The following is a 56,760-nucleotide window of genomic DNA, read 5'->3' on the forward strand; positions in this document are numbered from 1 at the left end:
ATGACGATATTGTTGATAAGGTTTGCGCGGCATGGAACCAATTTCTGCAATGCACTCAGCGAGTCAAAAAGATGTGCTCGCGGCAATGGATTGACCTGACCAGTTAATTTTCCAGAATGGTATGATACGCTGATGTCGGCGGCTGGAACGCCAGCCCGGTCGCTCCGTCATCCCCTGCCAAATATAAAGCCTCGTCATCAGGCGGGGTTTCTATGCCTCAATTTCACTCACAGGCCTATGTTAGGGCTTGGAGTGAACCTCACTTCCCTTTTAGACGCAATAGGCAATTCATCCGCCTATCCACGCTGAAGCAACTGAAATCCAACGAAGCAAGCAAATAGGCTCAGAGATAAGTTCAGCATAATATTTAAGCCAGCTTTGATATAGGCGCCTTGCTGGAGCAGTATCAGGTTATCCATCGAAAATGTGGAAAAAGTTGTTAAAGCACCCAGCATACCGATGCCAATCAATGGGCGCCAAGGTGTAGCTTCTATCATGCCCTGGTTAAGTGCTGAGCTCAGCATACCCATAATCAAAGAGCCTGTGATGTTGACGGCCAGTGTCCCGTACGGAAATCCCTTGCCTAATAAAATCACAGAGAGTTCGGCAATCAGGTAGCGTGAACAGGCCCCGAGCGCCCCGCCCATAGCAACATAGCCCAGAATAATCAGTTGGTTCATAGAAAGCCCTGATGGTGACAAAGTTATTACATGCTATTGTGAAAAAGGCATGAGTAAATCCTGCTGCCACAGAGTGACTTGCTTTTTCACGTGAAGGTTTACATTGTGCACTAATCCTAGCAGGAGTAGAGGTGATTATGGGTATGTACCATACCATTTTACTGGCAATCAACCCTGATGATTTGAATGTAAAACAGTTGGTTGCAAAAGCAGGCGTGATTGCAGAGCAAAATAATGCGGATCTGCATCTGGCATATGTAGAACCTGGTGTAGGGAATGTCAGCTTTCTGGATATCGATTTACAACTCGACGAGGCGCATAACGAGCAGGAGCTGAAAAGAATGGCTCAGTTGTCCGCTCTGGCAAAACACTCACCGCATCCGATTGCGGCTATCCATCTGGCCGATGGTGATGTTGCCAAACATCTGATTGCGCTGGGGAAGACGATCAAAGTCGATTTAGTGATCACGGGTAACTACAAACCCGGAATACATTGGCTGGGTGATTTACGTTATGAACTGGCGCAACACCTGAAGTGTGATGTGCTGATCTGCCAGCAGAAAACGCTGTAGTGATGTGGGGATGAAAAAGACGACTTGCTGAGAGGGTGATGCTTCCTTATACTCTTTGACTGAAACTTGTCGGAGTGCCAACTGGCTGAGACCGCATTGCGGGATCCGTTGAACCTGATCAGATTAGTATCTGCGAAGGGAACAAGAGTAAATCATCTGCCTAGCTGTACCATATTTGTACTGCTGCTGTATCAGACGATGCGACACGCCCTACATGTGTCCGCCTCTTGTTTACGCGCCCATCCGTCAAGCAACTTCCCTAACTTTGAAAAAGGAAATTGCTATGTCGAGTCGCAAACAAGCGAGACTGGAAGCGAAACAATTCATTGATTCACTCACCACCCAAGCCTACCCTAATTCACGGAAAGTCTATGTCACCGGCAGCCGGGATGATATCCGTGTTGGTATGCGTGAAATCGCTCAGGCCGATTCCCTGGTCGGTGGCGATAAGAACAACCCTATCTTTGAGCCTAATGAACCGATTCGCGTTTATGACACTTCAGGCTTTTATACCGATCCTGACCAATCTATTGATATCTATAACGGGTTGCCAAAACTGCGTGAAAGCTGGATCGAGGAGCGCGGCGATACCGAACTGCTTGATGAACTGAGCTCTGCCTATACCAAAGAGCGTCTGGCCGACGATACACTTGAAGATCTGCGTTTTGCTCACCGAGCCCGTGTACGCCGTGCTCAAGCTGGCCAATGTGTGACTCAGATGCACTATGCCCGGCAGGGCATTATCACCCCGGAAATGGAATATATCGCGATCCGGGAAAACATGGGCCGCGCTCAATACCGTGATGAGGTGCTAAACCAGCAGCACCCGGGACACAGCTTCGGTGCCAATCTGCCCAAAGACATCACAGCCGAGTTTGTGCGCAGGGAAGTGGCTGAAGGCCGCGCGATTATTCCGTCGAACATCAACCACCCGGAATCCGAGCCGATGATCATTGGCCGCAACTTCCTGGTGAAAGTGAATGCCAATATTGGTAACTCGGCCGTGAGCTCTTCAATTGAAGAAGAAGTGGAAAAACTGGTGTGGTCGACCCGCTGGGGCGGCGATACCGTGATGGATTTGTCGACGGGCCGAAATATTCATGAAACCCGCGAATGGATCATCCGCAACAGCCCGGTGCCCATCGGGACTGTCCCTATGTATCAGGCGCTGGAGAAGGTGAACGGTGTTGCTGAGAACCTGACTTGGGAAGTCTTCCGAGACACCTTGCTGGAGCAAGCGGAGCAGGGCGTTGACTATTTTACCATCCACGCCGGTGTGCTGCTGCGCTTTGTCCCTATGACCGCCAAGCGGGTAACCGGGATTGTTTCTCGCGGTGGTTCTATCATGGCGAAATGGTGCCTGGCGCACCACAAAGAAAGCTTTCTGTATGAGCATTTTCGCGAGATTTGCGAGATCTGTGCCCAATACGATATCTCCCTGTCGCTGGGTGACGGCCTGCGTCCCGGCTCGGTCGCTGATGCCAATGATGAAGCCCAGTTCAGTGAGCTGCGGACTTTAGGTGAACTGACCAAGGTAGCCTGGGAGTACGATGTCCAGGTGATGATTGAAGGCCCGGGACATGTGCCGATGCACCTGATCAAAGAGAACATGGATGAGCAGCTCAAGCACTGCCATGAAGCACCTTTTTATACCTTAGGCCCGCTGACCACCGACATTGCCCCTGGCTATGATCACATTACCTCAGGTATAGGCGCGGCGATGATTGGCTGGTTTGGCTGCGCCATGCTGTGCTATGTCACGCCGAAAGAGCATTTAGGTCTGCCGAACAAAGACGATGTTAAAACCGGTCTGATCACCTACAAGCTGTGTGCCCACGCCGCTGATCTGGCCAAAGGACATCCGGGCGCACAGGTGCGTGATAATGCCCTGTCCAAAGCCCGTTTCGAATTCCGCTGGGAAGATCAATTCAACCTGGGGCTGGACCCGGATACCGCGCGGGCTTTCCATGATGAAACCTTGCCACAGGAATCGGGCAAAGTAGCCCACTTCTGCTCAATGTGCGGACCGAAATTCTGTTCCATGAAGATCTCTCAGGAAGTGCGGGACTACGCTAAAGCGCAAGAAGACGCCCAGGTGATTCAAATGCTTGATGATCCGCTGGAAGGGATGCGCCAGAAAGCGGAGGAGTTTCGTGACAAGGGCAGCGAGCTCTACCATCAGGCAAAAAGCCATGAGGAAGAGCAGGCATGAGTGATGTGATGCAAGCGTCATTTCCTGTTATGGAGGGCGGCATCGGGCCGCTCTATCCTGTTGTTGACCATGTCCGCTGGATTGCCAGGTTGCTGCCACTGGGGGTGAAAACCGTTCAGCTGCGGATCAAAGATCCGGCCCATCCTGAGCTGGAAGCGCAGATTATTGAAGCGATTCGTCTGGGCCGGGAGCACAACGCCCAGGTGTTTATTAACGACTACTGGCAACTGGCACTCAGGCACGGTGCTTACGGCGTACATTTGGGGCAGGAAGATCTGGATATCGCGGATCTTGATGCGCTGCGCCAGGCCGATATCCGGCTGGGGGTGTCAACCCGAACAGCAGCTGAGCTGCAACGCGGTCTGGCACTGGCACCCAGCTATGTGGCGATCGGCCATATTTTCCCGACCCCAACCAAAGACATGCCGACTCCGCCACAGGGTGTCGCTCAGTTAAAAGAGCACCTGAATACTGTGGCTGGCCGTTACCCGACCGTTGCCATTGGTGGTATTGATCTCACCAATGTTGCGGATGTCTGGCAGACAGGCGTGTCCTGTGTGGCTGTGGTGCGTGCCGTTACAGCCGCTGAGGATACCGAGCAGGCACTGGCGGCATTTGCTGACAAGCTGGTGAGGTAGTCATGCTGACAGACGAGTCTTTTTTGCGCTATCAGCGCCAGGTACAGCTACCGGAAATCGGAGAGCAGGGCCAGCAGGCCCTGCAACAAGCCAGAGTGCTGATTATCGGTGCAGGCGGACTTGGTGCGCCGGCGGCCTTATATCTGGCGGCGGCGGGCGTTGGCAGTCTGGTGATTGCCGATGGCGATCGTGTCGAGCGTTCTAACCTCCAGCGCCAGATTATCTACCGTGATGATAATCAGGGTGAGAGCAAAGCGCAGGCCGCCGTGGCGCAGGTCAAAGCGCTCAATCCGCTGATCCGTGCCCGCGCAGTGACGGCCAGACTGGTCAAGCTGCAACTGGCGATGGAAATCAGTCTGGCTGATGTGGTGCTTGATTGCACCGATAACTTTGTCAGCCGGCATGCCATTAATCAGGCCTGCTTTGAACACGGCAAGCGGCTGATCTCTGCCGCGGCGATTCGCTGGCAGGGACAGCTGATGAGCTTTGATTTTCGCGCACAGCAGGGGCCTTGCTACCACTGCTTATTTCCTCAGGGGGAAATGCAAGCACCGCAAAATTGCAGTGAGACAGGTATTGCCGGGCCTGTTGTCGGCATTATGGGAACCTTTCAGGCGCTGCAGGCGGTGAAAGCCATCACCGACAGCGGTGATCTCTGTGTCCGCCAGTTCCGCCAGTTCGACGGCCTCAGCCTGCAATGGCAGCAGTTTACCTTGCCAGCCAACCCTCAATGTCCTGTATGCAGTAAGGAATCTTTATGACCACAATAACCGTTCTGGTGAACGATAAAGCCATGCAGCTGGCGGCGCAAAGCTCGTTGCAACAGCTGCTGGAGCAGCTGGCGATGCCGCTGGATGCGACGGCCGTTGCACTCAATCAGGCCATTTTGGGCCGCGAGTTCTGGGCCGATCAGCGGCTCAATGACGGCGATGAAATCGCCTTGTTTCAAGCGATAGCAGGAGGCTGACATGCTGACCATTGCAGATAAAACCTTTTCATCCCGACTTTTTACTGGTACGGGCAAATATGCCGGCCGGGACATAATGGCACAGTCAATTCTAGCATCCGGTTCTGAGCTGGTGACCATGGCACTGAAACGGGTGGATATTGATAACCGTGATGACGACATTCTTGCCCCGCTGCGCGAAGCGGGGGTTAACCTGCTGCCGAATACCTCGGGGGCCAAGAATGCGAAAGAAGCGATCTTTGCCGCGCAGCTGGCCCGTGAAGCTTTGGGAACAAACTGGCTGAAACTGGAAATCCATCCAGACCCGAAATACCTGATGCCGGATCCTATTGAAACGCTGGCGGCAGCCGAAGCGCTCGTCAAACAAGGCTTCATTGTGCTGCCCTACTGCCATGCTGACCCTGTGTTGTGTAAGCGGCTGGAGGAAGTGGGCTGTGCAGCTGTGATGCCTCTTGGCGCACCGATAGGTTCAAATAAAGGACTGGCATCGCGTGATTTTCTCGACATCATTATCGATCAGGCCCGGGTGCCTGTGATTGTAGATGCCGGGATCGGCGCCCCTTCACATGCGGCTGAAGCCATGGAACGCGGTGCAGATGCTGTGCTGGTGAATACGGCGATTGCGGCAGCGGCGGATCCGGTTGCGATGGGGCTGGCCTTTAAACTGGCAGTGGAGAGCGGCCGGATGGCGTACGAAGCCGGCCTGGCCGGTAAAGTCAGCCATGCCGTGGCGTCCAGCCCGTTAACTGCGTTTTTAGACGCCAGCGCGTAAGGAGACGCCATGAGTTATGTGGATGTATGGCGGCAGCTGGACTGGGATGATGTCCGGATGTCGATTTACAGTAAAACAGCTGCAGATGTCGAGCGGGCACTCAGTAGACGAAAGCGCGATCTGGAAGATTTCAAAGCACTGATTTCGCCTGCGGCGGAACCGTATCTCGAGCAGATGGCGCAGCAGTCTGCCGCGCTGACGCGGCAGCGTTTTGGCCGGACAATCGGGTTTTATGTCCCTTTGTACCTGTCGAACCTCTGTGCCAACAGCTGCACCTATTGCGGTTTTACCATGGAAAACAAGATCAAGCGACGGACGTTAAATCTTGACGAGATTGAGCGGGAATGTGCGGCGATCAAGGCATTAAACTTCGATAATGTGCTGTTGGTCACCGGTGAGCATGAGCGCAAGGTCGGCATGGCCTATTTCCGCGAATGTGTACCGGCGATTAAACGCCACTTCAGTTATCTGTCGATGGAAGTCCAGCCGCTGGATCAGCACGAGTATGCTGAGCTGAAAACCCTGGGGCTGGATGCGGTCATGGTGTATCAGGAAACTTACAGTGCTCCGACGTACGCCAAGCATCATCTGCGCGGCAATAAAATGGATTTTGAATACCGGTTGGCAACGCCGGATCGGCTGGCACGCGCCGGGATCGACAAAATCGGCATTGGTGCCCTGATTGGCCTGGAGGAGTGGCGCACAGATTGCTTTTTTACCGCCAGTCATCTGGATTATCTCGAACGCACTTACTGGCATAGCCGTTATTCGATTTCCTTTCCGCGCCTGCGCCCCTGCACGGGGGGGCTGGAGCCGAAGTCAGTGATGAGCGACCGCCAGCTGGTGCAGCTGATTTGTGCCTACCGGCTGTTTAATCCTGAAGTCGAGTTGTCCATGTCGACCCGGGAGTCGCCGCATTTTCGCGATAATGTGTTGCCACTAGGGATCACCAGTATGTCGGCGGGCTCCAAAACCCAGCCTGGCGGCTATGCCGATGATGAACCTGAGCTGGAGCAGTTTGCTATCAGTGATGAGCGTGCCGTGGCTGATGTTGCCGATGCAGTGAAACAGCACGGTTTTGAGGTGGTGTGGAAAGACTGGCATCACGCCTATTCCGGACTGCCGCTCTAAGTCGGCACTCGGGTTTGTGTTGATGACAAAATCAGGCTGATGAATGATATCAGCCTGATTTTTTACGTTACTTATTCGGTAAAGACAGCATTGACTTTGGCGTCATAGCGGGCGGTGATATTGGAGGAGTAATGACGGGCAGTCAGCTCCACTTTCAACTTCTGCACTTCAACCGGCTGGTCAAAAAAGACAGACAAATTCCCGGATGGATATTTCAGGTAGCTGGGATAAATACGTTCATTGTTCTCGTTGTAGAAGAAGGCCACGACAGACTGATTACGTGCATTGGCTGTGGTATCTACGATCAATTCCAGTGACTTCACTTTTTTATTGTTGTAGGGCGTAATTTCCAGCCATTTGGTCACAGGTGTGCCAAAACTGGCATAGATTGAGGTGCCTGCGGTCAGTGTCTCATCAAAATCGATCACCGGATCGTGATCCGGGAAGCTGGCGGCATCGTTGGGTTTACTGTTACCGAAATATTCCTGCATCAGAGTGAAGCCGTCACCATCGTAGTCGGTATAGGCATCCAGCCCGACAACCTCATAGGTTTTTTTCCACCAGGTAGGCAGGCGATCATTGTCTATGCTGCTGCTTTCGCCAAAGTTAAAGCGGAAGTTACCTTCGAAGCGCTGGCTCGGCTTACTGAAGTTGGCGTTATAGAGGGAAATAACGGCGCGGTAGCCATTCTGATAATACTCGTTTGGCGTATCAAAATGTAATTCTCCCCAGCCCGGACGACAGTCGAGATAATGCAGTCTCTGGCTGGCGGCATTGTAAATACTGATTGTACAGTCCATAGCGCTGGGTTGATTGTTATCAAAACCCAGCGTGACCAGATGGCGTCGGTCAGCAGGCGGCAGGGAAAAGTTAACGGTAAAGTTGACACGCTGGCCTTTGCTTAATGTCTGGCTGACCGATTTGGTATAGCTTTCCAGGTGCGGATTAGTATTGGCGAAGGCGGCAAAAGATAAGCAGCCTAACGCATAGAGAACATATTTTTTCATAGCATAACCTTATGAATTCTAGTGAGTATAATTTCATCGGGGATGCTAACGGCATTATTATGTTGTGAAAACAATCAATAGTGGTGGTTGTTACTAGTGTTCTGGCTTTTATGTGTTTGATTAACTGAAGTGTGAGCCTGACAGTGATAAAAAAGCCCAGCGCATACATGGCCGGGCTGAGAGTGTGAAGATCAATAGATTTCAGTGTTAACGACTGAGCGGTGCCGTGGCTTGCTGCAGCCAGCTCAGATCCTCACCCTGCAGAGAAGGGCTGATGACATCGAACACGGTTTGATGGTAACGGTTCAGCCAGTCGAGCTCTGTCTTTGTCATCAAGCTGAGATCCACCAGGCGGCGGTCAATCGGGGCACGGGTCAGCGACTCGAAGCCCAGTACTGTCATGTCGCCCTCGGTTGCCACTTCTACCACCAGCTCCAGGTTTTCGATACGGATACCAAAAGCATCGGCACGGTAGTAACCCGGTTCGTTGGACAGCACCATACCCGGCAGCAGGGCGGTCGGATTCGGTGCTTTTGAAATACGCTGCGGCCCTTCATGCACGTTCAGGAAATGGCCGACACCGTGGCCGGTACCGTGGTCGAAATCAAAGCCATGGGCCCACAGGTGCTGGCGCGCCAGGGCATCGAGCTGAGATCCTGTTGTGCCGCGGGGAAAGCGGGCGGTCGACAGAGCAATATGACCCTTCAGAACCAGAGTGAAGGTTTGCTTCACTTCGGCGTCAGGATTGCCAATGGCAATGGTGCGGGTGATATCTGTGGTGCCGTCGGGGTACTGACCGCCTGAATCGACCAGATAGACATTGTCCATTTGCAGAACGCCCGGCTCAGGCTGGTTGTTGTGGTTGTAGTGACACATGGCAGCGTTGCCGCCAGCCGCGGAAATGGTGTCAAAGCTGACGTCAGTGCAGCTCGGATCCTGGATGCGGAACTGCCACAACTGATCGGCCAGTGTCGCTTCGTCCAGCAGGTTGCCGGCCGCCACCTGACGGTCGACCCAGGCCAGGAATCTGGACACGGCGACACCATCGCGGATGTGACTGGCTTTCATACCGGCCACTTCGGTGGGGTTTTTCGCGGCTTTTGGCAGCATACAGGGATCAGCCCCTTCGATAATAACCGCGCCGGCGTCGCGCAGTGTCTGCCCGGCCCAGGCATTGCTGGTGGCCGGATCAAGCAGCACCCGCTTGCCGCTCAGGGCTGTCAGGCTATTTTTCAGGGTTTCAGGGGCCTGAACGCGGACACCTTCACCAACATGCGCCGCAAACTCAGCAGGCAGGCGGGCCTGATCGATAAAGAAATCGACGCTGGCATCCTGATGCACAATCGCTGCTGACAGCAGTACCGGCAGGCAATGCACATCGCTGCCGCGCACGTTGAGCAGCCAGGCGATGCTGTCGAGCTGGGTCAGCAGTACGGCATCGGCTTTTTGTTTCTGCAGGCTGGTCGCAATGCCGGCACGTTTGTCCTGGCTGCTCTGGCCGACAAAATCCAGGCCCATCAGTCTGGCATCGGACAGAGTCGGGGCCGGACGGTCGTGCCACAGGTCGTCGATCGGATTACTGCTGATCAGCACCAGCTGCTGATCTTTGTCGAGATGTTGCTGGACGCGTGCCAGCCAGGCACCGCTGTGCAGCCGGGGATCAACTGCAATTTTACTGCCGGCCGGCAAATGCTCCTGCACCCAGTGCATTGGTGGCTCTTCGATCAGATGACGGTATTCAAACACATCGCCCGGCACTTGCTTGCGAACCTGAACCACATAGCGGCCATCGACGAACATAGCCGCTTTGTCACGGCCGATCACCGCTGCGCCGGCAGAACCGGTAAATCCGGTGGCCCATAACAGGCGCTCGTTGTGTTCGGGAATGTATTCGCCCAGGTATTCGTCTTCATGCGGAATCACCAGGGCGTCAAGCTGTTCCGCTTCCAGCCACTGGCGAATCTGTGCCACGCGTTGTGAGATCACTGATTGCATCTGTCTATATTCCTTTCTGTTGTTGTCATCCGAATGGGGATGCTCTAAACCTGCCCCTTGGTCACCCTGACGGCAGCAGCAGGCCGATCCGGTAACGGTAGCGCTTTTAATGAGAGGCTGCAATTATCGACTGGACAATTCGCGGCATCCGTTAATGATTATCTGGCGTAACCAGCAATGGCCAGGATCATTCTCTTGATGTTGTGGCCAGAACAGGGTGTAGGCCATTGCCGGCAGCGGTGTGGGCAGCGGCAGCACCACCAGGTTGAGCTGAGCGGCGACATAGTCGGCAAAATGGCTCGGTGCCGTAAAAATCAGATCCGTATGGGTACACAAGCTGGCGGCACTATTAAAGTCTGGCACATACATGGCGATGTCGCGCTGCAAGCCTTGTTCCGCCAGCTTGTAATCCAGCAGCCAGCGGTCATCGCGGCCGCAGCGCACCTGAATATGGCGCTGCAGCAGATAATTGGCCTGAGTCCACTCGCCCTGCTCAACCAGCGCCAGTACTGGGTGGCCGGGGCGAACAATACAGCGCTGGGTATCGCGGTGAAGTTCCTGAAAAATGATCCCTTTGGGCGGCATCAGGGTGAGCTGGGCGTCGTGTGGATTGAGATCCTTGCCGGTAATGCCGAAGTCGATTTCCCCGCGCAGCATCTTGTCGAAGGTGTCCGGCTCCCAGGCATGGGTATCGAGCAGTATGTTGGGGCCCTGACTGAAGATTTCGCCGAGAAAACGCGGCATTAACAGCGGATAGGCACTCTCTACCAGCGACATTTTGAAGTGGCGGTGGCTGTTTTGCGGTACAAACTCAGTCGGTTCGGTCAGGTTTTCAATATCCTGAAGCAGTTTTTCCAGCACCGGCTGCAGCACTTTGGCGCGCGGGGTGGGCAGCAGGCCGTGGGCACTGCGGACAAACAGTGCGTCATCGAATTGCTCGCGCAGCCTGGCCAGGCTTTTGCTCACCGCCGACTGGCTGAGAAATAAACGCTGGGCAGCCCGGGTCACGCTGCATTCCTGCAGCAGGACATGGAGGCAAACCAGCAGGTTGAGATCGAGGCGGGCTAATTTATCAACAGTCATAATATGTCCGTTACTTTAGCAGTGATATTCTGATATGGAATTTTAGTAGTGAATATAAACCATTTTGATTCATATCACTAAGGCCGTAGACTGGCGCCGTCTTCTGATAGGAAACCGAGTGAATGAAGCCTGAAACGACAACGTCTCACCGCCGTATTGTGGCGTTAATGGTCCTGCTGGTGCTGTTCAGCCCGCTGGCCATCGATATTTATCTGCCTGCTTTGCCTGCTATGGCTGACAGTTTTGCCGTCGACCCGACTCTGGTGCAGGATACCGTCACCTGGTTCATGTTCAGTTTAGGACTGGGACAGGTTTTTGCCGGGCCGCTGGCAGACCGTTTCGGCCGTCGCCCGATTGCGCTGATCGGTGTCACCGTGTACGCCTTCAGCTCGGCACTGGCTTATACCGCCCAGTCGCTGGATATCATGCTGCTCGCGCGTTTTCTGCAGGGCTTCGGCGCTTGCGCCACTTCAGTGGCAGCGTTTGCGGCAGCCCGTGACAGCTTTGGTCCTGAACGCAGTGGCCGGATGATCAGCTATCTGAACGGGGCGATTTGTTTTATTCCGGCACTGGCACCTTTATTGGGTTCCTGGCTGACCCATGAGTTTGGCTGGCGCGCTAACTTCAGCTTTATGGCCGGGTTTGCGCTGGTGGCCGGTGGCCTGCTGAGTGTGTTTTTCCGTGAAACCCGTCCGGCGGAGACCTTTGTCAGCGGCGCGATGTTCAGTCCGTCACGGTACTTTTCTGTCCTGCGTGAGCCGGTTTTTGTCTTCCATGCCTCAATGTCTATGCTGGCAATGGCGGTAATTCTGGCTTATGTGACCTCTGCGCCTATGTGGCTGATGGTGCATCTGGGCTTGGATATGGGACAGTTTACGGCCTGGTTTGGTGTCAATGCGGTGCTGAACATTATTGCCTGCATGGTAGCGCCGAAATGTATGGATAAGATGGGTACCCGCCGCACCCTGATGTCGGGGCTGGCGATGCTGGTGATCTCTGGCGTGATGATGCTGGCACTGAAAGATATCTCAGCGGCATGGGCCTTTATGGTGCCCATCTTTATGAGCTCATTTGGTTTTGCCTTCGTGCTCGGTTCGGCGGCCGGTAAAGCGCTGGCACCATTCGGTGACAGAGCGGGTACCGCAGCGGCAATGCTGGGTCTGTTCCAGATGAGCGGTGCCGGCCTGATGGTCAGTCTGACCCAGCGGATGGAGCTGTCCCCGCCATTATTGCTGACCTTTCAGATGTTGCTGCTGCTACCCGGGCTGCTGATATTGTTATCACGTAAAGGCCGCCAGTGGCATCCGGCACCGGCGCAGGATTAACCGTATGCGTCAGATTTTTAGCTCATAACTAGACGCCTGAAAAAGGCGCTGGGTCTCGACAACCCTTTTGAACTCTCGCTTGGCCTGTCACTGCTGTGACAGGCTTTTTTTCGTTTGCAGATAAGGGATCAGCAGGAGGCGCTGGCGTCGTTGGCTTTGCCCCGCCATTGCTGGATCAGCAGGCCTATGATGATCATCACCAGCCCGACCAGGGTCGCCGGATGAATGGTTTCACCGATAATGGTTGCCAGCAGGATCAGCGAGATAAAAGGTGACAGGAAAATAAGATTGCTCAGTTTGGCGGTATTGCGAGTCAGCTTCATGGCATTGAGCCAGAGCACAAAGGTGATTCCCATTTCAAACAGGCCGACATAACTGACCGCCAGCCAGCCTTGCCACGGAATGGGCTGCCAGCCGCCCATGTACAAGCTCAAACCGATGGAGAAAGGCAGCGACAGCACGAAGCCCAGCAACACACTGACCACGGGATCGGCCTGGTTTTTGGTGTTGATAATCCAGAACAGCGCCCACAGCAGGGTGGACACCAGCGCCAGTGCCACACCCAGCGGGCTGTCGAACTGCAAGGCCATGATGTCGCCTTTGGTGGCAATCACCACCACACCCAGGTAACCGCATAAGCAGGCCACCCAGTCCTGCGGGCGAATTTTCTGGCCGAGGAACAGGGCTGCCATCAGTGTCAGCGTGATGGCCCAACTGTAGTTAAGCGGCTGGGCCTGAGAGGCCGGCAGTAAATCATAGGCTTTAAACAGCACCAGATAATAGATACAGGGATTGATCCATCCGAGCATCAGGTAATACAGCGGTCGGGTACGCAGGGTAGGTAACAGCTGATTCAGTTTGCCCTGATAACCGGCGATGGCGAGCAAGGCGATGGCTGATACCGAACTGGCCGCCGCCACCATCTGGATCGGCGAAAAGTAATCGAGGGTGATCTTGAAGGCGGTGGCGACGGTCGACCATAAGAGCACGGCGGCGAGGCCGAACCCGATCGCTTTCTTTTCCTGCATACTGCGGCTTCCTGCTGCTGGTGTCAGTGTGACTGGCAGGGTGAACCGCTGCCCGTCATAAAGGGGCCAGTTTATGCCATTTGCGCTTACTCAGCCAGTCTGAAATTCGGTATCAGCGTGCCTTAATTGATGACAATATCTGGACATTTATCCAGTATCTTTTTAGCCTTATTGTATAAATACAAAAGCATGCAGGAAACAGATCTATGATGGGTGAATGGCTCAGTGATAACGGCCAGTGGCTGGCGGCAGCGATTGCCGGTGCGACGACCGCTGGCGGTGCCACGGCCCTGTGGTTTCAGGGACGTTTACGGCAGCAGGCGGCGATCTGGCAGCAGCAACTGGCAGCAGAAACCCGGCTGGCCCAGCAGCAGGAGCTGCAACTCCGTCACGATCTGCAAGAGCAGCAACAGGAACTCGATAGCCTGGATGTCGAGCGTGATCGCCTCAGTAATGAACTGCGGCAGATGCACGCCCGGCTGGCGGCGGCGGTAGAAAAACTGCGTTACCTGGAAACGTTAAGGCAGGAAAACCTGAAACTGACTGAGCGTCTGGAGGCAACCCGCCAGGCGGAATCCGGCCTGGCTGCCGATTTGCGTGAGCTGCAAACCCGTTACCGTGAAGAGCAAAAGGCCGCGCAGGAAAAAATCACCCTGCTGGAAAATGCCGAGAACCGGCTTCAGCAGCAGTTTGAGAGTCTGGCCAACCGGCTGTTCGAACAAAAAAGCCGCAGCGTGGACGCGCAGAACAAGCTGAGTCTGGATGGCCTGCTCAGTCCGCTCAAGGAGCAACTGGAAGGTTTTCGCAAGCAGATCAACGACAGTTTCAGCAATGAGGCCAGAGAGCGGCATACGCTGGTCCATGAAATCAACAGTCTGAAGCAGCTTAATGAACAGATGGCTCGTGAGGCCGTCAATCTGACCCAAGCGCTGAAAGGTGATAACAAAGCGCAGGGTAACTGGGGCGAAGTGGTACTGGCGCGGGTGCTGAGTGAGTCCGGTCTGCGGGAAGGCCACGAATACCACACTCAGGTGAATCTGGAAGACAACAGCGGTAAGCGCTATCAGCCGGATGTGGTAGTACACCTGCCGCAGGATAAAGACGTAGTGGTCGACGCCAAAATGTCGCTGGTTGCCTATGAGCGTTATTTTCATGCCCCAAGCCAGGAGGAGCGCGACAAGGCCCTCAGCGACCATCTGGTCTCTCTGCGCAGCCATATCCGTGGTCTGAGCCGCAAAGATTACCATCAACTGGACGGCGTCCGCAGTCTGGATTATGTGCTGATGTTCATACCGGTTGAGCCGGCGTTCCAGACCGCAGTAGAAGCTGACCCTACGCTTATCCGCGATGCCATGGACAGCAATATTATGCTGGTCAGTCCGACCACATTGCTGGTGGCTTTGCGCACCATCAATAACTTGTGGCGCAATGAAAGGCAAAATCAGAATGCCAAACAGATAGCGGAACGGGCCAGCAAGCTGTACGACAAGCTGAGGCTGTTTGTGGCCGACATGGACAATGTCGGCTCGGCGTTGGAGAAAGCCAGCCAGAGCTATCAGGGGGCAATGAACAAGCTGGCGACCGGACGGGGCAATATTATCCGTCAGGCTGAAAGCTTTAAGCAACTGGGCGTTGAAGTGAAACGGGATTTACCCCAGGCGCTGACCGAGCAGGCCCAGCGTGACAGTGATACTGCCCACAGGCTGACCGAGACGGTGAATGACACACCTTAGCGCTTCAAGTAAACTACGGCAATTAGATGAGAATTGATGGAACGAGCATGACTGAACCCACAAATACCACTGATTTTGGCTACCGCGAGGTCGCTAAAGATGAGAAAGCACAGCTGGTCGCGGAAGTGTTTCACTCGGTTGCGGACAAATACGATCTGATGAACGACCTGATGTCTATGGGTATCCATCGTATCTGGAAGCGTTTCACTGTGGACTGCAGCGGCGTACGCCGGGGTCAGCGGGTGCTGGATCTGGGTGGCGGTACTGGCGATTTGACGGCCAAGTTTTCGCGTATGGTCGGTGAAGACGGTCAGGTCGTGCTGGCTGACATCAATAACTCTATGCTCAAAGTGGGCCGCAGCAAGCTGCGCGATCGCGGTATCGTCGGTAACGTGGCCTATGTGCAGGCCAATGCCGAAGAGCTGCCGTTCCCGGATAACTACTTTGACTGCATTACCATCAGTTTCTGTCTGCGCAACGTCACCGACAAAGACAAAGCACTGCGTTCGATGTTTCGCGTGCTCAAGCCAGGCGGTCGCCTGCTGGTGCTGGAATTCTCCAAGCCAGTGATAGAGCCGCTGTCAAAAGTTTATGACGCCTATTCGTTCTATGTTTTGCCTCGAGTAGGAGAAATGGTAGTGGGTGATGCTGACAGCTACCGCTATCTGGCCGAATCTATCCGCATGCACCCGGATCAGGCCACACTGGAAACTATGATGCAGGAAGCCGGTTTCGAGCAAACCCGCTTCCATAACCTGACGGGCGGCATTGTTGCCCTGCACCGTGGTTATAAATTCTGAGGTCCGGATGCCAGTTGATGCTTTAGTCACCGCAGTGGTGGAAACCGCCCTGAATGCTTTGCTGAAAGATGAAGAGGCCAGTCAGCGTCGTCTGGCGCGTCTGCGTGGCAAAGTGATCAGCGTGCAGATAAATGATTTCGGCAAGCAGCTGTTCTTTGTGTTCAGTCAGCAAATAGATGTGCTGGCCGCCTATGAAGGCGAGGCGGACTGCCGCCTGGCCCTGAGTCTGGCCGCGCTGCCTGAACTGCGTGAGCAGGCCAATCTCACCCAGCTGATTAAAGCCGATAAACTGGCACTGGAAGGGGATATTCAGCTTGCCCAGCAGTTTTCCGCACTGCTCAGTGGCCTGAAGCCGGATGTGGCGGAACGTTTATCTCGTTACAGCGGGGATGTGGTTGCCCATACAGTCGTGAGCGGTGCCCGGCACAAGCTGGCGGGACTGCAGCACCTGCTGGGTGAGCGCCGCCGCGATCTGGGCGAAATCGTCACTGAAGAATGGCGGCTGGCGCCGCCGGCGCTGGAAATTGTCCATTTTGCCGACCAGGTCGACGAAGCCGCCTCACAACTGGCCCGTCTTGAAGCCCGGATTCACAAGCTGGCTGAACAGCTGGCGCAACCCACTAGCCCGTCCTGATAGCCCATGAGCCGTTTTTCCGAAATTAAGCGCCTATACCAGATTACTGCCGTCCAGCTGCGATACGGGCTGGACGATTTATTGCCGGACGATCCGCGTACCCGGCTGCCGAAACTGATGCGAAAAAGCCTGTTCTGGATCCGTAACCAGCATCCGGACAAACCTTTGGGTGAGCGTTTGCGGCTGGCGTTACAAACGCTGGGGCCGGTGTGGGTGAAGTTCGGTCAGATGATGTCGACCCGACGTGACCTGTTTCCGCCGCACATTGCTGATCAGCTGGCGTTGCTGCAAGACAGGGTAGCCCCTTTTGACGGCGCCCTGGCCCGAAAGCAGATTGAAAAATCGTTAGGCGGGCCGCTGGATACCTGGTTTGCCGATTTCGACCAGACGCCGCTGGCCTCGGCATCCATTGCTCAGGTCCACACTGCTACACTGAAAGAGAGCGGCCGGGAAGTGGTGCTCAAGGTGATCCGCCCGGACATCCTGCCTGTGATTCAGGCCGACATCAAACTCATGTACCGCATGGCCCGTTTGCTGTCTCGCTTTATGCCCGAGGCGCGTCGCCTGCGACCGGTGGAAGTGATCCGGGAATATGAAAAAACCTTGCTCGATGAGTTGGATCTGATGCGTGAAGCGGCTAATGCCATTCAGCTAAGACGCAACTTCGAGGGCAGCGACTCACTCTATGTGCCTGAAGTATTTACCGATTATTCGCACAGTAATCTTCTTGTCATGGAACGCATCTATGGTATCCAGGTGTCTGATGTCGAGGCACTGAAAGCCAACGGCACAGACATGAAGCTGCTGTCGGAAAAAGCCGTGAATGTGTTCTTCACTCAGGTCTTTCGTGACAGTTTCTTTCATGCGGATATGCATCCGGGCAACATTTTTGTGTCGCACAAGAATCCGGTTGATCCACAGTGGATTGCGCTGGATTTTGGTATCGTGGGTACTTTGAATCGTGAAGATAAGCGCTATCTGGCGGAAAACCTGCTGGCGTTTTTTAACCGGGATTACCGCAAAGTGGCTGAGCTGCACGTGGATTCAGGCTGGGTGCCGTCCGATACCAATGTCGACGAATTTGAATTTGCGATTCGTACCGTGTGTGAGCCAATTTTCGAGAAACCGCTGGCAGATATCTCCTTTGGCCACGTGCTGCTGAACCTGTTCAATACGGCACGACGCTTTAATATGGAAGTTCAGCCTCAGCTGGTGCTGCTGCAAAAAACCTTGCTGTATGTTGAAGGGTTAGGAAGGCAGTTGTATCCGCAGCTGGATCTCTGGGATACCGCCAAGCCGTTTCTGGAAGACTGGATGTCGCGTCAGGTCGGGCCGCAGGCCATTATTGGTGCGGTACGGGACAAGGCGCCTTTCTGGGCCGAGAAATTACCTGAATTGCCGGAACTTCTTTATGACAGTTTGCGCCAGGGCAAGGTGATGAATCAGCGGATTGATAAACTGTACGACAATTTCATGACTAGCCGTCGTCAGCAAGCCCAGGCCAGGTTCTGTTTTGGGGTTGGGGCGACGCTGATTATATGCTCTGCCATACTTTTTAGTAATCAGGTGGATGTTTATCCGGTCGTATCGGCCACAGCTGGTGCGATGTGCTGGCTGTTTGGTTGGCGGGCTTACACAAAATAACGGCTGTGCTGCTGTGTGGCACCGCGTTTTATGAATCTTATTGAGGAAAGGTAAACATGGGTGGAATCAGTATCTGGCAACTCTTAATCGTTGCCCTGATCATCGTCTTATTATTCGGGACCAAAAAGTTACGCTCAATGGGCGGTGACTTAGGGTCGGCGGTCAAAGGTTTTAAAAAAGCCCTGAGTGACGACGACGAAGCGAAAAATAAGGCCGATGCCGATTTTGAGCAAAAGTCGCTGGCGGATAAAAAAGAGGCCGCTGAGCCACAGAAAAACCCAAAAGATAAAGAGCAGGTTTAACGCGTGTTTGATATCGGGTTCTGGGAGCTGATATTAATTGCCATAGTCGGTCTGGTCGTTCTTGGACCGGAGCGGCTGCCTGTGGCGATACGTTCAGTCTCTCAGTGGGTCAATGCGGCCAGAAACATGGCCAGTGCGGTGAAGACTGAGCTGTCTCAGGAACTGAAAATTCACGAACTGCAGCAGGACTTGAAAAAGGCCGAGCAGGCGGGCATGAAAGATCTGTCTCCTGAGCTGCAAAAGTCAGTCGACGAGCTGAAAGAGGCCGCGGCATCGGTGCAACGCCCTTACGCTAAGGCGGACTCTGAGCCTCAGATCACGCCTGAAAGTGCGGCGGCAGATGACCGTCCGCCGGCGGATTATCATCAGGATGACCCGGTGCAGCCGCATCCAACTTCATCGCAAAAACAGGATTAATTACGCCTCATGTCGAGTGTGGAAGACACCCAGCCCTTGTTCAGTCATCTACTGGAACTGCGTAACCGGCTGCTCCGTTCTATCCTGAGTGTCCTGGTGGTGTTTCTCTGCCTGGTGTGGTTTGCCAATGACATTTACAGTCTGCTGGCGGCCCCGCTGGTGGAGAGACTGCCGGAAGGCACCAGCATGATTGCCACTGATGTGGCCTCTCCTTTCTTTACGCCGATCAAGCTGACGCTGGTTGCCTCTGTGTTTCTGGCCGTGCCTCTGATCCTGTATCAAATCTGGGCGTTTGTTGCGCCGGGTTTATACAAGCACGAGCGCCGGCTGGTAATGCCGCTGCTGTTTTCCAGCTCTCTGCTGTTCTATTGCGGTGTGGCCTTTGCGTATTTTGTGGTGTTCCCGCTGGTGTTCGGCTTTTTTACCAGCATAGCCCCGGAAGGGGTGCAGGTGGCGACCGATATCGCCAGTTACCTGGACTTTGTCCTGGCGCTGTTCCTGGCGTTTGGTATCGCCTTTGAAATTCCGGTGGCGATTATTCTGCTGTGCTGGACCGGCGCGACCGATCCGCAGAGCCTGCGCCAGAAGCGGCCCTATATCATAGTGGCGGCGTTTGTTGTGGGTATGCTGCTGACCCCGCCGGACATTATTTCCCAGACCTTGCTGGCGATTCCTATGTGCCTGCTGTTTGAGGTCGGCTTGTTCTTCTCGCGTTTCTATATTCGCGCCAATGAGCAGGCGCCGTCCGAAGAAGACTGAGCCTCTTTTTGCTGACTGATTGCTGAAAAACAGCCGCCCGGTGCGGCTGTTTTTGTTTCCGCGGTTTTTCTTTGTCACCACCCGGTGTGTAGAATGGGGTTCTTTTTCTGCGGATAGCACAGTGATGATAGATATTGGCGTCAACCTGACCAACAGCCGTTTTGATAAAGACAGGGAAGCTGTCATCGCCCGTTCGCAGCAGGCTGGTGTTACCGCCCTGATCCTGACCGGCACCAGTGAAGATGAGAGCCGGCAGGCGCTGGCGATGGCGCATCAGTGGCCGGGCTACTGCTTCAGTACCGCTGGTGTGCACCCGCACGATGCCAAATCGGTGTCGGACTTCTCTCTGCCTGCGATTCGCGAACTGGCGGCCGATCCGGCTGTGGTCGCGCTTGGCGAATGCGGTCTGGATTTCAACCGTGATTTTTCGCCCCGCCCACAGCAGGAAGCTGTTTTTGAGGCGCATTTGGCGCTGGCGGCTGAGCTGAAAAAGCCGGTGTTCATGCATTGCCGGGATGCTCATGAGCGCTTTCTGGCGATACTCAAACCCTGGCGCGATAAACTGCCGGCGGCGGTGCTGCATTGCTTTACCGGCAGTGAGCAGGAGCTGAAAGATTGCCTGGCGCTGGATCTGCACATTGGTATCACCGGCTGGATCTGCGACGAGCGCCGGGGCACCGAGTTGCGCAATATCGTGCGGCATATTCCGGGCAACCGGCTGATGATAGAAACGGACTGTCCTTATCTGCTGCCGCGCGATCTGCGGCCCAAGCCCAAGTCCAGCCGCAATGAACCGGCGTATTTACCCCATATCGCACAAGCGGTGGCAGCGTGCCGGCAACAGTCGCCCGAGGAGTGCATGGCGGCGGCTTTTTCAACAACCCGGGCATTTTTTCAGATCGAGCCAGCGTAAACCTTTGTTCGATGATAATATGAAGCGCAACTGTGATTGACTGCGGTACGCGTTGCCGCATAACCAACAAGGAGTGAGCAGTGTCTGTATCTATTCAGGGGGCATTTCCGGCCCGTCGTATGCGCCGTGTGCGCAAGCAAGATTTCAGTCGCCGACTGACGGCAGAAAATCAGATTTCAGTAAACGACCTGATCTATCCCATGTTTATCCTGCTGGGTAAAAACCGCCGTGAGCCGGTGGAATCCATGCCGGGTGTGGAGCGTCTGTCAATTGATCTGATGCTGCTGGAAGCTGAGTACCTGTCCAAGCTGGGTGTGCCGGCCATTGCCTTGTTCCCTGTGGTGTCGCAGGACTTCAAGAGTGTTTGCGCCGCCGAGGCCTATAACCCTGAAGGCCTGGTACAGCGCGCGGTGCGTCTGCTGAAAGAGCATGTACCCCAGATGGGAGTGATCACGGATGTGGCACTGGACCCGTTCACCACCCACGGTCAGGACGGCATCATTGATGACAACGGCTATGTGATCAACGATGAAACGACGCAAGTACTGGTCAAGCAGGCCTTGTCACACGCTGAAGCCGGTGCGGACGTCGTGGCACCGTCTGATATGATGGATGGCCGTATCGGCGCCATCCGCGAAGCGTTAGAAGAAGCCGGCTATATCCATACTCAGATCATGGCGTATTCAGCCAAGTACGCGTCTAACTATTACGGCCCGTTTCGTGATGCGGTCGGCTCGGCGAGCAACCTCAAAGGCGGCGATAAGAAAACCTACCAGATGGATCCGGCCAACATCGATGAAGCATTGCATGAAGTGGCGATGGATGTGCAGGAAGGAGCGGACATGGTGATGGTGAAACCAGGTATGCCTTATCTGGATGTGGTGCGTCGGGTGAAGACAGAACTGCAGGTGCCGACGTTTGCCTATCAGGTCTCAGGGGAGTATGCCATGCACATGGCGGCGATCCAGAATGGCTGGCTGAAAGAAAAAGAAACCGTGATGGAATCTCTGCTGTGCTTCAAGCGTGCCGGTGCTGACGGTATTCTGACTTACTTTGCCAAGTCGGTGGCCGAATGGCTGGCGGCGGAAGCTGCAGAACGTCAGGCCAGTGTGGCCGACAGAAAGTAAACGCCTCAGAAAAGCGAGCCCGGCTCGCTTTTTTCTTGCCTGATGATCAGGGCTTAACGTTGCGATTGATCGGGTTTTGCAGCGAGATCAGGGTTTCTGTCGATTGCACTTCATCAATGGCCTGGAGCTTGTCAATGAGCACATACTGCAGCTCTTCAATCGAGCGGCACATCAGCTTGACGAATATATTGTAGGCCCCTGTGGTGTAGTAGGCTTCCACCACTTCGTCGAGTTCATTGAGTTTTGCCAGAGCGGAATGATAATCTCTGGCCGCATTCAGATTGATACCAATAAAGCAGCAGACGTCATATCCCAGAAGCTTAGGGTTGATAATCACTTCAGTTCCAGTAATGATGTTGGCGGCGCGCATTTTTTCGACACGGACATGGACGGTGGCCGGGCTGACATTGAAGCGCTTGGCCATTTCGGCATACGGGATCCGGGCATCGTGCATCAGGGCATTCAGAATATCTCGGTCTAAATCATCAAGACGAGGTAGCGGGGTCATGGCATCTTTCCGTGGTAGTTCGCAACTACTGCATCATATACTGGCTCGACTCATGACGCACGGATTAGGATCGGATCACAATCACGGCATAAATAAAGGATATCACTGTCTCTTCATGCGCTTAGTTCTCTTGCTACTGGTACTAGTCATACCCAGATTGGCGCTGGCTGAAGCTAATGTGCTGGTGATTCATTCCTATCATCAAGGTATGCAATGGACGGATGCCCAACAGGCTGGGCTGGAAGCCGCCCTGCGTTCTGAATCGGTGCGTCTGCAGGTCGATTATATGGACAGCAAACGCTACCAGTCGCCCTGGTATCTGGATCAGCTGGTGGATGTATACCGTGCCAAACTCAGCAGTGAAAAGTTTGATGCCATCCTGGTGACCGACGATAACGCCTTGTGGCTGGTCAATCAGCTGTCAGATGAAATCGGCCCGACGCCTGTGCTGATGTCGGGCATTAATACCTACAAGCCCGCCAAGCATGCCAATCTGACCCGGATTGGTGGTGTACTGGAAGCCAATGATGTGTCGGCCAATATTAATTTAATTCAGACCATTCAGCCCGATGTCCGGCAGTATTATTTTATTACCGATCACACCGCAACCGGGCGTGAGCTCTGGCAGGATGCCCAGCGCTATCTCAGCCAGCATCCTGAGTTGGATTACACCTATCTCAGTCCGCAGTCGTTTGCCGACTTGTTTGAGGTAGTCGGCCAGTTACCGCCTGATTCTGCGATTATTTTCCTCAGTTATTTTGTTGATGGTAACGGGGTGTATATGTCGGGCCGTGAGCTGATGCAGACCCTGACCCGCAAGGCCAGCGTGCCTGTGTATGTGTCCTACCGTTTTCTGTTGGAGGACGGCGCACTGGGTGGGGTGGTCAGCCGCGGTTACGATCAGGGCATGATACTGGGGCAGTTGTTAAAGCAGGTGCTGAACGATACGAATACTCATTATCCAGTGTTCCGGAACAGTCCCCGCCAGGTAATGTTTAATTACCCGGCCATGCAACGCTGGAATGTGACTGTGGACAAGGAGCAGGTGTCGCTGGTGAACCGGCCGCTGAGCTGGTTTGACAAGTACGCCGGTCAGGTCAGGCTGTTCAGTCTGGTGCTGGCGGTGATGCTCTCGGTGATCCTGCTGCTGATTGTGATTATCCGGCGCCTGCGGCGCAGTGAAAGAAAACTGACCCAAAGCCGGACAATGTTCGAAGGGGTGTTTGACCAGAGTTTCCAGTTCATTGCCATCTTGCACCCGAACGGTCAGCTGCAATCGGCCAATCTGGCGCTGCAGGATTTGCTCGGCCGCTCAGTGATCAAATATGACCGCCCATTCTGGGACTGGGGCTGCTGGGAGCGGACCAGCACAGAGCAGCTAAAACAGTCTTTCCTTTCGGCGACCAGCAGCCAGCTGGTGAGATTTGAAACCGGTATCAACAGCAGTGAAGACGGCACGCGGATACTGGATATCTCCATCAAACCCCTGCCCCATACTGACGGTGTCGAGGGGCAGTTACTGCTTGAAGCCCGGGATGTGACTTCCCGCCATCATATGGAAGAAAAACTGCGGGAACGGGAAATCAGCTACCGCCTGCTCTACGAACAGCAGCCGGTGATCTTGCTGGCGATCAATCAGCACGGCCGCATTCAGTCTGTGAATCAGTTTGCCACTGAGTTACTGGGCTACAGCAAGCGGGAAATGCTGGGCCATAAAGTGACCGACTTTTACCTGGACGATGAAGAGATCCCCCAGCATTTTATTTCGGCCCATCAGGGCAAAGATGACCAGAACGTCTGGCGGCGCCAGCTGCGCTATACCAGTGCCAGCGGCAAAGCGGTCTGGATTCGGGAAACCATACGATCTTCCGTATCTCAGCATCAGTTGCTGCTGGTCGGTGAAGACATTACCAGTACCCGCGAGCTGGAAGCCAAACTCGAATACCAGGCAAATCATGACTACCTGACCAGCTTGTTCAACCGCAGCTATTTCGAGCGCCAGCTTGACGTGTCGTTATCCGAAGCCAGAGACAAAGGTGCCCGTCATGCCATGCTCTATCTGGATCTCGATCAGTTTAAAGTCATTAATGATACGGCAGGCCACGAAGCCGGCGATGAAGCGCTCAAGCAAGTGGCCTGGCTGCTGCGGGGGATTATGCCGCATAAGGCGACGCTGGCACGGCTGGGCGGCGATGAATTTGCCATCATTCTCAGCCATTGTGAAGTGGAAGGAGCGCTGCGTCTGGGCGCGGAAATCCTGCATCTGCTGGAAGAAAGCGAGTTCTACTGGCAGAACACCCGTTTTAGCCTGAGTGCCTCGATCGGCATCCGGTTGATTGATGATACTGCCGGTTCCCCTCAGCAGGTGCATGCCCAGGCCGATACGGCGTGTTATGCCGCCAAAGATGAAGGCCGCAACCGCCTGCATTTGTACCGTCCGGATGATGAAGAATTGCAACGGCGCGAGCGGGAAATGGCGTACGTCAACCATATCCGGCGTGCGCTTGATGAACAGCGGTTTGAACTCTATGCTCAGGCTATTGCACCGCTGGCAACGGCGTCCGCCGGTCATCACTATGAAATTCTGATCCGGATGCGCAGCAGCGACGGGGCAATGGTACCGCCCGGGCTGTTTATGCCAGCAGCTGAACGCTACAACCTGGCACATCTGATCGACCGGTATGTGGTTAACGCGGTTCTCCTTTGGCTGGAAGCACACCCGGAAGCCGTTGCGTCGCTCAAGCTGTGTTCGGTTAACCTGTCCGGACAGTCGATGGGCAATCCTGATTTTGTCGATTTTCTGCTGGCGCGTATTAGCCAATCCAGTGTGCCGGCCAGTAAGCTGTGTCTGGAAATTACCGAAACCGCCGCGATCGGCAACATGAGTGAAGCCATTGAGTTATTCACTCAGCTGAAAGCGCTGGGGTGCCTGATTTCGCTGGATGATTTCGGCGCCGGTCTGTCATCCTTTGGTTACCTGAAACGCCTGCCCGTTGATCTGATCAAAATTGACGGTATGTTCGTCCGTGACATTGCCGATGATGAAGTCGATTTTGCCATGGTGAAAGCCATTAACGATCTGGCCAAGAAAATGGGTAAGCAGACAGTTGCTGAGTTTGTCGAAAACGAAGCCATTTTGCGGCGTCTGGAGCTGCTGGGGGTGGATTATGCGCAGGGTTACCAATTTGGTAAACCTATGCCTTTGGCCCGGCTGGTGGAGAGTTTAACCCTTTCTTCAGCAGCAGAGACGATCCTGTAAATCCCTCTTGATAGTTGGTATCGCGTGTTCAAGGGGAGTGCTACTTTATCCGCTGCCTTGTTGCCGCTTGTCTTCCTTGTCAAAAAGTAGACCAATAACCGATCCCGATTGGGTATAATCCGCCACAATATATGGATTCCTGTCTGCCAGCCCCGTGCCGGGCGGACATTGTTTTGCGGAGACACCCGTGCAAATCGCTTTACTTTGTGAGCAACCTGAACGTCACGCCGAGCTGGCTGAACTGGCTGCCCGTTGGGGACTGGAGCATAATGCTCAAGCGCAGTTTGCGCTGTCTTTGACGGCAGAGCGTCTGGAATTGCTCAAGCAGGATGAACCCAAGCTAGGGGCGGTTTTTGTCGATCTGGCCGGGGGCGCCGCCGCGCACAGACGCAAGTTTGGCGGCGGGCGTGGTCAGGCTATCGCCAAAGCCGTGGGCCTGAAAAGCGGGGTCACACCGACTGTACTGGATGCCACGGCGGGGCTGGGCCGTGATGCGTTTGTGCTGGCATCTCTGGGTTGCCGGGTACAGATGGTTGAGCGCCATCCTGTGGTGGCGGCATTGCTGGAAGACGGTTTGCGCCGCGCTTGCGCCGATGCGGAAATCGGCGACTGGGTGAGTGAACGTATGAGCCTGTTACATGCTACCAGCCAGGATGCGCTCACTGGATTGGCGGCAGATCCTGACTATGTGTTACCGGATGTGGTGTATTTAGATCCTATGTTTCCCCACAAAAAGAAATCGGCTCTGGTAAAGAAAGAAATGCGCGTGTTCCAGAGTCTGGTCGGTGCTGATATGGATGCCGATCAGCTGTTGACGCCGGCGCTGACATTGGCGAACAAACGTGTAGTGGTCAAGCGTCCTGACTATGCCCCCTGGTTGGATGGTCAATCGCCGTCAACCGTGATCAATACCAAGAAGAACCGCTTTGATGTGTATGTCAAAGCGGCTATGAAGTAGCCGCTGACGGCTGTTGGCTGTTGCAGGTTGGAGAAAGCCGAAATGTCCAGGTCATTGTGCAAGTACCGTCGTTCAGAGATCAGCGAGAAGATTGCGTCAATTGCTGAGTTGGTGAGTGCGCCCCAGTATTTTTGCCGTAGCTGTGCCAGGGTCGCCAATGGTAAATCTTCTCTCTGCAAACCGGGTCGTTTACCCGTGCAGGGCCAGAAGAGGGTGCCAGCGACGATCCCATCGGTCACTGCGGCATCTGTGATGGCCCCGTCGCCTGTCTCAGGTCAGGAGCCGGCGTTGCCGCCTGTGGGTGAGCGATTGGAAAGCGGTGCCATGGTGGGGGTGCCGGTGGGTTTGCTGAGCGTGTCGGTCAAGAAACTGGATAAGAAGCTGCGCAAGCTGGCTAAAAAGAAACGTAAACGCCTCAAGAAAACCGACAAGTACCTGAAGAAGGCGGAAAAGTACCGGAAGAAATCTGAGCAGATACAGCGAAAATTCGACAAGCTGATCTATAAAGCCAGTGCCTGATCATTGCCTGCAGCCCGGTAAATAAAAGAAGCCTCCGTTAACGGAGGCTTCTTGGTTTCTGGGGGAACTGAATCAATCAGGATTCTTTAATCAGCACAGCTGTCATCAGGCAAGTGATTACCGCAACAATAATGCCAGAAACAATTAACCAAGGGAGCATAGCCTTACTTCCATCTATAGCGCTAAAAGAGGCCACATTGAATAGTTTTTAAATACTTCCATCAATAGCAAATATATATGATGAAATGGCTATTAACAGATGGATACAAAAGCGGATTAAATCTCGTTAATGCAATGTTAAATAGAACAAAAAAGCGCCTGTTACGGCGCTTTTTTACATTTGGTAACAGGTATGTCTGTCAGGTCAGATTTTGGCCGGCAGGGCCAGGGTTAAGCCTTCTTTTGATAAGCGGGCCGCGGCAGCTTTATCGTTCAGGGTTTCCAGTACCTCGACCAGGTAGCCGTAATCAGCGACAGTCGGGTGCAGTTCAATTGCCCGCTCAAGGTGCGTGCGGGCTTCTTTGGCTTTACCGTCACGCAGATACAATTGTCCCAGCGCACTGTGGGTGGCTGCATTGTTACTGTCGTATTTCAGCAAATCCTGCAGTGTCACAATGGCGGGGTGATAATCGGTCAGTTTCAGCGTCGGCATCAGGCTGATCAGACGGGAATCAACCTTCTTGCGCAGTGCTTCGCGCAGTATGGTATAGCCTTCGCTGTCGGCGTTGCGGGCGCACATCTCACGGACAAAGCAGGCGACCAGCTCCGGATTCTGTTTGGCTTTACGGCTCAGGCTGTTCCAGTGTCCCATCAGGCCATCACTGCCACTGTGCAGGCTGATCTGCGCCATCAAGCCGCACTCGGCCTGTTCCTCTAATTTATCCAGCTGCTCGCCGCTCAGGCTGCCGTACTTTTTCAGCGGGGCAATAAGGCCCAGCAGAGCTGGCCAGTCTTCCAGCTGTACATAGCATTGCTTCAGCAGTTCCAGTAACAGCGGATTACGCGGATGGCTGCTTTTCATCTCCTGCAGAGTGGCGACAGCTTCTTCATATTGATGCTGCTGGCACTGCAGTCTGGCGCGGGTCAGTGCTACCGCCAGGCTGTCGCTGTCCTGTTCGGCCGCCAGACGCAGGTATTCGTCACGCTGATGCAACTGCCCCTGTCCCTGCGCGGCTTCCGCTGCGGCAAGATAGTTCAGTAGCGGGGTTTCGCTGTGATTCGCCGATTTGACGACCAGCTTTTCCGCTTGTTTCCAGTCACCTTCCAGTACTTTGACCAGGCCGCTGGAAGTCAGCTCACGTGCTTTGCGGGTTTTACGGCCGGAGAACCAGCCGCGGGTGACACTGCTCAGTGACAGCAGCCACTTCAGCAGATGCTCAAGCAGAAAAAACGCACCGAAAAGTACAATAACCAGTAAGAGCAGCGTGGTCAGGCTCATTTCCAGTGTCTGGTTGGCGGCGGAGATCAGCACATAGCCCTGGTTGCCGGCCAGCATGGGGCCGACAACGATGCCGGCAATCAGCGCGGCGACCAGCAGGAGAAGTTTAATCATGCCGGATCCTCCTCAGTCTTAATGGGAGCGATTTGTTGCCGCAGGCGCTGGTTCACCAGATCCGCTAACAGCGAGGGCGATTTCAGCTGCTCAGGGTAGCTGGCTTCAATATTCTGGCCGGCCATCTCATTGAGGCCTTTAATGAAGCTCTGCGTTTGAACATCGTCAGTGTTGTAGAACTGGCTGGCCCAGTCTTTGGCCATGGTCAGGGACTGGGTGTACAGCTCACCCTGTTCGCGATACACAGCTTTAATGGCGGTTTCCAGCTTGGATTTGATGTTTTCCTGCAGGTAGAAATCCTGTTCCGGGGACAAGAGCGGAATGACATTGCCATCGCGCTTACGGTAAGTCACAAAGTGTTCGCTGAACTGCTTCAGGGAAGTCATCAGGTTGGACTGCCAGTCGGACACCGACTCGCTGACCGTTTCACTCTGTGGCTGTTCCAGTGACTCAGGCACGATCGCGTTGGCCAGCGGCAAATTGGCGACCATCTGCTGCAGGCTGGTCAGGCGTAATACGATACCGTCACGGTCAACACGGGCCACGGCTTTGAGGCTGGCAATGTCGTCGTTCATGGCACTGCGCAGTGCCGTCAGGCTCGGATCATTGAGCTGGGCAAGGCGGTTATCGGCAGTTTCCAGTAATACGGTGGCACTGGCCACATCGTGCTCCAGCCAGAGTTTGCGCCCCGCCATACGGGTCAGGTAATCCGCTTCGGCCAGTAACCAGTCATTCGGGCGACGGCCTTTGACTTCCGACATCGCCAACTGCAGGCCTTTAATGTCATTGTTCTGCTGCTCCAGCTTGCCTGAGGCGCTGAGTAAGCGCTGATCAACCTCACTTCTGACATCCTGGGTATTTTTAGCCAGCTCGCTTTTCAGGGTATTGAGCTGGGCTTGCAGCGCACTCACCTGTGCCAGCTGGTCACGGTTTTGCTGGTGGCCGTGATAATACAGGCCAGCACCCAACAGGATAACCAGAGCAATGGCGACCCAGCCGGTTTTGCTGCCTTTGCCTGACTCGGCGGGGGCAGCAGGCTGGCTGGCGGCAGACGACTTGGGTGGCGTGCCGGCAGTGTGTGGCGTTTCCTTGGCCTTGGAAGAGGCATCAGACTGCTTGTCTGTCTTAGGGGGGGTATCGTTATTGGTTTTCTTCTCAGTCATCCGTTTATCCCGTTGTGCCTGTTGTACTTAGTGTAGCAAGCAGTGTGGCATTGCTGGCACTGCCCACAGTCGTTATATGGCAAAAGCCAATGTCCCTGGCTTGACGGGCAATTCGCTTGCTGGGTACCAGCAAGTGGCATGTCATCAGCCATGGCTTTGCCTGCGCCGGCATCAGTCGGTACAGGTATTCCAGTTGCTGACCACTGGTGACCACCAGTGAGTCCACACCCTGTTGTTGCCACTGCTGGCTCAAAACAGCGCCATTGAGTGCCAGCCAGTGTCGGGCATAAGTTTCACAGTAGGAGACATTGGCCTGACGTTCAGCCAGTGTCTCGAAAATCAGTTCGCGGCCGCCGTTGCCGCGCAGTATCAGTACATTGCGCCCTGCCGGTGTCATCAGTGCTGGCAGGGCCAGCAGCCCCTCACTGTCTTCCTGCTGCGGTGCATCGACATGCTGACCGCAGGCGTTTGCCAGTGTGGCGGCGGTTTGCTGGCCGACGGCGATATAATGAAGGCTATCGGGCCAGCAAATCTCTTTTTCGGTCAGGTAAGTATGTGCCATTTTTACCGCGTGGGGGCTGACAGCAATAAGACAATCGCCTTTTTTCAGTGTGGCGAGCTGATCACCCAGAGTCAGCAGGCCGGCACCGGGGGCTATGGTCAGCAGTGGCTGAACCAGTGCCTTGATGCCTTGAGCGGCCAATGCTTGTGCCAGTGCCTCGCCGTGCGGGGCTGGTCGGGTGATCAGGACTGTCATTCGGCCTCGTCGTACAGTCGGGTCAGTATCTCGCGAGCCCCGCGTTCGAGCAGCTCTTCGGCCAGTTGAGTGCCCAGGTTTTCCGCCTCCGCAATCGGTCCGCGAATTTCACCGGCGACAATTTTGCTGCCATCCGGCTCACCCACCAGAGCGCGTAACCAGATTTGATCGCCTTCCAGTTCAGCATAGCTGCCGATAGGCACCTGACAGCCGCCTTCCAGCCGGTTGTTCATCGCCCGCTCACATAAAACGCGGGTGGTGGTGGTGGTGTCACTTAAGGCCTCCAGCAAGCCGCGGATACGGGTATCGTCCAGACGGCATTCAATGCCTACGGCGCCCTGGCCGACAGCCGGCAGGCTGACTTCAGGGGCAAGGGCACAGCGGATGCGGTCGTCCATTTTCAGGCGCTTCAGACCGGCACAGGCCAGCACTATGGCGTCGTACTCGCCTTCATCCAATTTCCGCAGACGGGTCGCTACGTTGCCGCGCAGGGTTTTAATCTGCAGATCCGGGCGGCTGGCCAGCAGCTGGCACTGGCGACGCAGGCTGGAGGTGCCAACTATGGCGCCTTGTGGCAGCGCGTCCAGATCGGCGTAGTGATTGGACACGAACGCATCGCGCGGGTCTTCACGCTCACAGATAGTGACCAGTCCCAGACCGTCGGGGAATTCGACCGGCACATCCTTCATGGAGTGGACTGCAATATCAGCGCGACCTTCCAGCATCGCCTGTTCCAGCTCTTTGACAAACAAACCTTTACCACCCACTTTGGCCAGCGGGGTATCAAGAATGATGTCGCCTTTGGTGACCATAGGAACCAGTTCGACAGTAATGCCTGGGTGGGCCTGCTCCAGTGCGGCCTTAACATATTCCGCCTGCCATAGGGCGAGTGGGCTTTTTCGGGTTGCGATCCGGATTGGCATCTCAGTCATAGCTTGGGGGTCCATCTAATTGCTCTAAATATACTAATCGTACCACTCCGATACGGGTAAGGTAATGTAGATGTTGTTGCCGGTGCGGTGAAGCGCATTTGTCCGGTTCTGTGATATCGCTTATGGGAGATATGTCACATTACTGAGTGTGATCTGGCTTCCAAAGTCCAAGGTGCTGGCGATTTCGAGTCATTGTACTATTTTGTGGTGATACAGAATGGAATTGAGCATCACGAAGCAGGTTTCCGCTTGATTGACCGTGCAGACTTTACGGAATGCCTGAAAACTGTTAGATTGATCACGTTTTTGCTCACGAATGGCTCACAGAGTCCCCTAACGATGACAAGATTCGGGCCGCTCTGGATGCTGGTAGCTCTTGGAAGAGTAATTTGCAAAATTATATTAATACCTTAATTGGCAGGTTGGATAAGCATAACCACCGTCGGGTTGAACGTGCGCGTCTTGCCATGAACGCACAATCTGAGCAGGTGTTCAGTGTGCTGCCTGTGCTGTTGCATGTTAACCATCCCGCATTGCCTGGCTACCAGGATGCCGAAGTACCGCAAGGTATTGCGTCATTTGTTCCTACATCACGTCAGTCGACGCTGATCCGTGAGCATTTTGCTTTCGATCTTCCCGCTTCTTTTTTTCATGACTCACCGGATGGTGACATTCTGGGTTTATACGCGATGGGCAGCACCTCGTCGCTGGGCCAGAGCCTGACCAGTGATCTGGATATCTGGGTTTGTATCCGCACCCGTATGCCGTTAGATGAGCGTGAAGCGCTGCTTACCAAGTGTAAAGCCGTGTCCGGCTGGGCGCAGACACAGGGCGTGGAAGCTAACTTTTTCCTGATCGATGATAACCGTTTCCGCCATAACCGTTCGGAAGCCCTGAGTGGCGATAACTGTGGTTCCAGTCAGCATTTGCTGTTGCTGGACGAGTTTTACCGCTCGGCCGTGCATTTGGCAGGACAGCGCTTCTTGTGGTATCTGGTACCGCCGGAAATGGAAGAGTGTTATGACGATTACGTCGCTTATCTGGCGGCCAATGGTTATATCAACCGCGATGAGTGGATTGACTTTGGCGGCCTGTGCCGCATTCCGGCTGAAGAATATTTCGGTTCCAGCCTGTGGCATCTGTACAAAAGTATCGACTCTCCCTATAAATCGGTGCTGAAAGCCATTTTGCTGGAAGCTTATTCCTGCGAGTACCCCCACACGCAACTCCTGAGCGTGGACGGCAAGCGGCGCTTTTTCTCCGAGCAGTCGTCGCACTACGCGATGGATGCCTACTACCTGATGCTGGAAAAAGTGACCCGTTATCTGGAGCGGATTAACGATCACCGCCGTCTGGATCTGGTGCGTCGCTGTTTCTATCTGAAAACCCACGAAAAACTGACTCGTGAGCCCGGTATTGGCTCAGTCGCCTGGCGTCGTGAGGTACTGGCTGAGCTGACCTCTGAGTGGCAATGGTCCCGTGAGGTCATTGAAGAGCTGGATAACCGCCGCAACTGGAAGGTGGAGCAGGTCAAGCGGGCCCACAACGAGCTGCTTGACGCCCTGATGCTCAGTTATCGTAACCTGATCCTGTTTGCGCGCCGTAACGACATTACCTCGTCGATCAGCCCGGAAGATATCAGTATTCTGGCCCGTAAGCTGTATGCGGCCTTTGAGGTATTGCCCGGCAAAGTGACCCTGCTCAACCCGCAGGTGTCGCCAGACTTGCACGAAGGGGATCTGACCTTTATTCAGGTGCCTGCCGGCCGGACTAACACCGCGGGCTGGTACCTGTACAAGCAGCCGCTGGATCCGTACGCCATTCTGGGCCAGCCGTCGTTAGAGCATAACCGCTACCTGAGCAAACTGGTGGCCTGGGCGTATTTCAACGGCCTGCTGACCGAAACGACCAACCTGCACACTGTGGTGCGCGATTCGGCCATGGATATCGACAAGCTGTACCAGATGGTGAGCGATATCCGCAATACCTTTTCGATCCGCCGTCCCAAGCCAGGCCTGAAAGCCCTGTCCAGCCCGTGTGAAATCCGCCAGTTAGGGATTTTCATCAATCTGGAGCAGGACCCGACGGAAGAAATGAAAAGCCGGGCGGTGAAGTTTGATTTCAAAAATACCGATATCTTCAGCTTTGGCCCTGAACAGACCTGTCTGGTCGGCAGCGTTGATCTGGTTTACCGTAACTCATGGAATGAAGTGCGTACCCTGAACTTCAAGGGTGAAAACGCCATGATGGATGCACTGAAGACCATTTTGAGCAAGATGCATCAGGATGCCATTTCGCCCGAATCGGTCGATGTGTTTTGCTACAGCAAACACATGCGCGGGATGATCCGCAACCTGGTGTATCAGCTGGTGGCCGAGTGTATTGAGATGCGTCTGATGCCGGTGGAGCAGCAGGAGAAGCAGCGCCGTTTTAAAGCGATCCGCATTGGCAGCCAGACACATGGTTTGTTCTTTGAGCGTCGCGGGGTCTCGGTGCAGAAGCTGGAAAACTCGGTCGACTTCTACCGCTGTATTTCCAGTAATAAGCTGCTGGGCAGTGCTAGCGTGGTGATGGGGAAAACCGATGAGCCGCATCCGCCGTCCATTGTCGATGCTTACGCCAGTGAAGGCCTGATCCAGTTCTTCTTTGAAGACTGTGAAAACCACGGTTTCAATATTTATATCCTGGACGAAACCAACCGGATTGAAGTTTATCGCCAGTGCAGCGGCAACATGGATGAAATGGTCCATGGCGTGAACCGTTTTTATACCTCGGCGCAGGACAGGTTCAGTTACAGTTCGAATTTCATCAATTTTAACCTGCCTCAGTTCTACCATATTGTGTATGGCCAGGAGGGTGAGTGTCAGGTGTTACCTTACAAGAGCGGGTATCAGGCTGAGCGTCGGCTGGCGGCCGATAACCAGGCCAATATGGATGAAGCCGGCAAAGGCGGGCAGATGAGTCTGTCTTAAAGCTGTTTTGTCATATTGGGTGCCAGATTGCCGGCGCAGCAGAGAGTGTTATCTGCTGCGCCGGCATTGTTTTTACCAGTCGACACTTTCTTGCGCGTGAACCGAGCACTCGCGCTTAATCAGTGAAATCAGCTCTTCGCCGCTGCGGGTGCAGAGCCAGATCCCGTCGTTATATTTGAAGTGATAGCCGCCTGATTTGGATGCCACCCAGATTTCATGCAGCGGTTCCTGACGGTTGATGACGATCTGGCTGCGGTTTTCAAACTCCAGTGTCAGCACGTTGCCTGTTGTCTCATATTCGATGTCTGCGCCGGACTGATCGATGCCTTCCTCGATATGCATAAGTACCTGATCAGCCAGTTTATGAAATTCAGTATCGTTCATCCTGTAAGTCCTATTGCTTTTCCTAGTGTGGGTGCGATTATAGAGGGCATTGCAATCATTATCACTGGCTTTAAAAATGCGTACAGGTTTAATAGCAACATTTATTCTGACAGTACTGACATTGGCAGGCTGCGGCCAGAGTGGTCCGCTGTATATGCCAGCCGATGACACCGAACAGACAGAGCAAACCGAATAACCGCGGCCATAACAGGGAAGAGACCACATTGGATTATTTTAATTATCAGCAAGACGGCCAGCTTTACGCTGAAGATATCGCAGTAACTGACCTGGCTGAACGTTTTGGCACGCCGCTCTATGTATACTCCCGCGCGACCCTGGAACGCCACTGGCGTGCGTTTGACAGTGCGGTAGCTGATCATCCGCATCTGATCTGCTACGCGGTGAAAGCAAACTCAAACCTCGGGGTACTGAATGTGCTGGCCCGACTGGGTTCAGGGTTTGATATTGTCTCTGTCGGCGAGCTGGAACGCGTTATTGCCGCAGGCGGTGATGCCGGGAAAGTTGTTTTCTCCGGTGTCGGTAAAACCGCCGCAGAAATGCGCCGGGCGCTTGAACTGGACATCAAGTGTTTTAATGTTGAATCAGAGCCTGAGCTGGAGCGCCTGAATCAGGTTGCCGCTGAGATGGGCAAAGTGGCGTCTGTGTCGCTGCGCATCAACCCGGATGTGGATGCCAAGACACACCCGTATATTTCCACCGGCCTGCGTGACAACAAGTTCGGCATTGCCTTTGACCGTGCCCCGGAAGTGTACCGTCTGGCACACAGCCTGCCGAATCTCAATGTGATTGGCATGGACTGCCATATCGGTTCACAGCTGACAGAGCTGACGCCCTTCATTGATGCCACAGATCGCCTGCTGGCCCTGATTGATACCCTGAAAGCAGAAGGCATAGTGATCCGCCATCTGGATGTCGGCGGTGGTCTGGGTGTGACCTACAATGATGAGCAGCCGCCACTGCCATCTGATTACGCGAAAGCACTGCTGGAGCGTCTGGAAAATCACATGGATCTGGAGCTGATTTTTGAGCCGGGCCGTGCGATTGCCGCCAATGCCGGTGTACTGGTGACCCGTGTTGAGTACCTCAAGCATACTGAGCACAAAAACTTCGCCATCGTTGATGCCGCCATGAACGATCTGATCCGCCCGACCCTGTATCATGCCTGGCAGGCGATAGTGCCGGTTGTTCCGCGTGACGGCGAGCCGCTGGAATACGACTTTGTCGGCCCGATCTGTGAAACCGGCGACTACATTGGTAAAGAGCGCCTGCTGAAGCTGGAGCAGGGCGATCTGGTCGCCGTGCGTTCTGCCGGTGCCTACGGGTTTGTGATGTCATCCAACTACAACACCCGTCCGCGTGTGGCGGAAATCATGGTAGATGGCGATCAGGCTCACGTGGTGCGCGAACGTGAAACACTGAGTCAGTTGTGGCAGTCTGAGCGCCTGTTGCCTTAACCCATAAGCGAGAGAACGCCGATGCAGTTTCAATTTTCTAAGATGCATGGTTTGGGCAATGATTTCATGGTCGTCGACTGTGTGACCCAGAACATCTTCTTCTCCCCGGACGCCATCAGGCGTCTGGCGGATCGGCATCGCGGGGTGGGTTTTGATCAGCTTCTGGTCGTAGAGCCGCCTTATGATCCCGAGACGGATTTTCACTATCGCATTTTTAATGCCGATGGCAGCGAAGTGTCGCAGTGCGGTAACGGGGCCCGTTGTTTTGCCCGCTTTGTCTCTATGAAAGGGCTGACCAATAAGTACCGGATCGCGGTCAGCACCAAGTCGGGCAAGATGGTGCTGCAGTTGGAGAACGACAACCAGGTGACGGTCAACATGGGCGTCCCTGAGTTCACGCCGGAAAAAATTCCGTTCAAGGCCAAACAGGAAGAAAAAACCTACATACTGCGCGCGGAAGATAGCACCGTATTCTGCGGTGCCGCCAGTATGGGCAATCCGCACTGTGTGACCGTGGTGGATAATGTGGATACGGCGGATGTCGAGACGCTCGGCCCGCTGCTGGAAAGCCATGAACGTTTTCCTGAGCGGGTTAATGTCGGCTTTATGCAGGTAGTGTCGCGCGCTGCCGTCCGCCTGCGGGTCTACGAACGCGGTGCGGGCGAAACCCAGGCGTGCGGCAGCGGAGCCTGCGCTGCTGTCGCTATCGGTCAGCGCCAGGGCTTGCTGGACAGCAATGTGACCGTCAGCCTGCCCGGTGGCGATCTGCATATTCGCTGGGCTGGCGATGGTCAGCCTCTGTATATGACCGGGCCTGTTGCTCATGTGTTCGATGGCCAAATCACGCTCTGAAGTGTGGCAAATGGCAAGTTGCCGGTGGGGCTGTCTGGCCCCATTGAGCCTAACCAAATCTGCAAGTGATGACTGAGATGACCCAACTGAACCAACGCCCTGCGGATGATGAGGGTGCAGCGCTCAACCCGCAGGCGATCGCGGCTTTTTTAACTGCCAATCCTGACTTTTTTATCCAGCAGCCCGAGCTGCTGGAGCAGCTCAGGCTGCCCCATACCGAGCGCGGATCGGTTTCGCTGGTGGAGCGCCAGATGGAGCGGCTGCGCCATAAAGTGGCGGAACTGGAAAAGCAGATCGATGGCATGATGTCTGTCGCGGCCAGTAACAGCGCGTTATTTGCTGCCTTTGCTCGTGCCCAGCAGCAATTGTTTCAGACCCACAATATTTACCAGGCGCTGAGTGTGCTGACTGCACTGGCGACGGAACTGGATTTACGGGTCAGTGTACGGTTGTTTGACAGCATGGACGCCGAACTGTCGCTGAGCCGGCAGGCGTTTGAAGGGTTTCGACGCGCCCGGCTCAACCCGCAGGATGTTTATCTTGGCCGACTGCGCAGTGCCGAAAGCGAAATGCTGTTCGAACAGCCCCCTCAGCTGGGCTCATTCATCGTGCTCAAGCTGGGTGAATCGGAACGGCCTGACGGTGTACTGTGTTTTGCCAGCCGGGATGGCGGCCATTTTCAACCCGGGATGGACACGCTGTTTGTGACTCAGTTGGCCGACGTGCTGGGACGCTTGATCCGCCACTGGGAATACAGCCGTGAGGTTATTGAATGAGTTTGCCGGCCAGTCTGACCCGCTCGCTTGACCGCTTTTACGAGTATCTGCGCAGTGAGCGGGAGCTGAGTCTGCATACCCAGCAGAACTACAAGCGCCAGCTGACCACAGTGGCTGAGCAGTTGCTCGAACTGGGGGTCTCCGACTGGCACACCTTAGATGCTGCCTGGGTTCGTCAGGTGGCGAGCAAAGGGATGCGGGACGGCCTCAAGGCCAGCAGTCTGGCTATGCGATTATCCGCGTTGCGCAGCTTTCTGGATTATCTGGTCCATCAGGGAGAGCTGAAGGCCAATCCGGCCAAAGGGGTATCAGCACCGCGTAAATCCCGGCCTCTCCCCAAAAACCTCGATGTCGATGAGATGGATCAGCTGCTCAGTGTTGATGAGAATGATCCCTTGTCGGTCCGGGATCGCGCCATGATGGAACTTATGTATGGCGCGGGCCTGCGCTTGTCGGAACTGGTTGGGCTGAACGTGAAAGACATCAGCCTGAGCAAGGGCGATCTGCGGGTGATAGGTAAAGGCGACAAAGAACGCATTGTCCCTTTTGCCGGTCTGGCCCGGGAATGGGTGGGGATCTGGCTGAAAATGCGCGGACAACTGGCCGCTCCCGGTGAACCGGCATTGTTTGTGTCCAAGCTGGGCCAGCGCATCTCCAACCGTAACGTGCAGAAACGTATGGCGGAATGGGGACAAAAGCAAGCGGTGTCCAGTCATATTAATCCACACAAGCTGCGTCACAGTTTTGCCACTCATATGCTGGAGTCCAGCGGTGATCTTCGCGCGGTGCAGGAGCTGCTGGGCCACGCCAATCTCAGTACCACACAAATCTACACCCATTTAGACTTTCAGCATTTAGCCAAGGTGTATGATCAGGCACATCCGCGTGCCAAGAAGACCAAATAAGGAGCCGGTGTCATGCAGTTTTACCGCAGTTTTCGTTCTCCCAAAGCACTCACCTTTGATCTGGACGATACCCTGTACGATAACCATCCGGTGATTCTGCGCGCCGAGCAGGCGATGTATGACTGGCTGGCCGCCGCGCATCCGGCTTCACATGCATTGACGCCCGCAGACTGGCAGCGGCTCAAATACCAATTGGCAAAGGACAACCCTATGCTGCGCCACGATGTCACCGAGTGGCGCCGGGTGATGCTGCGTACCGGTCTGATCCGGCTCGGCTATTCGCAGACCCAGGCCGCGGAGGCGACGGAAGAAGGGCTGCACATAGTATTAACCGTCAGAAATCAGGTCGATGTGCCTGATATGACCCATGCCGTGCTCAGCGAACTGGCCACGCGGGTGCCGCTGCTGGCGATCACTAACGGCAATGTGGACGCGGATAAAATCGGCCTGGGCCAGTATTTCTCCCGGGTATTGGTGGCAGGCCGTGACGGCTTGTCCAAACCGGCGCCGGATTTATTTATCCAGGCTCAGGCACTGTTGGGAGTGTCGGCGGCGGATATTCTTCATGTCGGCGATCACCTGATCAGCGATGTGGCCGGCGCCCGTCGCAGCGGTTTTCAAGCCTGCTGGTTTAATGATCAGTCACGTCAGATGCATCAGGAGTCTAAAGCGACATGGCTGCCGGATGTTGAAATCCACACTCTGGATCAGCTGCTGTTACTGGTGTGAGCCTATTCCAGTAAGCGGCTGGGCCGTCGCGCCAGGCCGGACAGATGATCCAGAGACACCAGCCCCGCGCCCCAGAATACATTCACCAGCAACATCATGCCCCACAGCTGGTGGTCAAAAAAGCCTTTCTCCCACAGCAGCGGATAGGACACCACGGCTATGATGTTGAAGACAAACAGCAGCAGTGCCATCGGCCGGGTCAGCAAGCCCAGTACCAGAAACACAGGCACTATCAGCTCAGTTGCCGTGCCCAGATAGGCCGCTATCCGCCAGGGCAGCAGCGGAACCTGATATTCATATTCAAACAGATACAGGGTGCTGTCCCAGCTCTGGTATTTGATCATACCTGAGTTGAAAAAGACCCAGGCCACCCACAAGCGGGTGAATAACAACAGCAGGGGGATCAGCGGCGCCAGCAGACGGCTGAACCGGGTATCTGTGTCTTTAATAAGGTAGAGCATGTCAGCCTCCTGGACTGCAGGCGAGCCACTTTGATCGAGTAGTGAAACCAAAGTGGCAAAAAAGGTGATTACATCTCATCAGCATAGAGAATATCGCTAAAAACCTGTGCAGCAATCAGCTCCCCCAGCACCGCCAGCATATCCTGGCTGGCTTGTCCCAGAGGTTGATGTTGGCGCGCCAGCTGCACCAGTGCGGTTCCCGCCTGAGTGGTGGCGATCACGGCCGGTCCGGGCAGCACTATGGCGGATTCACTCGTCCGGATGGTCAATCCGTCCAGCTGTTCATCGCGTATCGCCAGCCACAGCGACGCAACCGCATAGTCGCTGTTCAGCAACCAGCAGGCAGGCTGAGGGATCAATCTGGCGTCAGCCAGACGCTGCTCTGTCAGCCCCTGCAGTTTTTCCAGCGGAAACGCCGCCAGGGCCGCATTGCACATAGACGCCCGGTCGACCAGCCACTCTAAGGCCGCCAGATCGGCCAGATAAGGCACAGCATCGGTAAGTGTTGCCTGAGCACAAATCGTCTGGTCAAAACCGCCGCCATAATGGCTGACATCGCCCTGCTCCAACGGTGTGGTCAGAATATGCTGGCGGGCCAGCGCGGAAAAACACTCGTCACCCACCACGGCTTTGACTGCCGGATAGGTCGCTTCCAGCACTTCGCTCAGGCTGATCACAAAGTTGTTGCGGTAGATTTGCAGCCGCTGTTCGGCGCTGAAAAGGTTATCGGTGATCAGGCCGGCGACATCGCTTGGCCGGTATTGTAAGGCCTGGGCAAAACTCGTCTGCAGGGTGGCCAGATCAGGCGCATCATCTTTCATGATTGCCTCCGCCAGGGTGGGTGTTACGCAGGATCTGCCGGGCCTTTTCGGCTTCGCCCAGCAGCACTGCCAGCGGGGGAATGTCGAGGTCCCATTCGATCAGGGTCGGCACTGAGCCGTGAGTTTGTACCCAGTCCCGGTACAGTTGCCAGACGGGATCACTGACCGGGCGGCTGTGAGTATCAATCCAGATTTCACCCTCATCAAGTTGTTTGACCGTAAAGCCAGCCAGGTGGATTTCTTTGACGGCGTTAGGGTTCAGCGCCGCCAGATAGGTGGCACAGTCAAAACCGTGATTGAAACTGCTGACGTAGATGTTATTGAGATCCAGCAGCAGGCCGCAGCCGGTGCGCTGCTGGACAAGATCCAGAAAATCCCACTCGGTATACGTGGCATGGTGGAAGCTCAGGTAGCTGGACGGGTTCTCGAGCAGTAGCTGGCGTCCCAGCGTCTCCTGCACCTGACTGATTTTAGTGCAAACCACATTCAGTGCTTGTTCCGTGTAGGGAATGGGCAGCAGATCGTTGAAATACTGGCCGCTGATCGAACTCCAGCTTAAATGGTCGGATACGGCCAGGGGTTGAATGTCGTCGATCAGGCGTTTGAGCTGAGCCAGGTGGCGGACATCCAGCGGATCGGCAGAGCCCAGTGACAGGCCGATACCGTGGCAGCTGATGGGAGTATGGTCAGCGATGGTGTTGAGACTGCGGCGTGCCGGGCTGTCGGGGTTGAAATAGTTTTCGCTGTGAATCTCCAGCCAACCGACTTCAGGCGGGTTCATCGCGGCAAACAGACTCAGGTGGGGCGCACGCAGGCCAACCCCCACCTGTTCAAAGGCATGATCACGCATCATGATTAACTGCTTTGCGTGCTGCCGCCTGCCAGACGGTCACACAGACCTTTGGGCACCATGATAAAGGCGTCTTTCTGAGCATCGGTTTTGGCGGTACCGGCACAGGAGCCGGTTTTGGTGGCGCAGTCATTTTTACCGGCTTTGGCAACGCCGTAGCATTTTTCTTTGGCCTCGGCGGCAATAGCAGGTGCAGAAAGTGTACCGGCCAGAATTAACAGACCGGAGACGGCGGAGGCTAAGGCTAAGTGGTTCTTGTTCATTATCATTCCTCTTTCAGTAAACAGTGAGATGTTGCGGTGAACGAACGTCCGTCTTGCAGTACCTGGCCACCACTGAGTGGCTCATTTGCAGACTAGACCCTCTTATAAAGACTAGAAAGGCTGGCGGGCGGATAAATTTCAATCAGGTGTGATTTTTTGCTGAAAAGTGATTGTGGGTCGGTGACGGGGGGCAGAAAGAAGCCGGCGACAGGGCAGGCATTCTCTGGCTGAGCTGTTATAATCACCGCCAGTGTATAAATAACCAGTAGAAAGGCGATGGACGTTTCACTCTTGTTAGATGGTCTTAATGACAAACAACGCGAAGCGGTGGCGGCACCGCTGGGGAATCACTTGGTACTGGCCGGCGCCGGCAGTGGTAAAACACGGGTGCTGGTGCACCGGATCGCCTGGTTGCTGCGGGTAGAAGAAGCCTCGCCTTTCTCACTGATGTCGGTGACATTCACCAACAAAGCTGCGGCAGAGATGCGCGGACGCATCAATGCGCTGATGCAGGGCAACTGCGCCGGGATGTGGAACGGCACCTTTCACGGCCTGAGCCACCGCATGCTGCGCGCCCATTATCTCGACGCCAAATTGCCGGAAGATTTCAACATCATCGATTCTGATGATCAGATGCGCCTGCTGCGCCGCCTGATCAAAGCCCAGAACCTGGATGAAAAGCAGTGGCCGGCCCGTCAGGCGGCCTGGTATATCAACGGCAAGAAAGATGAGGGGCTGCGCCCGGCGCATGTCGAAACCTTTAATGACCCGGTTGAACAGACCTGGCTGCGGCTCTATACCGCCTATCAGGAAGCCTGCGATCGCGCCGGTCTGGTCGATTTTGCCGAATTGCTGCTGCGTGCTTTTGAGCTGCTGAAGTACAACAAGCATATCCGCGAGCACTACCAGGCGCGCTTCAAGCACATACTGGTGGACGAGTTTCAGGATACCAACAACATCCAGTTTGCCTGGCTGCGCCTGATGGCCGGCCCGGAATGCCATGTGATGATAGTTGGTGACGATGACCAGTCTATCTATGGCTGGCGGGGTGCCAAGGTCGAAAATATCCAGCGCTTCCTGCGCGAGTTTGCCAATACTTCCAGTATTTTTCTGGAGCAGAATTATCGCTCGACCGGCAACATTCTTCAGGCCGCCAACGCCCTGATTGCCCATAACAATGAACGTATGGGCAAGAATCTGTGGACCGACGGCAGCGAAGGGGAAAAGATTTCCGTTTACTCGGCCTTTAACGAGCTGGATGAAGCCCGTTTTGTGGTGGGTAAGATTAAAAGCTGGCAGGACAGCGGCGGCGCGCTTAATGACACGGCCATGCTGTATCGCAGCAATGCCCAGTCGCGGGTGCTGGAAGAAGCCCTGATCCAGGCCGGTATGCCGTACCGGATTTATGGCGGCATGCGTTTCTTCGAGCGTCAGGAAATCAAAGATGCGCTGTCGTACCTGCGTCTGATCTCGAACCGCAATGATGACGCCTCGTTTGAGCGGGTGGTCAATACCCCGGCCAGGGGCTTGGGTGAGCGCACTCTGGATACCATACGCATGGCGGCCCGCGATCGCGGTATCACTATGTGGCGGGCCAGTGTTGAACTGCTGGACGAAAAAGTCCTGGCAGGGCGCGCGGCCAATTCACTGCGCCGCTTTGTTGAGCTGGTGAATGCGCTGGAAGACGACACCCGCGACTTGCCGCTGTATCAGCAGACCGACGAGGCTATTCGCGCATCGGGTCTGCGGGCCATGTACGAGCAGGAAAAAGGCGAGAAAGCCCAGGCCAGGATTGAAAACCTGGAAGAGCTGGTGACCGCCACCCGTCAGTTTGAAGTACCGGAAGAAGCCCAGGAAATGAGCCCGCTGGCAGCCTTTCTGTCGCATGCCGCGCTGGAGGCCGGCGAAGGCCAGGCCGATGAATACGATGATGCCGTTCAGCTGATGACCTTGCACAGCGCCAAAGGGCTGGAATTCCCTGTGGTCTTTATGGTGGGAGTCGAAGAAGGCATGTTCCCGAGCTTTCGCACCTCCGAAGAGCATGGCCGCCTCGAAGAAGAGCGCCGCCTGTGCTATGTGGGTATGACCCGGGCGATGGAAAAGCTGTTTATCACCCATGCCGAAATGCGGCGTTTGTACGGCAAAGACAATTTCCATAAAGTGTCGCGTTTTGTCCGGGAAATCCCGGAAGAGTTTATCGAAGAAGTGCGGATGAAAGCGCAGGTGTCGCGTCCGTCAACGGGCGGCCGTTTCAGCCAGACCCAGGTCAATGATAACTTTAATCAGACCGGTTTTAATCTGGGCCAGCGGGTACAGCATCCCAAATTCGGGGAAGGCACCATCATCAATTTTGAAGGCAGCGGCACCCAGAGCCGGGTTCAGGTGGCTTTCAACGGGGAAGGCATCAAGTGGCTGGTGACTCAGTACGCCAAGCTGGAAGCGATGTGAGTCATTGCTTACTTCGCTAATCAAAACGCGCCGTATCCGCCAGGTTACGGCGCGTTTGTTTTGAATGTCTTACCAATTACCGGGCGACCACTTTCCCTTCACGGCGCGGGTCGGCGGCCCCATTGAGCTGACCACGGAACAGGCCGATTGCCTGGACCCCTGAGTTGAGCGGCTTGATCTGGACCTCAAACCCCAGTTTTTCCAGCTCCGGCGCCCAGTGCTCAGCACTGGTGCCCTGCTCCAGCTCGAACGGACCGAAGCGATTGTTCATGTTGGGCAGATCGATCGCTTGCTGCAGGCTCAATCCCCAGTCGAGGTGAGCGATCAGGGTTTTGGCGACATAACCGATGATCTGACTGCCACCTGGCGAGCCTATCGCCAGCACCGGCTGGTCATCTTTCAGCACTATGGTCGGCGCCATGGATGAACGCGGACGTTTGCCGGGTTCGACCCGGTTGGCAATCGGCATGCCATTGTCGTGGGTGCTGAATGAGAAGTCGGTCAGCTCATTGTTGAGCAGGAAACCGCGCACCATCAGGCGGGAGCCAAAACCGTTCTCTATGGTGGTGGTCATCGACAGCACGTTTCTGTCTTTATCGACAATCACCAGATGGCTGGTGGAAGGCAGTTCAAGCGCATTATCCTGACCGTAATTTACGGCGTGTGACCAGGGCGGCAGCCCCGCGCTGACTTCTTGCAATGCCTGACTGCTTTTCAGCAGGCCGGCACGCTGGCTGAGGTAATCTTTGTCTAGCAGCCCCGCGGTCGGCATAGGGACATAGTCGCTGTCCGCCATATAGCGGCCACGGTCAGCAAACGCCAACCGGGACGCATCGCCGATCAAATGCCAGCTCAGCGCTTTTTGCGGCCCCAGCTCTTTCATCGGAAAATGGCTCAGCATGCCTAGGATCTGACCCAGTGTCAGCGCCCCGGAACTGGGCGGCCCCATGCCACAAACTTCATACTGGCGATACGGCGCGCAGACCGCCGGACGTTCTTTGACCTGATAGGTAGCCAGATCCATGGTGTTGAGCACCCCGGGATTACCTTCGGCGCTGCGCACGGTTTTGACTATGTCTTTGGCAATATCACCGTGATAAAAGGCACTGGCGCCGCGCTCAGCAATTTGCTGCAGGGTATCGGTATAGGCCGGGTTTTTGAGCGTATCCCCGGCTTTCAGCGGCTGACCGTTGGGGAAAAAGTAGGCTTTGGTGGCTGGCCAGCGCTGCAGGCGTTCGCTGTCTTGCTGAACCAGTTGCGCCAGTCGCGGGCTGACGGTAAAGCCGTCGCGTGCCAGCGCTATCGCGGGTTCAAACAGATCCTTCCAGGGGAGCTTGCCCAAACGCTGGTGGGTATGCCACATCAGTTTGACTGTGCCTGGGGTGCCGACAGAGCGACCACCGACCACGGCATCATAGAAAGACAGAGGCGTGCCCTTGTCGTCCTGGAATAATTGCGGCGTGACTTCGGCCGGGGCCGTTTCACGACCGTCGAAGGTGGTCAGGGCTGCTTCTTTGCTGTCCCAGTACACCAGAAATGCGCCCCCTCCCAAACCGGATGATTGCGGCTCGGTCAGGCCCAGCACCAGCTGCGCGGCAATCATGGCATCAATGGCATTACCGCCTTTGGCCAGAATGGCGGCCCCGGCATCACTGGCATACGGATTGGCGGTGGCAATCATCCACTCTTTGCCTGTGACCTGCGCGTTCCGCTGAAAGCCCGTTGCCCCTTCCGGGGCGATGAGATCTGTGGCTTGTTCGCTGTAGGCCGAGACGGAGAGCAATGCGCAGGTCAGAGCCAGCGCAAGGGAGATCCTTTTCATGGCTTATCCTTCTGAAAATTGTTTTGAATCAGTCAATAAGATTAGGTGTTTTTAACACAGATTGCCCGCGAGTGTGAGCAATCTGTGTGCTGAGTAGCAAGGGGCGGGCAGTGTCAGGCGATTTGGGCTTTCTTGCGGCTCTGGCGGTGTCCCTTGATGCCATCGTAGCTGAACAACACCAGCGCGACCCAAATGCAGGCAAACGTCAGGCTCTTATCGGCACTGAATTCTTCACCGTACACGGCGACGGCCAGCAGGAACATCAGGCTGGGACCTATGTACTGGAAAAAGCCCAGCGTCGACAGCTTGAGTTTGGTGGCCGCGCCGGTAAAGCACAGCAAGGGCAAGGTGGTGACTATCCCTGCCGCCATCAGCAGTAAGTTAGTGTCTATGCTGTTCAGCGTCCAGTCTGAGGTCGGGCTGCTGGCGAACAGCCACACATAACCCAGTGCCAATGGCAGCAGAATACTGGTTTCCATCAACAGGCCGGTCTGGGCATCCAGATTGACTTTTTTACGCAGCAGGCCGTAGACGCCAAAACTGGCGGCCAGTACCAGCGCGACCCAGGGCAGAGAGCCGAAATGAATTAACTGCACCAGTACGCCGCCAGCGGCCAGTGCCACGGCCAGCCACTGCAGCGGGCGCAGGCGCTCGCCCAGAAACACCATGCCCAGCAGCACGTTCAGCAGCGGATTGATGAAATAGCCCAGGCTGGCATCCAGCATGTAGTTGCTGTTGACCGCCCAGATAAAGATCAGCCAGTTAGCACCTATGATGACAGAGCTGGCCAGCAACATCAGCAGAACTTTAGGCTGTTTGAGTACCTGTCGGACTTTGCCCCAGCCCTTGCCAATAAAGATTAATCCCGCCAGAAAAAAGAAAGACCAAATAATGCGGTGGCTGAGGATTTCCATCGGACTGACGCTTTGCAGCATCTTAAAATAAATTGGTGCAATACCCCACATGGTGTAGGCGGCGATAGCCAGTATGACTCCACGTTGGATCGTTTTTGCTTGCTCGTCCATGCTATTCCAGTACGTTATGGTAAATATTGACAGGAAGGTATGGGCATTACGCTAGATATGCCCGAATGGGCAGTATAATGCCAGCCTGTTCAAAATGACCAGCGACTTCTTTTGCTGATCCGGTTGCGGTGAGGGTGACGCTCCCATCCGGGATCTGAATGGTATAGAATAGCCGGCTGTGTCAATCAAGAGTGAAGTCATGTCCGCCTCAACCCCTGATCTCAGCCGTGCCGTTTCATCCGCCAACAGTGAGCAGATTCTGCAGCAGGTGTTTGGCTATCAATCTTTCCGGCCCGGCCAGCAGGCGGTTATCGAAGCTGTGGCGTCAGGCCGTGATTGCCTGGTGATTTTACCGACCGGTGGCGGCAAGTCGCTCTGTTATCAGATTCCCGCTCTCGTACGCGAAGGGCTGACACTGGTCATTTCCCCGTTGATCTCACTGATGAAAGATCAGGTTGACCAATTGCAAGCCAATGGTGTAGCGGCAGGTTGCCTCAATTCAACCATGCCACCGGAAGCGATACACTCCACCTGGCAGGGGATGGCAGACGGAACCTTGAAGCTGGTTTACGTGTCGCCGGAACGAGTGGTGAGCCGGGATTTCATTGACCGGCTCAGTGGTTTGCCGGTTAGCCTGCTGGCCGTGGATGAAGCGCACTGTGTGTCCCAGTGGGGGCACGATTTTCGGCCTGAGTATGCGTCTTTGGGTATGCTCAAGCAACACTTCCCCGCCATGCCTGTCATTGCTCTGACCGCCACGGCCGATGACACCACCCGGCAGGACATCATAAGCCGGCTGGCGCTGGATGACCCTTTTACCCACCTGGGCAGCTTTGACCGCCCCAATATCCGCTATACCCTGCAGGAAAAGTACAAGCCGATGGCGCAACTGGTGCGCTTTTTAGCCAGCGTGCGGGGCCAGAGCGGTATTATTTACTGCAACAGCCGCAAAAAAGTGGAGCAGGTGGCGGAGAAGCTCGCTGAGCAGGGGGTACGTGCGGCGGCCTACCATGCCGGGCTGGAACACGACGAGCGAATCCGGGTGCAGGAAGGGTTCCAGCGCGATGACATTCAGGTTGTTGCCGCTACTGTGGCCTTCGGTATGGGGATCAACAAACCCAATGTCCGCTTCGTGGTGCATTTTGATATTCCGCGCAATATCGAATCTTATTACCAGGAAACCGGCCGTGCCGGGCGTGATGGCCTGCCTGCCGAAGCCGTGATGTTTTACGATCCGGCGGATCTGGCCTGGTTGCGCCGCTGTCTGGATGAGAAAGAGGAAGGCCCGCAAAAGCAGGTCGAAAGCCATAAGCTCAATGCCATGGGGGCGTTTGCCGAGGCGCAGACCTGTCGCCGCCAGGTGCTGTTGCATTACTTTGGCGAGCACAGTGAACACGCCTGCGGCAACTGCGATATCTGTATTGATCCGCCTCAGCATTTTGAGGCACTGGAAATGGCGCAGAAGGCGCTGTCCTGTGTCTACCGGGTGAATCAGCGCTTTGGGGTTCACCATGTGGTTGATGTACTGCGCGGCCTGCAAAACGCCAAAGTCCGGGAGCAGGGGCATGACAAGCTCAGCACCTACGGTATTGGCCGTGAGCACAGCCATGAATTCTGGGTCAGTATTGTGCGCCAGCTGATCCACCGCGGCTTCCTGACTCAGAACATAGTCAACAGTTCCACCCTGCAGCTGACCGAGAAAGCGCGCTCTGTGCTGCGCGGTGAGATCAGCCTCCAGCTCGCGGTACCGCGGATTGACAGCAGCTCGCGCGGCAATGCCCGTCAGGACAACCGGCTTAAACGCCAGTACGACAAGAAGCTGTTTTCCAAACTGCGGATGGTACGTAAAGCGATTGCCGACGAAGAATCGCTGCCGCCTTATGTGGTGTTCAATGATGCCAGCCTGATGGAAATGGCCGAGCGTTTACCGACTTCTGAAGGTGAATTGCTGGCCGTCAACGGTGTGGGTCAGCGGAAGCTGGAAAAATACGGCAAGGTCTTTTTATCGGTGATCGAAGAGCATTTGCTGGCTGCTGCTGAGTATCAAGTGGGCTGAGCCGGAGGCAAAAAAATACCGGACAATCGTCGATTATCCGGCAGAGAGTGTAGCAGAAACAAAATCCAGGATTTTGTTTACTACAAAACAGCTTGCGTATTGGGGTGAGAATGCAATTCATCACCTCAGTGTTACCCGGCTAGGCCTCCTGGCCGTCAAGGCAACCGGGCGATAAGACCACGAATCCCTGCTCATTGCTATGCCTTGCTTATGCTTTGATACGTTAATACACACTTACTTACACCATAACTGCCCGGCAGCGCCGGAGACTGGAAGGACACCCAATGACTTATCCGACTGATATCCGTTTTGGCGTTCGCGAACTGGACAACGCGCAAGGCTGTTTGCATCTGCAGACCCCGGATTTTGACTACGACAGCTTTGCCGATGTCGCGCAGGCACTGATCACTGTGCTGGGGGCGAGCGTGGTAGAAAAAGAGGCCAATGCCGATTTACATATCTGGCTGATCGATTTTGAAGGCTGCCGGATGATGCTGAAAGGCGAGCATTACAGTTCAGCGATGTGGCTGGAATTACTCAGCCGGGATGACGGCGACACGCTGGCTTTTCTGGCTGGTTGGCTCAAAAACTTGACTCAGTAATCAATTTTTAACAGCAAACGTTTGCCAAACCCTGTGGTGTCTTGGCAGTCGGATTGGTTACTGTATAATCAGCGCCTTTGGTGACAGCACTGTACATAAAATGTGCTGTTGGTGTGTTTGGGTTCCCTCGCCCCCATTTGACAAAAAGGTCTGTTGATGACGACTTCTCCTTTCTCGCCGGCCCAGCAGCGTCAGGCTCTGTGGATTCTGGTCTTGTTCCACCTGGTGATCATTGCCTCCAGCAACTATCTGGTTCAGATCCCCTTCACCCTGTTTGGTGTCCACACCACCTGGGGCGCTTTTACCTTCCCGTTTATTTTTCTGGCCACTGATCTGACGGTACGTATTTACGGCGCCGCCATGGCGCGTAAGATCATTACCCGGGTCATGCTGCCGGCTCTGGCGGTGTCTTATCTCCTCTCCGTGGTTTTCTATCAGGGCGCTTTTCAGGGGCTCGCGCCGCTGGGTGAGTTCAACCTCTTTGTGGCCCGGATCGCGATAGCCAGCTTTATGGCTTATCTGCTGGGGCAGATTCTGGATGTTTCTGTGTTTAATCGCCTGCGCCAGTGCAAGCAGTGGTGGATAGCGCCAACCTGCTCGACGGTATTCGGTAATGCCCTTGATACTATTGCTTTTTTCGCCATCGCCTTTTATCAGAGCCCGGATGCCTTCATGGCCGAACACTGGGTGGAAATTGCCCTGGTGGATTATGGCGTCAAACTGATCATCAGCCTGGGCCTGTTTGTGCCTATGTACGGCGTATTGCTCAATTATCTGGTGAAGCGTCTGACTGGTATTCGTTCCCAGCTTGAGCCCTCGCAGGGGCTGTCATAAACTCAAAGCCGGCAAGCGCCGGCTTTTTTGTCGGCGGCATCTGAGTTGGGGGCTGTGATGAAAATACGTGAAGCCAGTCTGGCTGAGGCGGCCAGCGTGCTGGCCAGAATCAAAGAATTTGATCACCCTGAAACAGAGCACAGTCTGGCAACCAGAGTACGCGGACGTTGTCCTTTGATTCTGGTAGCGGAAAAAGAAGGAAAGCTGGTGGGCGTGAAAATTGGCTACAGCCTGTCGGAAACCTGTTATTACAGCTGGCTTGGTGGCGTGGTCGCCGAAGGTCGTCACAATGGGGTGGCTCAGGCTCTGATGAGCACTCAGGAAGCCTGGGTTAAAGAGCAGGGCTATCTGGAGCTGAGAGTCAAATCCCGTAACCGTTACCCTTCGATGCTGAGATTGTTGTTGAGAAACGGTTATCAGATAGAGCATATGGAGAAGAAAGACGGCATAGAGGATTATCGGCTGCATTTCGTGAAAAGTTGGGATAAACAGGGTAAATGAAAATCATTCGCAAATAATGCTTGATCAATAAATGAGAATGGTTATTATTAACTTGCTTTCAGCGAGAAACGAACAGCAAGGCGTTTCTGGTCTGTCAGCACGACATTGCTCACATTGCTTCCAGTGTACTTTAGCGAAGGCAGATATTGAGTGTAGGGCTGAATATGTTGTCGACTTTTGCTTAGCGGTGCTTGTTTTCAAGCACCGCTTTTTCTTTTTTGTCTGCCAGAGAATGGGTAAAGCAAGCAATAAACAGGCGAAGGTATTGAATTTATTAATGAATGAAAATTATTATCAATTAACGCTTGCAAAGGTAATGAGAATGGTTATTATTACTTTGCACTCAGCGGGAAATAAGCAGTAACAGTTTCCGTATGAAGGCACGACATTGCTCACATTGCTTCCAGTAATACAGCTTGGTCAGGTTTTTGGTGTAGGGCTAAAAACAGTGACCACTTCTGCTGAGCGGCGCTTGTATAAAGCGCCGCTTTTTCTTTTTCAGGCCATTTTAACCAGTTGCTGTACCAGCTTGTTGATCCCGCTGGCAGCTTCTGAGATCGAGCCTGCCAGCATGTAAGCCGGAGTGCTTAACAGACAGCGTTCCTGATCCAGTACAAACTCATCGACAGGGCAGTCAATATGATCGCCGCCCATGGCGCGAAATGCACTGGCTACCTCTTTTTCATGCCCTATGGTGCCTTTTGCGCCCTTGCCATAAATCTGGGGGATCAATACCGGGGCAATACACAGATAAGCGGCCGGTTTCTGCGCCCGGGCAAATTCCTGGCAGGCACGCTTGACCTCGGGGTGGATCTGGCAGGATGCACCTTTGATGGCGAAGTCTGACAGGTTTTTCGCTGCCCCAAAGCCGCCCGGCAGCAGCAGGGCATCGAAGTCACGAGCGCTTAATTCAGCCACATCCTGGATCTGACCCCGGGCAATGCGCGAAGCTTCGATCAGCACATTGCGTGTTTCATTCATCGGCTCGCCGGTAATATGGTTAATCACATGGTGCTGATCCACGTTCGGGGCAAAACAGTGCCAGCTGGCACCGGCCTGCTCTATGGCATACAGCGCCAGCACAGCTTCATGGATCTCGCTGCCGTCAAAGACGCCGGAACCGCTTAATATCACTGCAACCTTTTTCATCTTGGCCTCCTTTTTGTTCAACCTTGGGGAATTTGGCATCGCTTTGACCGATTACACCGCCATCTGATAACTTTTTCCACACTTGATGATCTTTTCAGGATCAAGGGTTGTTTTTGGTTATATGTTTTAAGTATATGATTTTTAAATTATTTAAATCATCTTTCTCAGGTTATTCAAAAAAAGATCATCAGGCTTATTCCAAAAACTCACAAACTTATCCACAGGTGGAGTGATCCAGGTAGGAAAAAACTTCTGTTAACACTCGGCACATCTCATGGCATCCTAAGACCCTGATCCTTTTATCTTCCAGATACAGACAATCCATTATGGCAACTATTCCAGAAAATCCACTGATCCTGATCGATGGTTCCTCGTATCTTTATCGCGCTTATCATGCCTCGCCCAATTTCACTAACTCAGATGGTGAACCAACCGGTGCTGTGTATGGCGTGGTAAATATGTTGCGTAGCATGCTGCGTCAATTTGCGACGGAACACATTGCTGTTGTCTTTGATGCCAAAGGCAAGACCTTCCGCGATGAGCTATATCCCGAGTATAAAGCGCATCGCCCGCCTATGCCGGATGATTTGCGTGCGCAGATAGAACCCTTGCACGCCATTATTAAAGCCATGGGTCTGCCACTGATATGCGAACCCGGGGTAGAGGCTGATGATGTCATCGGCACGCTGGCTTGTCAGGCTTCCCAGGCCGGGATGCCTGTGCTGATCAGCACAGGTGATAAAGACATGGCGCAGCTGGTGGATGAGAACGTTACCCTGATCAACACCATGACGGGTGTGGTGATGGATCCTGACGGGGTACGGGAAAAGTTTGGTATCGGTCCGGAACTGATCATTGATTATCTGGCCCTGATGGGAGACAAGGTCGACAACATTCCCGGTGTGCCTGGCGTGGGTGACAAGACAGCAACGGCCCTGCTGACCGGGATTGGCGGCCTGAAAGATCTGTATGACAACCTGGATGCCATTGCGGCGCTGGGCTTTCGCGGCTCTAAAACCATGGCCAAGAAACTGGAAGAGAACCGCGAAGCGGCTTTGATGTCGTATGAGCTGGCAACCATCAAGCTGGATGTAGAACTCGAATTCGGTCCGCATGAGCTGCAAAAAGGCACCCCGGATATCGATGAGCTGACCCGGCTGTTCGGCAAACTGCAATTTCGTCGCTGGCTGGCAGAAATGCTTGACGGCAGCGATGGCCGCATTATTGCTGATGGCGCAGCCACCATTGCGACACAAGACAGTGAGCCGGCACAACCTGCAGCGCCAGCCCCTGTGATTGATCGTAGCGGTTATGAAGTGGTGCTGGATGAGGCCCGCTTTAGCGAGTGGCTGGCGATACTCAAGCAGTCTGATGTCTTTGCTTTTGATACCGAAACGGACAACTTAGATTACATGGTCGCTAATCTGGTCGGGCTGTCTTTTGCGGCGGAAGAAGGCAAAGCGGCTTATGTACCTGTGGCCCATGATTATCTGGATGCGCCGTCGCAGCTGGACCGCGACTGGGTGATCGCCCAGTTGAAACCTTTGCTGGAAGACCCGGAGCAGGCCAAAGTAGGCCAGAACCTGAAATATGACGCCAGCGTCCTGGCGCGTTATGGGGTTGCCATGCAGGGCATACGCTTCGACACCATGCTGGAGTCGTATGTGTACAACAGCGTGGTGGGCCGCCATGATATGGACAGCCTGTCTCTGCGTTATCTGGAACACAAAACCATCAGTTTCGAAGACATTGCCGGCAAAGGTAAGAAACAGCTGACTTTCAACCAGATCGATCTGGAGCAGGCCGGCCCTTATGCGGCGGAAGATGCGGATATCACCCTGCGTCTGCACAACCTGCTGATCGGCAAGCTCGATGCGGATCCTAAACTGAAAAGCGTACTGGAAGACATCGAAATGCCGCTGGTGCCAGTACTGTCTCGCATGGAGCGCACTGGTGTGCTGCTCGATGCCGGTAAGCTGACCGCGCAGTCGCAGGAAATTGCGGTGCGGTTAGATGAGATCCAGGCGAAAGCCTACGAAGTGGCTGGTGAGGAGTTTAACCTCAGCTCGCCAAAACAGCTGCAGGCGATTCTGTTTGAGAAAATGGGCTTGCCTGTGGTCAAGAAAACCCCTTCCGGTACCCCATCGACCAATGAAGAAGTGCTGCAGGAGCTGGCGTTGGATTACCCGCTGCCTAAGCTGCTGCTGGAACATCGCGGGCTGGCGAAACTCAAATCGACCTACACTGACAAACTGCCGCGCATGATTAACCCGGCCACCAAACGGGTACATACGTCATACCATCAAGCCGTTGCGGCCACGGGACGTCTGTCGTCGACCGATCCGAATCTGCAGAACATTCCTATCCGCAACGAAGAAGGCCGCCGGATCCGCCAAGCCTTTACAGCACCGGAAGGCTACAAGATTCTGGCGGTCGACTACTCTCAGATTGAACTGAGGATCATGGCCCATCTGTCCGGCGACAAGGCGCTGCTCGATGCCTTCCGTCACGGCAAAGATATCCACGCCGCGACTGCGGCCGAGATCCTCGGCCTGCCGATTGAAGAGGTCACCAGCGAACAGCGCCGGCGTGCCAAAGCCATCAACTTTGGTTTGATTTACGGCATGAGTGCCTTTGGTCTGGCAAAACAGCTGGGGATGGGCCGGAACGAGGCGCAGCAATACATGAATGTGTATTTTGAGCGCTACCCGGGTGTGCTGGAATATATGGAAAGCACCCGTACCCAGGCCAGCGAGCAAGGGTATGTCGAAACTCTGTTTGGCCGTCGTCTCTATCTGCCGGACATTAAATCGCGCAATGCCATTCGCCGCAAAGCGGCGGAGCGGGCGGCGATCAATGCCCCGATGCAGGGCACGGCGGCGGATATCATCAAACGTGCCATGGTGGCCGTCGATAACTGGATTCAGACACAAGACAGCGAGCGTGTCCGTTTGTTGATGCAGGTACACGATGAGCTGGTGTTTGAAGTGAAAGAATCTGAGCTGGAGAGTGTGGCGAAATCGGTGTGCGAGCTGATGGAAGCCGCTGCCGAGCTGGATGTGCCACTTATCGCGGATGCAGGCAGCGGTGACAACTGGGATCAGGCGCATTAATCCTCCTCAGCGTGAACCGTGAAACATGTAATAAAATCGTCAAAAACCGGCCAGCAGGCCGGTTTTTTTCAATCTGAGTCAGGGTTTATCAAATTTTTGTATAATTTAATTACGTCTCATATGAAAAAAAACTACGAAAAGGGCTTTTTTTCTCTGCACACTTGATATACAGTTATCGGCGTAGGGTACAGAGGTAAGATGTTCTATCTTTCAGACCTTTTGTTTCACGTTATTGGATTTGGCTTTTTTTAGCCGCCCTGGTCATTTGGCCAGGGCGTTTTTATTTGTGGCCGGCCCAATCATTATCCGTTTTCATCTCCCGACTGTTGCTCATTCTCTCCCGCATAAGCTATCCCTCTACTGGCAGTATTTGCTGATACTTTACGCATCTTTGCCCGGAATCGCGGCTAATCTGGCTCCTCAGCCCGGTGTCACTGATGTTGTGGTTTCTCTGCCGGATGACCCGATGGATAATAATTAGAGTAATTACTTTAATTATGTTAATGAGGCGTTTATAATGAAGCCTGCTTCTTGTTCATATTTGTCGGACTGAGTGAATACATTGCCAGCCGACCTATCCATGATCCGGCCACCCGTTTTTGGGTGGCTTTTTTTTGTCATTTTGCCATGTTTCTGTAATTTAGTTCCAAATTGAGCGGTTCAGGTAAATCAGGGGATGACTTAATTTGCAGAATGAAACAATTGGCTGAGCTTTTGGCCTGAGTCGGGCAAAAGTGCATGTTATGTCAGAGGGGAGCTATGGAAAATCAGGAATCAGAGGGGAACAAACGCCCAGATTTCGTATAAAAAACTTGCGTTGGCTGGTTAAATCATTAATCCTTTCTGAACAAATATAAAAACCTCCTATTTCTCTCCCGTTGCCCCATCGTTCCGGTGGGGACATTTTTATCTGGCGTTCGTCAATGGTCTGACCGGTGCGAAAGTGAGAAAAATGGCGGGTTGATGCCTGATCGGGCGATCAGGCATATTGATAGAGGTTATTCTGCGTCCGGCTCCATACCGTCCTGTTCAATATTCTCTGCCTCCAGCAAGGCCTGCTGACGGGCCAGTTCCGGGGCAAACCAGATATCGAGTTTGCGGCGGACCTGATCAACACCTATGCCTTTCAGAGCAGAAAAATTCTCGACTTCCACATCGCCACCAAAGGCCAGCGCGGCTTCGCGAATTTTCAGCAACTGCGCTTTACGGGCACCGCTTTTGAGTTTGTCCGCTTTGGTCAGCAGGACCAGTACCGGCAAATGGCTTTCCACTGCCCAGTAAATCATTTGCTGGTCGAGATCTTTCATCGGATGGCGGATATCCATTAACACCACC

At 54.5% G+C, this 56,760-nt stretch carries 54 protein-coding genes and 1 riboswitch (1 of these 55 only partly in view); of the genes, 35 read left to right on the top strand and 19 right to left on the bottom strand.

Features of this window, described 5'->3' with window-relative positions:
* Positions 1 to 296: 296 nt before the first annotated feature.
* Positions 297 to 680 (bottom strand): fluoride efflux transporter CrcB, encoded by a 384-nt coding sequence (crcB, locus tag IFO68_RS19020; protein ID WP_192017378.1) that lies wholly within the window; start codon positions 678 to 680, stop codon positions 297 to 299.
* Between the two features lie 137 nt (positions 681 to 817).
* Between crcB and IFO68_RS19025 the strand changes: the two genes are divergently transcribed.
* From IFO68_RS19025 to thiH, 7 genes are all read left to right on the top strand, one after another.
* Positions 818 to 1,252, top strand: a complete 435-nt coding sequence (locus IFO68_RS19025; RefSeq protein WP_192017460.1) for a universal stress protein — start codon at positions 818 to 820, stop codon at positions 1,250 to 1,252.
* A gap of 60 nt (positions 1,253 to 1,312) precedes the next feature.
* Positions 1,313 to 1,410, top strand: a riboswitch (TPP riboswitch).
* Between the two features lie 125 nt (positions 1,411 to 1,535).
* Positions 1,536 to 3,464 (top strand): phosphomethylpyrimidine synthase ThiC, encoded by a 1,929-nt coding sequence (gene thiC, locus IFO68_RS19030; protein WP_192017379.1) that lies wholly within the window; start codon positions 1,536 to 1,538, stop codon positions 3,462 to 3,464.
* Positions 3,461 to 4,102, top strand: coding sequence for a thiamine phosphate synthase (thiE, locus tag IFO68_RS19035; RefSeq protein WP_218386325.1), 642 nt, complete (start codon positions 3,461 to 3,463; stop codon positions 4,100 to 4,102). The genes thiC and thiE overlap by 4 nt, the downstream gene beginning before the upstream one ends.
* Positions 4,103 to 4,104: 2 nt before the next feature.
* A complete protein-coding gene (locus IFO68_RS19040; RefSeq protein WP_192017380.1) occupies positions 4,105 to 4,863 on the top strand; it encodes a HesA/MoeB/ThiF family protein in 759 nt (252 codons plus the stop codon).
* A complete protein-coding gene (gene thiS, locus IFO68_RS19045) occupies positions 4,860 to 5,069 on the top strand; it encodes a sulfur carrier protein ThiS (protein ID WP_036758954.1) in 210 nt (69 codons plus the stop codon). The genes IFO68_RS19040 and thiS overlap by 4 nt, the downstream gene beginning before the upstream one ends.
* A 1-nt stretch (position 5,070) precedes the next feature.
* A complete protein-coding gene (locus tag IFO68_RS19050) occupies positions 5,071 to 5,841 on the top strand; it encodes a thiazole synthase (RefSeq protein ID WP_192017381.1) in 771 nt (256 codons plus the stop codon).
* A gap of 9 nt (positions 5,842 to 5,850) precedes the next feature.
* Positions 5,851 to 6,972: a 2-iminoacetate synthase ThiH gene (gene thiH, locus IFO68_RS19055; protein WP_192017382.1), complete on the top strand. Its 1,122-nt coding sequence runs from the start codon at positions 5,851 to 5,853 to the stop codon at positions 6,970 to 6,972.
* A 71-nt stretch (positions 6,973 to 7,043) separates the two neighbouring features.
* On the opposite strand, the gene IFO68_RS19060 is transcribed toward thiH, so the two are convergent.
* The 3 genes from IFO68_RS19060 to IFO68_RS19070 form a co-directional block, all read right to left on the bottom strand.
* Positions 7,044 to 7,979, bottom strand: a complete 936-nt coding sequence (locus IFO68_RS19060) for a hypothetical protein (protein WP_192017383.1) — start codon at positions 7,977 to 7,979, stop codon at positions 7,044 to 7,046.
* Positions 7,980 to 8,186: 207 nt separating this feature from the next.
* Positions 8,187 to 9,974: an aminopeptidase P family protein gene (locus IFO68_RS19065; protein WP_192017384.1), complete on the bottom strand. Its 1,788-nt coding sequence runs from the start codon at positions 9,972 to 9,974 to the stop codon at positions 8,187 to 8,189.
* 123 nt (positions 9,975 to 10,097) lie between these two features.
* Positions 10,098 to 11,057 carry a LysR substrate-binding domain-containing protein gene (locus IFO68_RS19070; protein WP_192017385.1) on the bottom strand — a complete coding sequence of 320 codons (960 nt, stop codon included), beginning with the start codon at positions 11,055 to 11,057 and terminating at the stop codon, positions 10,098 to 10,100.
* 122 nt (positions 11,058 to 11,179) lie between these two features.
* Between IFO68_RS19070 and IFO68_RS19075 the strand changes: the two genes are divergently transcribed.
* Positions 11,180 to 12,382 carry a multidrug effflux MFS transporter gene (locus IFO68_RS19075; RefSeq protein ID WP_192017386.1) on the top strand — a complete coding sequence of 401 codons (1,203 nt, stop codon included), beginning with the start codon at positions 11,180 to 11,182 and terminating at the stop codon, positions 12,380 to 12,382.
* A 128-nt stretch (positions 12,383 to 12,510) separates the two neighbouring features.
* On the opposite strand, the gene IFO68_RS19080 is transcribed toward IFO68_RS19075, so the two are convergent.
* A complete protein-coding gene (locus tag IFO68_RS19080; RefSeq protein ID WP_192017387.1) occupies positions 12,511 to 13,410 on the bottom strand; it encodes a DMT family transporter in 900 nt (299 codons plus the stop codon).
* A 209-nt stretch (positions 13,411 to 13,619) separates the two neighbouring features.
* Here IFO68_RS19080 and rmuC point away from each other — a divergent pair, with 209 nt between their 5' ends.
* From rmuC to hemB, 9 genes are all read left to right on the top strand, one after another.
* Positions 13,620 to 15,143, top strand: a complete 1,524-nt coding sequence (rmuC, locus tag IFO68_RS19085; protein WP_370630704.1) for a DNA recombination protein RmuC — start codon at positions 13,620 to 13,622, stop codon at positions 15,141 to 15,143.
* Between the two features lie 47 nt (positions 15,144 to 15,190).
* Positions 15,191 to 15,943 carry a bifunctional demethylmenaquinone methyltransferase/2-methoxy-6-polyprenyl-1,4-benzoquinol methylase UbiE gene (gene ubiE, locus IFO68_RS19090; RefSeq protein WP_192017389.1) on the top strand — a complete coding sequence of 251 codons (753 nt, stop codon included), beginning with the start codon at positions 15,191 to 15,193 and terminating at the stop codon, positions 15,941 to 15,943.
* A gap of 7 nt (positions 15,944 to 15,950) precedes the next feature.
* Positions 15,951 to 16,577, top strand: coding sequence for a ubiquinone biosynthesis accessory factor UbiJ (locus tag IFO68_RS19095; protein ID WP_192017390.1), 627 nt, complete (start codon positions 15,951 to 15,953; stop codon positions 16,575 to 16,577).
* A gap of 6 nt (positions 16,578 to 16,583) precedes the next feature.
* On the top strand, positions 16,584 to 18,221 hold the full coding sequence (ubiB, locus tag IFO68_RS19100) for a ubiquinone biosynthesis regulatory protein kinase UbiB (protein ID WP_192017391.1): 1,638 nt from the start codon (positions 16,584 to 16,586) through the stop codon (positions 18,219 to 18,221).
* Positions 18,222 to 18,277: 56 nt separating this feature from the next.
* Positions 18,278 to 18,523, top strand: coding sequence for a Sec-independent protein translocase subunit TatA (tatA, locus tag IFO68_RS19105; protein WP_027251474.1), 246 nt, complete (start codon positions 18,278 to 18,280; stop codon positions 18,521 to 18,523).
* Between the two features lie 3 nt (positions 18,524 to 18,526).
* Positions 18,527 to 18,940, top strand: a complete 414-nt coding sequence (tatB, locus tag IFO68_RS19110) for a Sec-independent protein translocase protein TatB (protein ID WP_192017392.1) — start codon at positions 18,527 to 18,529, stop codon at positions 18,938 to 18,940.
* A 9-nt stretch (positions 18,941 to 18,949) separates the two neighbouring features.
* Positions 18,950 to 19,699, top strand: a complete 750-nt coding sequence (gene tatC, locus IFO68_RS19115; protein WP_046221825.1) for a Sec-independent protein translocase subunit TatC — start codon at positions 18,950 to 18,952, stop codon at positions 19,697 to 19,699.
* Between the two features lie 124 nt (positions 19,700 to 19,823).
* Positions 19,824 to 20,612, top strand: coding sequence for a TatD family hydrolase (locus tag IFO68_RS19120; RefSeq protein WP_192017462.1), 789 nt, complete (start codon positions 19,824 to 19,826; stop codon positions 20,610 to 20,612).
* A gap of 80 nt (positions 20,613 to 20,692) precedes the next feature.
* Entirely contained in the window at positions 20,693 to 21,739 is a 1,047-nt protein-coding gene (gene hemB / locus IFO68_RS19125; RefSeq protein ID WP_192017393.1) for a porphobilinogen synthase, read from the top strand.
* Positions 21,740 to 21,785: 46 nt separating this feature from the next.
* Here the strand turns inward: hemB and asnC are convergent, their stop codons facing one another.
* Entirely contained in the window at positions 21,786 to 22,247 is a 462-nt protein-coding gene (gene asnC, locus IFO68_RS19130) for a transcriptional regulator AsnC (RefSeq protein ID WP_027251479.1), read from the bottom strand.
* A 115-nt stretch (positions 22,248 to 22,362) separates the two neighbouring features.
* Between asnC and IFO68_RS19135 the strand changes: the two genes are divergently transcribed.
* The 3 genes from IFO68_RS19135 (at position 22,363) to IFO68_RS19145 (ending at position 26,983) form a co-directional block, all read left to right on the top strand.
* On the top strand, positions 22,363 to 25,506 hold the full coding sequence (locus IFO68_RS19135) for an EAL domain-containing protein (protein ID WP_192017394.1): 3,144 nt from the start codon (positions 22,363 to 22,365) through the stop codon (positions 25,504 to 25,506).
* Between the two features lie 187 nt (positions 25,507 to 25,693).
* On the top strand, positions 25,694 to 26,464 hold the full coding sequence (locus IFO68_RS19140; protein WP_192017395.1) for a class I SAM-dependent methyltransferase: 771 nt from the start codon (positions 25,694 to 25,696) through the stop codon (positions 26,462 to 26,464).
* A gap of 42 nt (positions 26,465 to 26,506) precedes the next feature.
* Positions 26,507 to 26,983 (top strand): hypothetical protein, encoded by a 477-nt coding sequence (locus IFO68_RS19145; protein ID WP_192017396.1) that lies wholly within the window; start codon positions 26,507 to 26,509, stop codon positions 26,981 to 26,983.
* Between the two features lie 364 nt (positions 26,984 to 27,347).
* Here the strand turns inward: IFO68_RS19145 and IFO68_RS19150 are convergent, their stop codons facing one another.
* Genes IFO68_RS19150 through hemC form a run of 4 tightly spaced genes read right to left on the bottom strand, consistent with a single transcriptional unit; the run spans position 27,348 to position 31,387 of the window.
* On the bottom strand, positions 27,348 to 28,535 hold the full coding sequence (locus tag IFO68_RS19150) for a heme biosynthesis protein HemY (RefSeq protein WP_192017397.1): 1,188 nt from the start codon (positions 28,533 to 28,535) through the stop codon (positions 27,348 to 27,350).
* The gene (locus tag IFO68_RS19155) at positions 28,532 to 29,698 is read right to left on the bottom strand and encodes a uroporphyrinogen-III C-methyltransferase (protein ID WP_192017398.1); all 1,167 of its coding nucleotides are present in this window, start codon (positions 29,696 to 29,698) and stop codon (positions 28,532 to 28,534) included. The genes IFO68_RS19150 and IFO68_RS19155 overlap by 4 nt, the downstream gene beginning before the upstream one ends.
* 4 nt (positions 29,699 to 29,702) lie before the next feature.
* Positions 29,703 to 30,455 carry a uroporphyrinogen-III synthase gene (locus IFO68_RS19160; RefSeq protein WP_192017399.1) on the bottom strand — a complete coding sequence of 251 codons (753 nt, stop codon included), beginning with the start codon at positions 30,453 to 30,455 and terminating at the stop codon, positions 29,703 to 29,705.
* On the bottom strand, positions 30,452 to 31,387 hold the full coding sequence (gene hemC, locus IFO68_RS19165) for a hydroxymethylbilane synthase (protein WP_192017400.1): 936 nt from the start codon (positions 31,385 to 31,387) through the stop codon (positions 30,452 to 30,454). Before hemC ends, IFO68_RS19160 begins: the two co-directional genes overlap by 4 nt.
* A gap of 389 nt (positions 31,388 to 31,776) precedes the next feature.
* On the opposite strand from hemC, the gene IFO68_RS19170 reads away from it, so the two are divergent.
* Positions 31,777 to 34,359, top strand: coding sequence for a class I adenylate cyclase (locus IFO68_RS19170; RefSeq protein WP_192017401.1), 2,583 nt, complete (start codon positions 31,777 to 31,779; stop codon positions 34,357 to 34,359).
* A gap of 72 nt (positions 34,360 to 34,431) precedes the next feature.
* On the opposite strand, the gene cyaY is transcribed toward IFO68_RS19170, so the two are convergent.
* Positions 34,432 to 34,743, bottom strand: a complete 312-nt coding sequence (cyaY, locus tag IFO68_RS19175) for an iron donor protein CyaY (protein WP_192017402.1) — start codon at positions 34,741 to 34,743, stop codon at positions 34,432 to 34,434.
* A gap of 76 nt (positions 34,744 to 34,819) precedes the next feature.
* Between cyaY and lptM the strand changes: the two genes are divergently transcribed.
* The 6 genes from lptM to yigB all read left to right on the top strand — a co-directional run bounded on the left by lptM (position 34,820) and on the right by yigB (position 39,480).
* Entirely contained in the window at positions 34,820 to 34,939 is a 120-nt protein-coding gene (gene lptM, locus IFO68_RS19180) for an LPS translocon maturation chaperone LptM (protein ID WP_192017403.1), read from the top strand.
* Positions 34,940 to 34,967: 28 nt separating this feature from the next.
* Positions 34,968 to 36,218, top strand: a complete 1,251-nt coding sequence (gene lysA / locus IFO68_RS19185) for a diaminopimelate decarboxylase (protein WP_192017404.1) — start codon at positions 34,968 to 34,970, stop codon at positions 36,216 to 36,218.
* A 21-nt stretch (positions 36,219 to 36,239) separates the two neighbouring features.
* Complete coding sequence (gene dapF, locus IFO68_RS19190; protein WP_192017405.1) at positions 36,240 to 37,070, top strand: diaminopimelate epimerase; 831 nt, start codon at positions 36,240 to 36,242, stop codon at positions 37,068 to 37,070.
* 77 nt (positions 37,071 to 37,147) lie between these two features.
* Positions 37,148 to 37,846 (top strand): DUF484 family protein, encoded by a 699-nt coding sequence (locus tag IFO68_RS19195; RefSeq protein WP_225445338.1) that lies wholly within the window; start codon positions 37,148 to 37,150, stop codon positions 37,844 to 37,846.
* On the top strand, positions 37,843 to 38,751 hold the full coding sequence (gene xerC, locus IFO68_RS19200; RefSeq protein WP_027251490.1) for a tyrosine recombinase XerC: 909 nt from the start codon (positions 37,843 to 37,845) through the stop codon (positions 38,749 to 38,751). The genes IFO68_RS19195 and xerC overlap by 4 nt, the downstream gene beginning before the upstream one ends.
* 12 nt (positions 38,752 to 38,763) lie before the next feature.
* Positions 38,764 to 39,480 carry a 5-amino-6-(5-phospho-D-ribitylamino)uracil phosphatase YigB gene (yigB, locus tag IFO68_RS19205; RefSeq protein WP_192017407.1) on the top strand — a complete coding sequence of 239 codons (717 nt, stop codon included), beginning with the start codon at positions 38,764 to 38,766 and terminating at the stop codon, positions 39,478 to 39,480.
* A 2-nt stretch (positions 39,481 to 39,482) separates the two neighbouring features.
* On the opposite strand, the gene IFO68_RS19210 is transcribed toward yigB, so the two are convergent.
* The 4 genes from IFO68_RS19210 to IFO68_RS19225 form a co-directional block, all read right to left on the bottom strand.
* On the bottom strand, positions 39,483 to 39,941 hold the full coding sequence (locus IFO68_RS19210; protein WP_192017408.1) for a DoxX family protein: 459 nt from the start codon (positions 39,939 to 39,941) through the stop codon (positions 39,483 to 39,485).
* Positions 39,942 to 40,009: 68 nt separating this feature from the next.
* A complete protein-coding gene (locus tag IFO68_RS19215) occupies positions 40,010 to 40,762 on the bottom strand; it encodes an HvfC/BufC N-terminal domain-containing protein (protein WP_192017409.1) in 753 nt (250 codons plus the stop codon).
* Positions 40,752 to 41,612, bottom strand: coding sequence for an MNIO family bufferin maturase (gene bufB / locus IFO68_RS19220; RefSeq protein WP_192017463.1), 861 nt, complete (start codon positions 41,610 to 41,612; stop codon positions 40,752 to 40,754). Before bufB ends, IFO68_RS19215 begins: the two co-directional genes overlap by 11 nt.
* 5 nt (positions 41,613 to 41,617) lie before the next feature.
* A complete protein-coding gene (locus tag IFO68_RS19225) occupies positions 41,618 to 41,875 on the bottom strand; it encodes a BufA1 family periplasmic bufferin-type metallophore (protein ID WP_192017410.1) in 258 nt (85 codons plus the stop codon).
* Positions 41,876 to 42,151: 276 nt separating this feature from the next.
* Here IFO68_RS19225 and uvrD point away from each other — a divergent pair, with 276 nt between their 5' ends.
* Positions 42,152 to 44,323 carry a DNA helicase II gene (uvrD, locus tag IFO68_RS19230; RefSeq protein ID WP_192017411.1) on the top strand — a complete coding sequence of 724 codons (2,172 nt, stop codon included), beginning with the start codon at positions 42,152 to 42,154 and terminating at the stop codon, positions 44,321 to 44,323.
* A gap of 76 nt (positions 44,324 to 44,399) precedes the next feature.
* On the opposite strand, the gene ggt is transcribed toward uvrD, so the two are convergent.
* On the bottom strand, positions 44,400 to 46,145 hold the full coding sequence (gene ggt, locus IFO68_RS19235; RefSeq protein ID WP_192017412.1) for a gamma-glutamyltransferase: 1,746 nt from the start codon (positions 46,143 to 46,145) through the stop codon (positions 44,400 to 44,402).
* Between the two features lie 113 nt (positions 46,146 to 46,258).
* Positions 46,259 to 47,170 (bottom strand): EamA family transporter RarD, encoded by a 912-nt coding sequence (gene rarD, locus IFO68_RS19240; protein ID WP_192017413.1) that lies wholly within the window; start codon positions 47,168 to 47,170, stop codon positions 46,259 to 46,261.
* Between the two features lie 199 nt (positions 47,171 to 47,369).
* Between rarD and recQ the strand changes: the two genes are divergently transcribed.
* From recQ to IFO68_RS19265, 5 genes are all read left to right on the top strand, one after another.
* Positions 47,370 to 49,226 (top strand): ATP-dependent DNA helicase RecQ, encoded by a 1,857-nt coding sequence (recQ, locus tag IFO68_RS19245; RefSeq protein ID WP_192017414.1) that lies wholly within the window; start codon positions 47,370 to 47,372, stop codon positions 49,224 to 49,226.
* A gap of 284 nt (positions 49,227 to 49,510) precedes the next feature.
* Positions 49,511 to 49,828 (top strand): DUF3630 family protein, encoded by a 318-nt coding sequence (locus IFO68_RS19250; RefSeq protein WP_192017415.1) that lies wholly within the window; start codon positions 49,511 to 49,513, stop codon positions 49,826 to 49,828.
* Positions 49,829 to 49,984: 156 nt separating this feature from the next.
* Positions 49,985 to 50,662 carry a 7-cyano-7-deazaguanine/7-aminomethyl-7-deazaguanine transporter gene (locus tag IFO68_RS19255; RefSeq protein ID WP_192017416.1) on the top strand — a complete coding sequence of 226 codons (678 nt, stop codon included), beginning with the start codon at positions 49,985 to 49,987 and terminating at the stop codon, positions 50,660 to 50,662.
* 57 nt (positions 50,663 to 50,719) lie between these two features.
* Positions 50,720 to 51,163 carry a GNAT family N-acetyltransferase gene (locus tag IFO68_RS19260; RefSeq protein WP_192017417.1) on the top strand — a complete coding sequence of 148 codons (444 nt, stop codon included), beginning with the start codon at positions 50,720 to 50,722 and terminating at the stop codon, positions 51,161 to 51,163.
* Positions 51,164 to 51,194: 31 nt separating this feature from the next.
* Entirely contained in the window at positions 51,195 to 51,527 is a 333-nt protein-coding gene (locus IFO68_RS19265; protein WP_192017418.1) for a hypothetical protein, read from the top strand.
* Between the two features lie 134 nt (positions 51,528 to 51,661).
* Here the strand turns inward: IFO68_RS19265 and elbB are convergent, their stop codons facing one another.
* On the bottom strand, positions 51,662 to 52,312 hold the full coding sequence (gene elbB, locus IFO68_RS19270; protein ID WP_192017419.1) for an isoprenoid biosynthesis glyoxalase ElbB: 651 nt from the start codon (positions 52,310 to 52,312) through the stop codon (positions 51,662 to 51,664).
* A 326-nt stretch (positions 52,313 to 52,638) separates the two neighbouring features.
* Here elbB and polA point away from each other — a divergent pair, with 326 nt between their 5' ends.
* Both polA and spfP read left to right on the top strand, forming a co-directional pair.
* Positions 52,639 to 55,425 carry a DNA polymerase I gene (gene polA, locus IFO68_RS19275; protein WP_192017420.1) on the top strand — a complete coding sequence of 929 codons (2,787 nt, stop codon included), beginning with the start codon at positions 52,639 to 52,641 and terminating at the stop codon, positions 55,423 to 55,425.
* Between the two features lie 198 nt (positions 55,426 to 55,623).
* Complete coding sequence (spfP, locus tag IFO68_RS22205) at positions 55,624 to 55,677, top strand: small protein SpfP (protein WP_442957015.1); 54 nt, start codon at positions 55,624 to 55,626, stop codon at positions 55,675 to 55,677.
* Between the two features lie 746 nt (positions 55,678 to 56,423).
* Here the strand turns inward: spfP and yihA are convergent.
* Positions 56,424 to 56,760 carry the end of a ribosome biogenesis GTP-binding protein YihA/YsxC gene (gene yihA, locus IFO68_RS19280; protein ID WP_192017421.1) on the bottom strand. The gene runs 338 nt beyond the window's last position, so only the last 337 of its 675 coding nucleotides appear in the window; the start codon falls outside the window, past its right edge — the gene reads right to left on this strand; it ends in the stop codon at positions 56,424 to 56,426.

The organism is Photobacterium arenosum (assembly GCF_014841115.1).
GTDB classification, from domain to species: Bacteria; Pseudomonadota; Gammaproteobacteria; order Enterobacterales; family Vibrionaceae; genus Photobacterium; species Photobacterium arenosum.

What these genes read in the sequence shown, in the direction of transcription:
- crcB (WP_192017378.1), bottom strand. Translation starts at nt 680, where the DNA reads ATGAACCAACTGATTATTCTGGGCTATGTTGCTATGGGCGGGGCGCTC.
- IFO68_RS19025 (WP_192017460.1), top strand. Translation starts at nt 818, where the DNA reads ATGGGTATGTACCATACCATTTTACTGGCAATCAACCCTGATGATTTG.
- thiC (WP_192017379.1), top strand. Translation starts at nt 1,536, where the DNA reads ATGTCGAGTCGCAAACAAGCGAGACTGGAAGCGAAACAATTCATTGAT.
- thiE (WP_218386325.1), top strand. Translation starts at nt 3,461, where the DNA reads ATGAGTGATGTGATGCAAGCGTCATTTCCTGTTATGGAGGGCGGCATC.
- IFO68_RS19040 (WP_192017380.1), top strand. Translation starts at nt 4,105, where the DNA reads ATGCTGACAGACGAGTCTTTTTTGCGCTATCAGCGCCAGGTACAGCTA.
- thiS (WP_036758954.1), top strand. Translation starts at nt 4,860, where the DNA reads ATGACCACAATAACCGTTCTGGTGAACGATAAAGCCATGCAGCTGGCG.
- IFO68_RS19050 (WP_192017381.1), top strand. Translation starts at nt 5,071, where the DNA reads ATGCTGACCATTGCAGATAAAACCTTTTCATCCCGACTTTTTACTGGT.
- thiH (WP_192017382.1), top strand. Translation starts at nt 5,851, where the DNA reads ATGAGTTATGTGGATGTATGGCGGCAGCTGGACTGGGATGATGTCCGG.
- IFO68_RS19060 (WP_192017383.1), bottom strand. Translation starts at nt 7,979, where the DNA reads ATGAAAAAATATGTTCTCTATGCGTTAGGCTGCTTATCTTTTGCCGCC.
- IFO68_RS19065 (WP_192017384.1), bottom strand. Translation starts at nt 9,974, where the DNA reads ATGCAATCAGTGATCTCACAACGCGTGGCACAGATTCGCCAGTGGCTG.
- IFO68_RS19070 (WP_192017385.1), bottom strand. Translation starts at nt 11,057, where the DNA reads ATGACTGTTGATAAATTAGCCCGCCTCGATCTCAACCTGCTGGTTTGC.
- IFO68_RS19075 (WP_192017386.1), top strand. Translation starts at nt 11,180, where the DNA reads ATGAAGCCTGAAACGACAACGTCTCACCGCCGTATTGTGGCGTTAATG.
- IFO68_RS19080 (WP_192017387.1), bottom strand. Translation starts at nt 13,410, where the DNA reads ATGCAGGAAAAGAAAGCGATCGGGTTCGGCCTCGCCGCCGTGCTCTTA.
- rmuC (WP_370630704.1), top strand. Translation starts at nt 13,620, where the DNA reads ATGGGTGAATGGCTCAGTGATAACGGCCAGTGGCTGGCGGCAGCGATT.
- ubiE (WP_192017389.1), top strand. Translation starts at nt 15,191, where the DNA reads ATGACTGAACCCACAAATACCACTGATTTTGGCTACCGCGAGGTCGCT.
- IFO68_RS19095 (WP_192017390.1), top strand. Translation starts at nt 15,951, where the DNA reads ATGCCAGTTGATGCTTTAGTCACCGCAGTGGTGGAAACCGCCCTGAAT.
- ubiB (WP_192017391.1), top strand. Translation starts at nt 16,584, where the DNA reads ATGAGCCGTTTTTCCGAAATTAAGCGCCTATACCAGATTACTGCCGTC.
- tatA (WP_027251474.1), top strand. Translation starts at nt 18,278, where the DNA reads ATGGGTGGAATCAGTATCTGGCAACTCTTAATCGTTGCCCTGATCATC.
- tatC (WP_046221825.1), top strand. Translation starts at nt 18,950, where the DNA reads ATGTCGAGTGTGGAAGACACCCAGCCCTTGTTCAGTCATCTACTGGAA.
- IFO68_RS19120 (WP_192017462.1), top strand. Translation starts at nt 19,824, where the DNA reads ATGATAGATATTGGCGTCAACCTGACCAACAGCCGTTTTGATAAAGAC.
- asnC (WP_027251479.1), bottom strand. Translation starts at nt 22,247, where the DNA reads ATGACCCCGCTACCTCGTCTTGATGATTTAGACCGAGATATTCTGAAT.
- IFO68_RS19135 (WP_192017394.1), top strand. Translation starts at nt 22,363, where the DNA reads ATGCGCTTAGTTCTCTTGCTACTGGTACTAGTCATACCCAGATTGGCG.
- IFO68_RS19145 (WP_192017396.1), top strand. Translation starts at nt 26,507, where the DNA reads ATGTCCAGGTCATTGTGCAAGTACCGTCGTTCAGAGATCAGCGAGAAG.
- IFO68_RS19150 (WP_192017397.1), bottom strand. Translation starts at nt 28,535, where the DNA reads ATGATTAAACTTCTCCTGCTGGTCGCCGCGCTGATTGCCGGCATCGTT.
- IFO68_RS19155 (WP_192017398.1), bottom strand. Translation starts at nt 29,698, where the DNA reads ATGACTGAGAAGAAAACCAATAACGATACCCCCCCTAAGACAGACAAG.
- IFO68_RS19160 (WP_192017399.1), bottom strand. Translation starts at nt 30,455, where the DNA reads ATGACAGTCCTGATCACCCGACCAGCCCCGCACGGCGAGGCACTGGCA.
- hemC (WP_192017400.1), bottom strand. Translation starts at nt 31,387, where the DNA reads ATGACTGAGATGCCAATCCGGATCGCAACCCGAAAAAGCCCACTCGCC.
- cyaY (WP_192017402.1), bottom strand. Translation starts at nt 34,743, where the DNA reads ATGAACGATACTGAATTTCATAAACTGGCTGATCAGGTACTTATGCAT.
- lptM (WP_192017403.1), top strand. Translation starts at nt 34,820, where the DNA reads ATGCGTACAGGTTTAATAGCAACATTTATTCTGACAGTACTGACATTG.
- dapF (WP_192017405.1), top strand. Translation starts at nt 36,240, where the DNA reads ATGCAGTTTCAATTTTCTAAGATGCATGGTTTGGGCAATGATTTCATG.
- IFO68_RS19195 (WP_225445338.1), top strand. Translation starts at nt 37,148, where the DNA reads ATGACCCAACTGAACCAACGCCCTGCGGATGATGAGGGTGCAGCGCTC.
- xerC (WP_027251490.1), top strand. Translation starts at nt 37,843, where the DNA reads ATGAGTTTGCCGGCCAGTCTGACCCGCTCGCTTGACCGCTTTTACGAG.
- yigB (WP_192017407.1), top strand. Translation starts at nt 38,764, where the DNA reads ATGCAGTTTTACCGCAGTTTTCGTTCTCCCAAAGCACTCACCTTTGAT.
- IFO68_RS19210 (WP_192017408.1), bottom strand. Translation starts at nt 39,941, where the DNA reads ATGCTCTACCTTATTAAAGACACAGATACCCGGTTCAGCCGTCTGCTG.
- IFO68_RS19215 (WP_192017409.1), bottom strand. Translation starts at nt 40,762, where the DNA reads ATGAAAGATGATGCGCCTGATCTGGCCACCCTGCAGACGAGTTTTGCC.
- bufB (WP_192017463.1), bottom strand. Translation starts at nt 41,612, where the DNA reads ATGCGTGATCATGCCTTTGAACAGGTGGGGGTTGGCCTGCGTGCGCCC.
- IFO68_RS19225 (WP_192017410.1), bottom strand. Translation starts at nt 41,875, where the DNA reads ATGAACAAGAACCACTTAGCCTTAGCCTCCGCCGTCTCCGGTCTGTTA.
- uvrD (WP_192017411.1), top strand. Translation starts at nt 42,152, where the DNA reads ATGGACGTTTCACTCTTGTTAGATGGTCTTAATGACAAACAACGCGAA.
- ggt (WP_192017412.1), bottom strand. Translation starts at nt 46,145, where the DNA reads ATGAAAAGGATCTCCCTTGCGCTGGCTCTGACCTGCGCATTGCTCTCC.
- rarD (WP_192017413.1), bottom strand. Translation starts at nt 47,170, where the DNA reads ATGGACGAGCAAGCAAAAACGATCCAACGTGGAGTCATACTGGCTATC.
- recQ (WP_192017414.1), top strand. Translation starts at nt 47,370, where the DNA reads ATGTCCGCCTCAACCCCTGATCTCAGCCGTGCCGTTTCATCCGCCAAC.
- IFO68_RS19250 (WP_192017415.1), top strand. Translation starts at nt 49,511, where the DNA reads ATGACTTATCCGACTGATATCCGTTTTGGCGTTCGCGAACTGGACAAC.
- IFO68_RS19255 (WP_192017416.1), top strand. Translation starts at nt 49,985, where the DNA reads ATGACGACTTCTCCTTTCTCGCCGGCCCAGCAGCGTCAGGCTCTGTGG.
- IFO68_RS19260 (WP_192017417.1), top strand. Translation starts at nt 50,720, where the DNA reads ATGAAAATACGTGAAGCCAGTCTGGCTGAGGCGGCCAGCGTGCTGGCC.
- IFO68_RS19265 (WP_192017418.1), top strand. Translation starts at nt 51,195, where the DNA reads ATGAGAATGGTTATTATTAACTTGCTTTCAGCGAGAAACGAACAGCAA.
- elbB (WP_192017419.1), bottom strand. Translation starts at nt 52,312, where the DNA reads ATGAAAAAGGTTGCAGTGATATTAAGCGGTTCCGGCGTCTTTGACGGC.
- polA (WP_192017420.1), top strand. Translation starts at nt 52,639, where the DNA reads ATGGCAACTATTCCAGAAAATCCACTGATCCTGATCGATGGTTCCTCG.